We start from the raw sequence: 56,341 nt of genomic DNA on the forward strand, positions 1-56,341 counted from the left end.
CCCCACCTCCCCGCACCCGGCCGCCCCCGGCGCCCCCCCCGGCCCCCCCCCCCCCCCCCCCCGGGGGGGGGCGGCCCCGCCCGCCCACGCCCCCGCACCCCGTCCGGGCTCAACCGCCCAGGGCGTCGATGTCGCGCATCTCCTCGGCGGTCAGCGAGAAGTTCCAGATGTCGGCGTTGGCGCGGATGCGCTCCGGGGTCACCGACTTCGGGATCACCACGATCTCGTGGTCGACGTGCCAGCGCAGCACCACCTGCGCCGGTGAGACGTCGTGCGCGGCGGCGATCCGGGTCAGCACCGGGTCGGCCAGGTCGCTGGCCTTGAACGGGCTGTAGCCCTCCAGCACGATCCCCCGGTCCCGGTGCTCGGTGTGCCGCTGCCGGTCGTACAGCGTCGGGCTCCACCGGATCTGGTTGACCGCCGGGTTCTCCTCGGTGGCCTGGATCAGCTCGTCGAGCTGGGCGGTGGCGTAGTTGCTCACCCCCACCGCCCGGGTGAGGTTCTCGTCCCGGGCGGCCAGCAGCTCGCGCCAGACCGGGATGCTGTCCGCCGGTGACGACGGCGGCCAGTGGATCAGCCACAGGTCGACGTGGTCCGTGCCCAGCGCCCGCAGGCTCGCCTCGAGCGTCTCCCGTTCCCGGCCGACCCGGTCCGGCGGCAGCTTGGTGGTGATGAAGACGTCCTCGCGGCGTAACCCGCTCTCCCGCACCGCCCGACCCACCTCCTCCTCGTTGCCGTACATGGTGGCGGTGTCGAGGTGCCGGTAGCCGGCGTCCAGCGCGGCCAGCACCGCGTCGTAGCCGGCCTGGCCGGTGGCCTGCCAGGTGCCGAAACCGAGCAGCGGCATCCGGACGTCGCCGGGGAGCAGGACGGTGGGTTGGTCGAGGTCCATGCCGACCCTTCTACCCGACATCGGAGCGGACATGCCGCGCCCCCGGCGAACCCGGACGGATTGCCGGAGAATGCCGGTGTGCCGAGCATCGACCCGGGCCGACGGCGAGGAGCATCGTGTACCTGACCCACCTGGAATGTCCCCGCTGCGGTCGGGAGCACGACCCCGGCCGGCTCACCAACCTCTGCACGTGCGGCTCGCCGCTGTTGGCCCGCTACGACCTGGCCGCGGTGGCCGCCGCCGTGACCCCCGAGCGGTTCGGGTTGCGCCCCGCCGACCTGTGGCGTTACCGGGAACTGCTGCCGGTGGCCGACGAGCGGCACGTCACCACGCTGGGTGAGGGGTGGACGCCGCTGTTGCGCGCCCCGGCGTACGGCCACGAGATCGGCATCGCCGACCTGATCGTCAAGGACGAGGGACTCACCCCGACCGGGTCGTTCAAGGCCCGGGGGGCGGCGGTCGGGGTGAGCCGGGCCCGGGAGCTGGGCGTACGACGGCTCGCCATGCCCACCAACGGCAACGCCGGGGCGGCCTGGGCGACGTACGCGGCACGGGCCGGGATGGCGGCGACCATCGTGATGCCGTTGGACGCCCCGGTCATCTGCCGCCGCGAGTGCGTGGCCGCCGGGGCCGACCTGCGCCTGGTCGACGGGTTGATCGGCGATGCCGGACGCTGGGTGGCCGAGCTGGTGGCCGACGCCGACGGGGCCGTCTTCGACGCCGGCACACTGCGCGAGCCCTACCGGCTGGAGGGCAAGAAGACGATGGGGTACGAGATCGTCGAGCAGCTCGGCTGGCAGGTGCCCGACGTGATCATCTACCCGACCGGTGGCGGGGTGGGCCTGATCGGCATCCACAAGGCCCTGCACGAGCTGCGGGAGCTGGGCTGGGTGGGCGACAAGCTGCCCCGGTTGGTGGCCGTGCAGTCCACCGGCTGCGCGCCGATCGTCCGGGCGTTCGCCGCCGGGGAGGACCGCGCCCGGCCCTGGGTCGACGCGCACACGGTGGCGTTCGGGATCACCGTGCCGGCCCCGCTGGGCGACGAGCTGATCCTGACCGCGCTGCGGGAGAGCAGCGGCACGGCGGTCGCCGTGGACGACGCGGAGATCCTCGCCGACCTGCGGGACTTCGCCGCCCGGGAGGGGCTGCTGCTCTGCCCGGAGGGGGCGGCCTGCCTGACCGCCGCCCGCCACCTGCGCGCCGGTGGCTGGATCCGGGCCGACGAGCGGGTGGTGGTGCTGAACACCGGATCGGGGCTCAAGTATCCGGAGACGGTCGACGTCTCCGGCGTACCGGTGCGGTGACCGCCGGCCGCCCGGGTGCCGATCCGCGTCCCACGGACGGCACGTCCCACGGGACGCCGGTGGCGTCGGCGCCACCGGCGAGCAGTAGCGGACCTGCCGGATCTCGACGACGACGAAGGGCCCCGGCCACACGCACCGGGCGTGGGCAGGGGCCCTGTCGGTCGGCTCCGCCGGTCGGCGGCGGCACCGGGTCAGGACGTCGGCGGCTCGTCCTGGCCGGCGGCCTCCGCCGCGTCGGCTTCCTCCTTGGTCCGGTGCACCACCTGGTCGGCGTGCTCCGGCGGGCCGTAGACGGTGTAGAGGACCAGCGGGTTGGGCCCGGTGTTGACGAAGTTGTGCTTCGTCCCGGCCGGCACCACCACCAGGTCACCCTGGGCGACCTCCCGCGTCTCCCCGCCGACCCGGGCCTCACCGGTGCCGCTGACGAAGGTCAGGATCTGGTCGATCCCGTCGTGGACCTCCTCGCCGATCTCGCCGCCCGGCGGAATGGTCATGATCACCAACTGGGTCTTCTCGCCGGTCCAGAGCACCCGGCGGAAGTCTGGGCTCTTCTGGGCGACCGTCGCGATCGTGAAATGCTCCATGTTCCGCTCATACCCGCAACGACGACAGATCACGCCGGGCCGTGCAGATGATGGAATTCCCCGCCCCGGGCAGGTTTGCCCGTCGCCGGATCGGGCAACGAGCACTCCAGACCGGCACGGGCGATCGCACCGGTCGAACCAGGTCCCCGCTGGCGTACCGCCGGATGGCTGCGATGGTGGGAGACGGTCGGAGCGCGGCGACGGACGGCCGGTGGGTCGTACGGCGCCGTGCGCCCGTTCAGGCCAACACCGCCAGGTGGAACGGACGGTCGGAGACGCTGCCGTCGGTGGCGAACGTCTTGACGAACACCCCGTTGGGGATGCCGGTCCGCCCCACCACGCTGATGCCACCGGGCGGCGCGAGCCCGGCGCTGCCGGCCAACCCGATCGTGCCCACGTAACCGGCCCGGCTCACGTCCTGGTCGAAGACGACCTGGTACATGCCGGGGGCGAGCCGGGTGGCGGAGGCCGCGCCGAGACCACGGGCCAGGATGCCGTTGGCGTGCACCACGGCGTAGAGCATCCGGGCCGAGGCGGGCATGCCGGTCTGCCGGTAACTGACCAGTTGGGCATCGGCCAGGGCCACGTCGTCGCGGCCGGGGACGGGTTGGGTGGCCGGGCGACGCCGGGGACCGGTGCTGGACATGGTGCTCCTGCCTGCCGGCCACCTTCTCGGGCCGGGAGCGATGGGGGGTGACTCCACGATCCGCGCCGTACGACCCGGATCCGTACCTCGAAAATATGTCGGTCATGCCGGCTACCACCAGTCGACCGCATGTCCAGTAGCTGACATAAACCCGCCGTGAGCTGCGCAAACTCCGCCCATCGGCCGAGCTGCGCCCGCCTGCGGAGCTGCGCCCGGCCGGCGGGCGGGTCGGCGACCGGGGCTAGCCTGCTGGGGTGGCCCGACTGCTGCTCGTCGAGGACGATCTGACCATCCGTACCCCGCTGGTCCGGGCGCTGCGCGACCGGGGACACGCGGTGGCCGCCGCGTCGACCGCGATGGAGGGTTTGCGGCACACCCTCGACGACCGGCCCGACCTGGTGGTGCTCGACCTCGGCCTGCCCGACCTCGACGGCGGCGAGCTGTTGCGGATGCTGCGTGCGGTCAGCGCCGTACCGGTGATCGTGGCCACCGCCCGCGACGACGAGCGGGAGATCGTCCGGCTGCTCGACGCCGGGGCGGACGACTACGTCGTCAAGCCGTTCACCGCCGTGCAGCTCGACGCCCGGGTGCGGGCGGTGCTGCGCCGGGGCAGCCCCGACCGGCCCGACGGCGAGGCCGTGCTGGCGGTCGGCGGGCTGCGCGTCGACCCGCGCGCCCGCCAGGTCACCCTGGACGGCGTACCGGTGGAGCTGACTCCGCGCGAGTTCGACCTGCTGCACCACCTCGCCGGCCGGCCCGGTGCGGTGGTGACCAAACGGGAGCTGCTCACCGAGGTCTGGCGGATCCCCTACGGCGGGGCGGACAAGACCGTCGACGTGCACCTGTCCTGGCTGCGCCGCAAGCTCGGGGAGAGTGCCCAGCAGCCGCGCTACCTGCACACCGTGCGCGGGGTCGGGGTGCGGCTCGCCCCGCCGGCGGACGACCGGTGAGCCGGCGACACGGCGCACCCGGCAGCGGCAGGTCCCGGTCTGCTGCCGACGCACCCGGCAGGGTGACGACCGGCCGGTGCCCCGACCGGGGTCGGGGCACCGGCTCGGCGGTGGGTCAGCGGACGGCGCAGGTCAGCACCGTCGGGGCCTGGTTGTCACCGGTGCCGACCAGGCCCCAGCTGGTGGTCGCGCCGGGCGGCAGGCTGCCGTTGTAGTTGGCGTTGGTGGCGGTGACCTGCCGGCCGGACTGACTGACCGTGGCGTTCCAGGACGAGGCGATCTGCTGTGCCCCCGCGAAGGTCAGCGCGGTGGTCCAGCCGGTGATGGTGGTGCTGCCGACGTTGCGCACCGTCACCTCGGCCTGGAAGCCGCCCGACCAGTAGCCGGTCACCCGGTATCCGGCCGAGCAACCGGCCACCGGCGCGGGCGTGCCGGTGGGGATGCCGGTCGGCGTCACGGTGGGGGTGGCCGACGGCGTCACGGTGGGGGTGGCCGACGGCGTCGCGGTGGGGGTGCCGGTCGGCGTCGCGGTGGGGGTCGGGGTCGTCCCGTCCGAGGTGGTGTAGTCGGCCCGGGTGTACGCCGCCGAGCACGTCCCACCGCAGGAGGCGGGCAGCGCGAACCGGTAGACCCGACCGTTGTTGACCAGCGTGCCGGCCGCGTCGCGGACCCGGATCTGGAAGTCGGTGCCACCGGACGCGGTCGCCCCGATCACGTACGACTGTCCCATGTCGCTGTTCATCGTGGCGGCCGTCCACACCCCACCGGCCAGGTATTCCACCCCGTGGATGCCGTTGGGCAGGTGCGAGACGGCGATCGCCGGCCAGTACCGCTGGGCGCCCTTCATGAAGCCGATCCGGATGTCGCCGGAGTAGTCCGGCGCGGGCACGAACGACCAGGAGACGTGCCGGTTGTTCCAGTGGGTGGGGTTCAGGTCCCCCACCGGTGTCCCGTTGCGCACGAACCGGTTGAGCGAGGCGGTGGAGAGGTCCAGGTGGTAGGGGTCGTCACGGCACCAGGCGTTGCCGTCGCCGCAACTGTCCGCCACCACCATGGTCAGGGTCGCCCCGTTGTAGGCGTCCGTAATCCACGAACCGTTGCGGCAGAACGGCTGCCCCGGTGCGCCGTCGTTGACGCCGGTGCAGTAGTCGCCGATGGTGACCCGCACGAAGCGACCACAGTTGAGGCCGTTGTTCCACAGCCCGATCTTCGCCGCCTGGCTGGCCGGGATCGGCCGCAGCGGGTACGACGAGTAGTCACCGGGCAGGTCGTAGGCGTTGAGCGCGACGAAGTCCGGCGAGTCCAGCTCCGCCTGGGGCAGGCCGCAGCCGCCGTACGGGGCACCGAGGCCGTCGAAGTGGGTGGCGTTGCCGGTGACCGGGGTGCTCGGCTCGGGCACCGCGAGCGCACGGGCGGGCAGCGGAACGGCCAGCAGCAGCGCGGCGGCGGTCAACGCCGCGAGCAGGCCGGCACGGTGACACGACGATGTCATGGGGGTACGCCTTCCGGGCAGGATGGAGCGGGGACATGGTGATCGGATGCCCTTCCACGCCCGGCGTACCGCCCACCCATGCCACCACCGGCACCGACCACTGTCAATGCCCGATGTGGAGGGCCCCGGGTACGGTGCCGATCCGTCAGGACGATTGCCGGCAACCCCTGTGGCAGGGCCGGTCGGCCCGGTAGATTGAGGTATGGTGCCCGCCCCCGGGGGTCGGGTGGCGGAACCGGTCTACCGCCCCATCCTCACCAGCAGACGCGGTGAGCTGGAGGCGCTGGGTCATCTCGACAGCGCCTCGGCTCCCCTGGTCGCCCCGGTCCTCGACGTGTCCCCGGCCGATACCGGCCTGCCCGATCTGCTGCGCCGGCTGCCCGCCGGTCTGGTGCCGGCCGTCGACGTCTGCGCCCTGCCCGACGGGCCGGACGGCGAGCTGGCCCGGTGGGACCTGCCCGTCCTGCCGGTGGTCGGGTTGGCCTGTGGCGACCGGCGGTTGGCGGCACACGGCGCGGCCTGTCGGGCGTACGCCCGGGGTGCGGTGGTCCGGCTGCGGATCGGCCGGGACCGGGCCGGCCCGGACGCCACGACGACGGCGGTGGAGCGGATCTGGCGGCGGACCGGGCTGGTCCCGGAGCAGTGCGACCTGCTGGTCGACGCCGGTGACGTGTGCTGCCTCGCCGACCTGCGGGTCGCCGAGCCCCGGGTACGCCGGGTGGTGGACTGGGCCTGCCGGCACGCCTGGCGCACGGTGACCGTGGCGGCCGGCGGGATGCCGCCGTCGCTGTCCCGGCTGCGCACCGACGAACCGGTCCGGGTGGACCGCTGGGACTGGCTGTTCTGGCGTCGGCTGACCGACCTGGGCGTCGGGTACGGCGACTACGGCGTGGTCCCCGCCCCGCCGGGCGACGTGGAGCCGGGCGACCGGCTGCCGACGGTGCGGTACACCACCGACGACGGGTGGTGGATCTACCGCTGGTCGCGGCGGGGTGGCCGGGGCGACGAACGGTTCGCCGACCTGTGCCGCACGCTGGTCACCGCCGCACACTGGCCGGCCGCCGGGGCGGGGTTCTCCTGGGGTGACCACGAGTTGCTGCGGCGGGCCCGCCGGGTCACCGGGGCCGGGTCACCGGCGAACTGGACGGCATGGAGCACGTCGCACCATCTGGCGCACGTGCTGTCGGAGCTGACCGGGCCGGGCGACGGGCGTCGTCGGGGCCCGCCGACGGGCGTCGACGACCGGGACGGGTTCACCCGGCCGCACCGCGGCGGGGAGCACCGGTGGGCCCGCTGACCGGGTCACTCCTGCTCGGTGAAGCCGAACTGGACCACGCCCTCGTCGTCGACGGAGGCGTCCACGGAGGTGTCGTTGAGCAGTTCGGCGGCGTCGGGGTCGAGGAAGATACGGGCCCCTTCGGTGTCGACGACCTGATCGCCCTGCGCCGGCACGGGCACCAGTTCGATGGTGAGCGCACCGGCCTCGGTGTCGGCGGCGATCCGCAGCCCGCCGTCCTGGGCCACGTCCTGCTGGGCGGCGAGGTCACGGATCACGAGTACGGCGTTGTCGGTCATCGTGAGCATGGTGGGACTCCTCGGGATCATCGGGATCATCAGGGTCGGAACGTCGCTCGACGACACGTGCGCGTTCCCTGCGGCGAACCGGTGCCCGCCGGGTGATTCGGGGCGTCTTCGTGCCGCCCTCCCCACCCACGGTGCCTGCCGCACGGAGGTTCGTCAAATAGAGCGCCGGCTATCGGCGAATCCGCAGAACATCCACGTTTCCGCTCCTCAGCCCCCTGATCTTTCCTACCCTGAGCGCATGGACGCTGCCCGACGGTACGCCGCAGAACTGCTCGGCACCCTGCTGCTGGTCCTCGCCGGGGTGGGCACCGCCGTCTTCGCCCAACTCCAGGGCGGCGTGGTGGCCGTGGCGCTGGCCTTCGGGTTCGTGCTGGTGGGGTTGGTGTACGCGATCGGCCCGCTCTCCGGCGCGCACCTCAATCCGGCGGTGACGATGGGGGTGCTGCTCTCCGGCAAGATCTCCGTGGTCGGCGCGGTCGCGTACTGGATCGCGCAGTTCGTGGGGGCCACGGTGGCCGGCTTCGTCATCTGGGGGCTGGTCCGCTGGGGTGGCGTGGCGGACCAGACGGGAGCGTTGGGCACCAACGGTTACGGGGTGCACATCAACCGGGGTGGCACGGCGGTGCTGGAGGTCATCCTGACGTTCCTGTTCGTGCTGGTGGTGCTGGTGGTGACGAGCCGGGTCGAGCACGCCGGCTTCGCCGGTCTGGCGATCGGCCTGGCCCTGGTGGCGGTGCTGCTGGTGGGAATCACCCTGGACGGCACCTCGATCAACCCGGCCCGGTCGTTCGGTCCGGCCGTGTTCGAGGGCGGTGCCGCGCTCCGGCAGCTGTGGGTGTTCATCGTCTTTCCGCTGCTCGGCGGGGCGCTGGCCGCGCTGGCCGCCCCGCTGCTGGTGGCGCCGAGCCGGCACTTCCGTGCCGAACCCGACGCGCCCGATCCGGCCGCGCCGGACCCGACCTGACCCCGACCGGGGCCAGCCGACCGGGGCCAGCCGACCGGCTGAGCCCGACCGGTGGACGCCACCCGGGTGGTCAGCGCCGTTGCAGCACCACCACCGGGATCTCCCGGTCGGTCTTGCTCTGGTATTCGTTGTAGGCCGGCCAGATGCCGGTCATCCTCGGCCACATCCGCGCCCGCTCCGCCGGCTCGGCGGTCCGCGCCCGGACGGCGAACGTCTCCGGGCCCACCTGCACCTGCGCGTCGGGTTCGTCGAGCAGGTTGAGATACCAGGAGGGGTGCTGGGGCGCACCACCCTGGGAGGCGACGATCAGGTAGTCGTCGCCGTCCCGCCCGTAGATGAGCGCGGTGCGGCGTAGCCTGCCGCTGCGCCGGCCCCGGGTGGTCAGCAGCAGCGTGTAGACGCCCGGCTGCCACTCGTGCCCCTCGGCACCGCCGGTCGCGACGTACCGCCGGATGTGATCGGCGACCCAGCCCTCGGGGCTGTCCAGCACCTGCTCGTCGGTCGACATCTGCGCCTCCGGGTAGCTCGTGGCATCGACCCGGCCACGCTATCCCGACATAAACCCCAAAGGCGGGCGAACGACTCAACGCACCGCTGCCGCCTGGAGGTTCACGTTGCCGCAACTGCTGTTGAAGGTCTTCTCGACGGTCCAGCGGATCAGCAGCTGCTCACCCCGGGGCACCCGGTACCGGATGACGAACTGGGCGGTGTGGGTGGTGTGCGGGTCCTCCAGCCGCAGCGTGCGGGTCGCGCCGCCGGTGGACAGCCGCACGTCCAACCGACCCTGGGCCATCCAGGTGCCGGCGAAGAGGTGCACCGTACGCGGTTCACCGTCGCCGGTCACGGCCAGCGCGAACCCGTTACCGACCCCGCAGACGAACACACCGGTGGCGGTGGCGGAGACTGCCGGCACCCCGGCACCGTCACGCCACCCGAACAACTCGGGATTGGTGTCGTACCGGTCGCGTGCACCCCGGCCGCCCTCGTCGCGGATCTCACCGGTGCCGCCGCTCTTACGGATCAGGGTCTCCGGCCGGTTGAGGCCCCAGTGCACCCAGTCCCGGGCGCCCAGGGCGGTCAGGTCCACCTCGGCGGGCACCTCGGCCCGGGAGACGCTCAGCGTCGGCGCGGCCGGGGACGCCGCCGGGGTGGCCGTCGGCGTCGGTGGCCCGCTCGGCGGCGGCGGGGTGCGTTCCCGGGGCTGCAGGCCGGGTGCGACGACCCCGGCCTCGGCCGACACGCCCACCCCCGTCGCCCCGGTCGGATAACCGGCCGGGGTCGGCGCACCGGCCGGCAGCACCAGGTCGGGCTCCGCCGGGTCCGGGTCCGGGCCCAGATAGGTCACCAGCACCGCAAGGCAGGCCAGGCCGGCCACCGAACCGATCGCCCAGCGGCGGCGTTGCCGACGACGGGCCTCCCGCCGTTGGGCGATGCGCGTCGTCGGGCCCGGCCCGATCCGCCAGGTCTCTTGGTCGTTCACGTATGTCCCACTCCCCAGCCCGACGCCCGCGACCGGTCGGGGAGGGGGTGCGGTCGCGCCGTGAGCGTTCTCACGTTTTCATTCCAGGGCCGCCATGCGCCATATGCCAGCGGGTGGGCGTTTCCAGTTTGTTACCAAGTGCGTGCCGCGGAAAGTTTCCTACCTAATATGAAAGACCAGCTCAGCCGCGAAATGGCCAGAAGATCAACGATAGGGGGCCGTCAGCGGATCTCGAAACCCAGCGCCCCGGCCAGCACCATCGCCTGGGTCGGGTCGATCACCGCGCCGGCCCGCTCGACCGCCGTCGGGTCCAACGCGGTGAGGTCGCTGCCCCGCAGATCGGCCCCGGTGAGACGCACCGCGCGCAGCTGGGCCGCCGAGAGGTCCACCCGGGCCAGGGTCGCGCCGGTCAGGTCCGCCCCGGACAGGTCGACCTCCCGCATCCGGACGTCGCTGAACTGCGCGCCCCGCAGGTCGGCCCCGGGCAACCCGACGAACGACCAGTCCCCGCCCGACACCCGCAACGGACGCAACGCGCACTGGTCGAACGTGCTGCCGACCAGCTTGCAACCGGTGAACTCGGCCTCGAACAGGTTGCACCGGCGGAACCCGCAGCGGACGAAGGCCGAGTCGGTGTGCCGGGAGGAGTTGAACGACACCCCGCCGAAGTCACACCCGGTGAACGAGGCACCCCGGGTGACCGCCTCGGTCAGGTCGACGTCAGTGAAGACGCAACGCACGAAGTGCCGGTCGACCAGCTCCTCGGCGTACCAGTCGGTGTGGCGGAACGTCTCGTCCTCGATGGTCTGCGGCACCACCCCACCCTAAGTGCGAGCACCGACACCACCACCGCACCTTTCGTCCGGCGCGTACCGGCTAGTAGTTTCGGCGGGTGAGCGTGGCACCCAGCACCGACCCGGCCCGTACCGGCTTCGACCCGGCCCGGCTGGCCCGCATCGACGAACACTTCGGCCGGTACGTCGACGACGGGCGGCTGGCCGGTTGGCAGATCGTCGTCACCCGTCGCGGCGAGGTGGCGCACTCCTCGGTCCGTGGGCTGCGCGACGTGGAGGCGGGCAGCCCGGTCGAGCCGGACACCATCTGGCGGATCTACTCGATGACCAAGCCGATCACCTCGGTCGCGGCGATGATGCTGTGGGAGGAGGGCCGGTTCGAGCTGACCGACCCGATCAGCCGCTGGCTGCCGGAGTTCGCCGACGTCCGGGTCTTCGACAGGGGTTCGGCGCTCAAGCCGTACACCGTGCCGGCGGTCGAGCCGATCCGGGTGTGGCACCTGCTCACCCACACCGCCGGGCTCACCTACGGCTTCGCGCAGACCTCGGTGGTCGACGCGCTCTACCGGGCCGCCGGCTACGACCTCGGCGTGCCGCCGGGGCTGGACCTGGCCGGGGCGAGCGCCGGGATGGCGCAGCTGCCGCTGCTGTTCCAGCCCGGCACCGGCTGGAACTACGGGGTCTCCACCGACGTGCTCGGCCGGCTCATCGAGGTGGTCTCCGGGCAGGGCCTGGCCGACTTCCTCACCGAGCGGGTCCTCACCCCGCTGGGCATGACGGACACCCGGTTCTGGGTCGACCCGGCCGACGCCAAACGGCTCGCCGCCCTCTACACCCCGCACCCGGGCACCGGCCGGGCGGTCCGCGCCGACCAGCTCGGTGCCGCCGCGCTGACCCGCCCGGAGTGCTTCTCCGGCGGGGGCGGGCTGGTCTCCACCGCCGCCGACTACCACCGGTTCACCCAGCTGCTACTGCGCGGCGGCGAGCTGGACGGCGTACGGCTGCTCGGGCCCCGCACGGTGCGTTACATGACCCGCAACCACCTGCCCGGCGGCGGTGACCTGGCGTCGTTGCAGCCGCAGGGGTTCGCCGAGACGGTGCTCGACGGCATCGGTTTCGGCCTGGGCTTCGCCGTGGTGCAGGACCCGGTCCCGGCCAAGGTGCCGAGCAGCGTCGGCGAGTTCTACTGGGGTGGGCTGGCCAGCACCGCGTTCTGGGTCGACCCGGCCGAGGAGATCACCGCCCTGCTGTTCACCCAGCTGATGCCGTCGAGCACCTACCCGTTGCGCTCCCAGCTGCGTCAGCTCGTCTACGCCGCCCTGGTCGGCTGAGCCGCGCCGGGCCGGGCGACGGCGGTGCCGGCCCGGCCGGCGGGGTCAGTCGGCGAGGCTGGCCGGGAAGCCGCCGGTGGCGATCGGGCCCCAGCTTCCGATGGTGACCCGGATCAGCGACTTGCCCTGCGCCACCATGGCCGCCCGGTACTCGTCCCAGTCCGGGTGCTCGCCGGAGATGCTGCGGAAGTATTCCACCAGCGGGTCCAGCGCGTCGGGCAGGTCGAGCACCTCGGCCGTGCCGTCGACCTGCACCCAGGGGCCGTCCCAGTCGTCGGAGAGCACGCAGGCGGAGACCCGGGGGTCCCGGCGGATGTTGGCGACCTTGGCGCGCTGCGGGTAGCTGGAGATGACCAGTCGCCCGGCGGCGTCGACCCCGCAGGCGACCGGGGAGGACTGCGGCCGGCCGTCGGCCCGGGTGGTCATCAGCAGGACCCGGTGGCGGGGGCGGACGAATTCGATCAGGGCGTCCCGGTCGACCCGGGTGTTGGTTGCGATGCTGCGTGCCATCCCCCGGTTCTACCAGGTCCGCCGGCCGGTGGCCCCGGTGGCGTCAGCCGGGGCGACCGGTGACCCGACCCCGCGCCGGCTGGGCGGGGACCCGGGGGCGGACGGTGGGCCGCCAGGCTCGGCCGTTGGCATAGATGACCCGGAAGCCGAGGTACGCCGCGAGCGGCGCCCAGTGCGCCGAGCCCATCCGCAGCTCGGCGGCGTTGTGCCGTTGGCCGTTGGCGAGCACGTCGAGCAGCACCGTCTCGAAGGCGGCCGACTCGACCCAGTCGACCTCGCGGGTGAAGCCGCAGATCAGGGCCGCGCCGGTGACGTCGAGGAAGTCGCGCAGCGTGGCGTCGGAGGCGCGCAGCACCGAGCAGCTGCCGAAGTAGAGCCGCCGGCCCTCACCCCGGCCGGCCATCCGCTCGGCGACGTCGGCCAGCTCGACGGAATCCCAGTCGGTGAGGCAGAGCCGGCTGGGCTCGCCGTGCATGGCGAAGAAACCGACCCGGTGATCGGCGTACTGCTTGAGCAGCCAGCGGTCGAGGAAGTAGAACAGCTCGTCGCGGGTGGCGGCGTCCTTGTGGATGTAGCGGATGCGGCCGAGGCGTTCGAGCAGTTCGAGGGTGGGCAGCACGGAGCCGCGCTCGTTGAGGTCGCGGTGCCACTGCCCCTCGACACAGAAGACCCCGCCCCGCGCCACGTGCACCTCCCCGACCTCGCCGGCCGGGACGACGTTACCGGGTCCCGGTCACGAACCCCCATCGCCCTCGGTGCCCGACTGGTCAGTTTCGACAGGCTTCGCCTTGGTAGCGAAATCCGTCCCCGGTCGGTACGACCTGACCGAATTACTATTCCCCGCATTTCACAGGCAATACCCAGGTATCGCTAATCGCGAGGACAATTCCCCTTTATCACCACGAATCAGCTCGTCAGCTGTCAGGGTGGAGGTCGCAGGACGTCCCGGGCGATGCCCTGTTCACCACCCCAATCACTTCCAATCGGGAGGACTTCTGTGCGCCAGAACACTGTGAAGCGGGCACTCGTCGCGTTCGCCCTGGCTCTGCCGGGAGCCGCGATCGCCACGGTGGCCGCCGCGCCAGCGGCCCACGCCGACGGCTGCTACACCTGGAAACGCGACCTCTACCAGGGTCGCTCCGGGGACGACGTCCGCCAGTTGCAGATCCGGGTCGCCGGTTGGGCGGGACGAGGGGGAATCGTCCGGATCGACGGGGACTTCGGTCCCGAGACCGCCGCGGCGGTCAAGCGCTTCCAGAGCGCGTACGGGCTGCGCAGCGACGGCATCGCCGGCAAGCAGACCTTCAACAAGCTCTACCAGCTCCAGGACAACGACTGCACGCCGGCCCACTTCAGCTACCGGGAGCTGGACGCCGGCTGCGGCAAGGGCGGGTGGAGCGGCGGCCCGCTCTCCGCCACCGACACCAAGGCCACCTCGGTGCGCACCATGTGGAAACTGGAGGCGCTGCGGCGCAGCCTCGGTGACAAGCCGCTCAACGTCACCAGCGGCTTCCGCGACTCCCGCTGCAACAAGCAGGTCGGCGGGGCCTCGGACAGCCAGCACCTCTACGGCAACGCCGCCGACCTGACCTCGGGGAGCAGGTCACTGTGCGAGGTGGCCCGCGCCTCCCGTGACCACGGGTTCAGCGGCATCTACGGCCCCGGGTACGCCGGCCACGACGACCACGTCCACGTCGACTCCCGGCGGGAGAACAACCGCGACACGTCGACCAACCGCACCAGCTGGGCGGCGCCCGACTGTGGCGTCAGCCGCTGACCCGCGCGGCAGCCGATGCCGGCCCGGCCCCACGGGATCATCGGGGCCGGGCCGGCATCGGGGTACCGGAGGCGTCGGCCGGGCCTGAGCGCTCAGCTCGCCCGGGGCCAGCGCGGCGCGGCGGCCGGGGGTGTCACCGGCCGTCCCGGCACGCCGCCACGCACCGCGGGCCGCATCCCCGCAGCGGACGGCCGCGCCCCGGGTGTCCCGGGCCGGCCGACCTGGCCACGGGCCGGATAGCCGGCCGACGCCGGGGCGGTCCGCGCCGGTGCCGTCCCGGGCCGGGGCGTGGTGTAGGTGAACGGGAAGGGCACGTGCACGAACGGATTTCCGTGCCGGATCAGCGCGTCGATCTGACGATCGTTCAACCCGTGGTTCTCCAGCACCCGTCGTCCCCAACGGTGCAACCGGCACGGGTACGACGACCCGTCGTTGCGGCACAGCGGCCCGTTGGGCCACTCCTCGGCGGCGTGCACCACGACCGCCCGTACCGCGAGCCGGACGTCCTCGGGTGTCAACGAGACGGGCACCGGCACCTCACCCAGAACCTGATCGATGGGGTCCGTCGACTGCTCACCAACTCGCACGGCAGGCCTCCCGCAGCTCGGCAGCAGTTGCGGCTGAATCGCCGCAACGCATCCTCGCGCAGTGGTACGGGCGGTGACCGGCGTCGGTTCAATCCCCCCAGGCGGTGAGCAGATCCTCCGGCGTCAACACCTGCACGCCGTCCACCACCGCACCGGCCCGGGCGACCGCCAGCAGCGCCACCTGTTCGTCGGCACCGGGCAGCCGGACCGACCCAGGTCCGGTTTCCGCTTGTCAGGCCAGGCCCGCGTCGTGCACCAGCAGCGCCACCTGGACCCGGTTGTTGAGCGCCAGCTTGGTCAGCAGCCGGGACACGTACGCCTTGACCGTCGCCACGCTCATGAACAGCTCCGCCGAGATCTCCGCGTTGCTCCGGCCGTGGCCGAGCGCCACCGCGACCTCCCGTTCCCGCTCGGTGAGCCCGGCCAGCAGCCGCAGCGCCCGGTCCCGACGCGGGTCCGCTCCCGGTGTCGGCCCGATGGTCAGGTGGCTGATCAGCTGGCGGGTCACCGTCGGCGACAGGGTCGCCTCACCGGCCGCCACCCGCCGCACCGCCCGGACGATCTCGGCGGGTGGGGTGTCCTTGAGCAGGAAACCGCCCGCGCCGGCCCGCAACGCCCGCAGCACCTGCTCGTCGGCGTCGAAGGTGGTCAGCACCAGCACCTCCGGCGGGTGCGGCAGCGCCCGCAGCGCCTCCGTGGCGGCCAGCCCGTCCACCCGGGGCATCCGGATGTCCATCAGCACCACGTCGGGCGCGCACGCGGCGACGGCGGCGGGCACCTCGTCGCCGTCGGCCGCCTCGCCGACCACCCGGACGTCCGGCACCCCACCGAGGATCATCGACAGCCCGGCGCGGACCAGCGCGTCGTCGTCGACGATCAACACCCGCACCGGGCCGTCGTCGCTGTCTGGCAGACCGGTCACCGGACACCACCGGCCACCCGCTCGGCAGTCCCGACCGGGCGGCCCGGGCCCACCGGGACGACCGGACAGACCGGGACGACCGGACAGGCCAGGACGACCGGACAGGCCAGGACGACCGGACAGGCCAGGACGACCGGACAGGCCGGGACGGCCACGGCAACCGGACAGCCCGTGCCGAGCACGGCAACCGGGCGACTCATGCCGGCCACGGCAGCCGGGCGGCCAGCCGGAAGTCGCCGGTCGCGCCGTCCCGGCCGTGCGTCAGCCGGCCACCGGCCAGGTTGACCCGCTCGGCGATGCCGACCAGCCCGGTGCCGGCACCGGGCAGGCCCGCAGCCGGTGAGCCCACCGGCCAGGGGTTACGGATCTCCACGGCCAACTCCCGACCCGGCCCGCCGGCCAGCCGGACACCGACCGCCGTGTCGGGGGCGTGCTTGCGCGCGTTGGTCAGCCCCTCCTGCACGATCCGGTACGCGCTGCGCCCCACCGCCGTCGGCACCCCCGCCAGGTCGGCGACCTCGTCGACCAGGGTGACCCGTACCCCGGCGGCCCGGGACTCGGCGACCAGCGCGGGCACGTCGGCGAGGGTCGGCTGGGGGCGTTCCGGTGCGGCGTCGCCGCCGGAGGTGTCGGCGCGGAGCACCCCGATCACCTCACGCAGGTCCTGTAGCGCGGCGTGCGCACTGCCCCGGATCACCCCGGCCGCCCGCGCCACCTCCTGCGGTGACGCGTCCGGGCGAAACTCCAACGCCCCGGCGTGCAGGCTGAGCAGCGAGATCCGGTGCGCCAACACGTCGTGCATCTCCCGGGCGATCCGGTTGCGTTCCAGCTGCCGGGCCTGTTCGATGCGGAGCTGCTGCTCGGCCTCGGCCCGGTGGGCGCGGTCGCGCAGCGACAGCACGAGCTGCCGGCGGGCCCGGACGAACAGCGCCCACGCCACCACGATCCCGACGAACATCACCGTCCAGGCCACCGTCGCCAGGTAGGGCAGCGTCGGGTCGGGGCGCACGACGGTGTAGAGCGGGATGACCGCCAGGTGGAAGCCGACCAGCGCGGCACCGATCGGCAGCGGCCGGTGGACCAGCACGGTGAACACCACGACCAGCAGCGCCACCCCGGCGGTCACCGAGAACAGGGCCAGCGGCAGGCCCGCCACGGCCAGCCCGACCGGCCAGCGCCGGCGCAGCCACAGGGCCGCGCAGAAGATCAGGCCCGCCGCCAGGTCCACCCCGACCAGCCAGGGCGGCCCGGCGTTGTGGGCGAACTGCGGGTCGGGCGACACCGCGTCGCCGAAGCCCACCAGCGCCCAGCCGACGGCGAGCAGGAAGGCCACCGTGTCGACCAGCCAGTCCCGGGGCGTACGGCGGGATGCCCTCGTCTCGGGCGTCAGCGCCCCCGGCAGCAGCCAGGGATGATCGGGTACGACGGCAGCACTCACCCACCCATGCTAGAAACCCGGCCGGCCGCCCGGACACCAACCAAAGTCGAGGTCTGCCGGTAGACCTAGGTAGGGGTGACACTCGACCGCCGGCCGCAGCGCCCGGCCGGGTGGTCGCGACAGGCTCGACGGCATGATCACCGTGAAGAACCTCACCAAGCGGTACGGCCCGCACCCCGCCGTCGACGACGTCTCCTTCCGCTGCGAGCCCGGCACGGTGACCGGCTTCCTCGGCCCGAACGGGGCGGGCAAGTCCACCACCATGCGGATGCTCTGCGGGCTGACCCGACCGAGCTCCGGCACCGCCACCGTCGCCGGCCAGCCCTACCGGGAGCTACCCAACCCGGGTCGGGAGGTGGGTGTGCTGCTGGACGCCTCGGCGCAGCACGTCGGGCGCAGCGGGCGGGAGACGCTGACCCTGGCCGCCCGGACCATGGGCGTGGACGCCGACCGGGTGCCCGCCGTCCTGGACCGGGTGGGCCTGAACCCGGTGGCGGCGAAGCGGCGGGTCGGGGCGTACTCGCTGGGGATGCGGCAGCGGCTCGGCCTGGCGCTGGCGCTGCTGGGCGAGCCCCGGGTGCTGGTCCTCGACGAGCCGGCCAACGGCCTGGACCCGGAGGGGATCTTCTGGATGCGCGGCCTGCTGCGCGACTTCGCCGACCGGGGCGGCACCGTGCTGCTCTCCTCCCACCTGCTGCGGGAGGTGGAGGCGGTCGCCGACCGGCTGGTGGTGATCGGCGGCGGCCGGGTGGTCGCCCAGGGCGGCAAGGACGAACTGCTCGCCGGGGCGGGCACCCTGGTCCGGGCCCGCGACCCGCACGCCCTGCGGCTCACCCTCGACCGGGCCGGGCTGGACGCCACCGCCAACGCCGACGGCGGGTGCGTGGTCCGCGCCGAATCCGACGCCGTCGGGCAGGCCGCCGCCGACGCCGGGTTGGTCCTCACCGAGCTGCGGCCGGCCGGCGGCGGTGGCCTGGAACAGCTCTTCCTCACCCTGACCGCCGGCGCGAGCACCAAGGAGGCCGTGCAGTGACCACCATGACTACCACTCCCCCCGGCACCGTCCGCAAGGCGGTCCCCGGCCCGTCCCTGGCCCGGTTGATCGGGGTGGAGCTGCGCAAGCTGGGCGACACCCGGGCCGGCCGTTGGCTGCTGGCCTCGATCGGGCTGATCGCCGCCGCGATCGTCGCGCTGCAACTGCGCTTCGTCGACGACGCCGGGCAGACCTTCAGCAACTTCTTCACCGCGTCGCTGGCGCCGGTGGCGTTGCTGCTGCCGGTGCTGGGCATCCTGTCGATCACCGCCGAGTGGTCCCAGCGCACCGCGCTGACCACGTTCGCCCTGGTGCCGCGCCGGGAACGGGTGATCGTCGCCAAGCTCGCCGCCGTGCTGCTCGCCGCGTTGGCGTCGGTGCTGGTGAGCCTGGCCGTCGCCGCCGTCGGCACCCTGCTGGCCGGGGTCACCGGCGGGGCGGGCGACTGGAACTTCGACCCGGCACTGGCCGGGCACGCCGCCGTGTTCCAGGCCATCAACGTGCTGATCGGCGCGGGATTCGGGTTGCTGCTGCTCAACACCCCACTGGCGATCGTCACCTCGCTGCTCCTGCCGACCGTGTGGGGCATCCTGTCCGCGATGATCTCGGCGCTGCACGGCCCGGCCCGCTGGCTGGACACCTCGATCACCATGGAGCCGCTGCTCGGCCCGGACGTGACCGCCGGGCAGTGGGGTCGGCTCGGGGTGTCCCTGCTGGTCTGGGTGGTCGCGCCGCTCGCCGCCGGGCTGGTGCGCACGATGCGGCGGGAGGTGCACTGACCATGCGGGCGCGGGAGCCGGGCGCACCGACCACGGTCGGGGGTGACGTCGGGGAGCTGCTGGTGATGTGGGTCGGCTTCCCGCTGCTGGGCGGCGCCCTGGGCGGGCGGCTGCCCATGGTCGCCGACTGGGTGGCCGGGCTGCCCTGGGCTCCGGTGCAGGGCTGGTTCGAACTGGTCGCCGGGTTGCCGTACCAGCGGGCACTGGTCGGGGGCCTGCTGCTCGGGATGCTGGCCGGGCTGCTCCTCGCCTACGTCGGCACCCGGGAGCGGTTGATCGTCACGGTGGACCGGGGCGGGGTCCGGTTACGCCGCGACGGCGTCGACCGCGAGCTGGCCCGACGCACCGTCACCGCCGTCTTCGTCGACCGCAAGGAGCTGGTGCTGCTCGGCCCGGCCGGTGCGGAACTGGCCCGGGATCGGTCCGACCTGAGCGGACGACGGCTGGGCGACGCCTTCCGTGAGCACGGTTGGCCGTGGCAGGACGGCGATCCGCACCGGGACGCCTACCGCCGGTGGGTGGCGGGGCTGCCCGAACTGCCGCCGGGGGCGGACCCGCTGCTGGGCGCGCGGCAGCGGGCCGTCGAGGCCGGCCGGCAGCGCGACGCCCGGGAACTGCGCGGTGAACTGGCCCGGCTCGGCGTGGTCGTCCGGGATGAGGGCAGACGGCAGTACTGGCGGACCGTTCCGCTTCCCCGGGAGGAAACCCCGCACGGGCGGTAGCGTTGCGGTGGAGAAGATCCCCCGCGACCGGGAGCGTGTCCGATGACCGAGCGGCAGCCGTACCGGGTGCTGGGCCGGCACCCCGGCTTCGAGCTGCGCCGGTACCCGGCCCACCTGGTCGCCGAACTGCGCATCGACGGTGGGTTCGCCGCCGCCGGCACCGCCGCGTTCCGGCCGCTGGCGGCGTATCTGTCCGGGGCCAACCGGTCCCGCCGCCGGATGGGCACGAACGGGCCGGTGGTCCAGGCGGCGACCGGCTCCGAGCAGATCGCGATGACCGCGCCGGTGGTCCAGGAGGAGGGCGACCGGCCCGGGGCCTGGCGGGTGTGGTTCGTGCTGCCGGCGCGACTCAGCCCGGCCACCGTGCCCGAACCGGAGGACCCCCGGATCACCGTCCGGGAGATCCCGGAGCAGTTGGCCGCAGCGGTCCGGTTCGCCGGGCGGTGGACCGACCGGGCCTTCGATCAGCGGGCCACCGCGCTGGGCCGGGCCGTCACCGACGCCGGGCTGACCCCGTCGGGGGCGATCCGGTACGCCCGGTTCGACCCGCCGTGGAAGCCGTGGTTCCTGCGGCACAACGAGGTGGTGCTGCCGGTCGTCGAGTGACCGCCGCCCGCGCCCCTCGACGGGGTTACCGTCGCTGTGCTCCGGGCGGCGGGGACGACGTGCCGGCCGGCGAACCCTGCCGGTGACGCTGCCCCGGGACGCCTGCCGTCCCGGAGGTGCCGACCGAGGCGATCACGGTCCCCGTTCGACGCGGCGGCAGTGGACAGGCAATCACTGTAGGTGATCGCCGTGCTCTCAGCCTCGTACCCGAGGGTCTCCACACCGGACCTTCGGCCGGACGGCGGACGGATCCGGCCGGCTACGCCCGTCGTTCCGGTCAACCGGCGTCGGCCACCCGAACCGCCGCGACGTCCGGGGCGGGCCGGTCGTGACCCAGGACGGTCGGTCGGGTCAGCAGAAGTGCGGTGCCGAGCCCGGCGAGCAGCCCGGCGAGCGCGGGGAGGACGTCCCGGTCCCCACCGGCGATCGGACTGTTGCCGGCAAGCGCGGTCCACGGCGCCCCGACGCTCAGAGCCGCGCTGACCAACACCGCGACGAACAGCAGCGCCGAGGGTACGACAAGTGCGAACGGGACGAACCGCGCGTGCCACCACCACGCCGGTCGACCACCCGGCCAGGGCCGGACCAGCAGTGTCACCCCCACGAGCAGCACCGCGCCGAGCAGCGCGGCCGCGACGAGCCGGTCCCCCGGTCCGACCAGGCGGACCAGCGGTAGGCCGATCCCACCGACGACTGCCGACCCGACCGCCAACGTGATCCGGGCCCGATCGCGGTCGGGGGCGGCGGCCAGCGCGCCCGCCACGGTCAACGTCAGCAGGAGCAGGCCGGTCACCAGGGTGGCCGGGCCGAGCGCGGGCTCCCGGTCGGTCGGCGACCGGGTCAGTACGGCGACCAGCGCCGACACCGCCGTCACACCGGCCATCCCGGTCAGCACCCTCCGGTCCCGGCCGGCCACGCCCGCGCGGTGGATCGGACCGTCCACACCGGTCGCCGCGTCCCGGCGTACGCCAAGGGCGGCGGTGCTGGCGACGGCCAGCCAGCCGGCGGCGACCAGCAGCGCGGTCGCGCCGGGGCCGGTGGGGTCGGCCCGGTCGACGGCGACGTCGGCGACCAGCGCGGCGCCGCCGAGCAGCACGGCCGGCAGGGCCCAGGACCGTCGGCCGCCTCCGGCCAGCACCAGCCCGGACACGACCGCCACCAGTGTCAGGAAACGCAGGTCACGGGCCCAGTAGGTGTGCGCGCCGGGGAGTCGTTCCGACCACGGGCCGGCCGGTTCGGTGAGCGGTTGCCAGCGGGTCATCCCGACCGCCCAGCAGACCACGGCCACGCCGGCGAGCCCGGTGCCGACGGCGGCGAGCCGGATGGCCGGTCGCGGAGCGTGACCGGGCGGGGTGGGCATCATGGATGGTCAGACGACATCCGGGCGGTTACGGTTCCCCCTCTGGGGAGGTGCCGCCGGTGTACGTCGTGTCCGTGATCAACTACAAGGGCGGGGTGGGCAAGACCACCGTGACCGCCAACCTCGGTGCCGAACTGGCGAACCGGGGGATGAAGGTGCTGCTGATCGACCTCGATCCGCAGACCAGCCTGACGTTCAGCTTCTACGACCCGGACGACTGGCGGGAGCGGCTGCGCGACGGCCGCACCGTGAAACGCTGGTACGACGGGCTACGCGGGGACACCCCGGCGGTTACGCTGGGTGATTTGGTGGTCTCCCCCGGCCCGGCCAACGCGCACCTGACCGGGGCCGGCCGGCTGGACCTGATCGCCTCGCACCTCGGGCTGGCCGACATCGACCTGGCGCTGGCCCGGGGCGTGGCCGACGGGGAGGACTACGACCGGGAGCTGTTCCGGGTCCGGGGCGCGCTGGCCGAGGGGCTGCACGACGCGGCGCTCGACGGCTACGACCTGGTGCTGATCGACTGCCCGCCGAACTTCAACGTGGTCACCCAGTCCGCCGTCATCGCCAGCGACCACCTGCTCATCCCGGCGAAGGCCGACTACCTGTCCACCCTCGGCATCGACCACCTCTGCGGCAGCGTCCGGGAGCTGGTCGACCGCTACAACGCCGACGCCCGCCGGTTCGCCACCAGCCGCCGGCACCACAAGGTGGCACCGGACATCGCCGGGGTGGTCTTCACCATGATCCAGCTGACCGCGCAGCGGCCCATCGCCGCCCACCAGGGCTACCTGGATCAGGTACGCGCCCTGGGGCTGCCGGTCTTTCCCACCGCGCTGCGGGAGAACATCACCCTGTTCGCCGGGAACACCCCGCGCGGGGTGCCGGTGGTGCTGCGGCACCGGGTCACCTCGCCGGTGGTGCAGGAGGAGCTGCGGCAGATCACCACGGAGTTCATCGCCCATCTGCAACCCCGTGCGGTGACGGTGTGACCGGGACGTCACCCGGCGGGGACCTGGCGGCCGGGGTGCTGGCCCGGGTGGGTGAGCTGCTGGCCGGGCTGTCGGCCGCCGACGTGGCCGCGCTGGCGCAGGGCCGGGCCCGGCTGGCCGTCGTCCCGGTGACGCCGGCCGGCGACCTGGCGGCACCGGCCGACGGCCCGTCGGACCGGCCGGCCGCCCCGACGCCGCTGTCGCCGACCGCGCCGGTGCAGCCCGCCCCGTCGGGCGTCGACCTGGACGCCGCGTCGGCCGCGCTCGACGCCATGGCACGACGCGGGGACGGTACGGCGTACCTGACGCCCTGGTCGATCCGGGACCTGCGGGCGCTGGCCGCCCGCCTCGGGTTGCGCGGGGTGGGCGGCCTGCGCAAGGCGGAGCTGGTGGAACGGCTGGTCGAGCGGACCATCGGTTTCCGCGTCGCCTCCGCCGCCGTCCGTGCCCGCTGAGCGGGTTGCCCGCCGGGCGGGACCCCGCCGCGTAGCGGTTCGCGGTGGCCGGGAATTCACCTCGTCGACCTCCCGCCGGTCGGGTTCCGGCCGATAACATCGCCGGGCATGGATATGAAGAGCAGCACCCGCCCGCGACCCGGGCGGCTGATCGCCGCGCTCATCGCCGTCGTCACCCTGGCGGTCCCGGTGGCGGTGTCCGCCACGTCGGCGTCCGCGGCGGCCACGTCGACCGTGGCGCAGGCCCTCGCCACCCAGGACGGCCGGACCGCCACGGTCACCGGCTACGTGATCGGCCAGCCGACCGCCACCAGCACGGTGCTCACCTCCGGCTACACCGCCGACACCGCCATCGCCCTGGCCGACACGGCCACCGAGACCGGCACCAGCCGGATGCTCTACGTCCAGATCACCGCCGACTACCGCAGCACGTTCGGGCTGTTGACCAACCCGTCGCTGCGGGGCCGGCAGGTCACCGCGACCGGGACGCTGACCGCGTACTTCAGTCACGGGGGGTTGAAGAGCCCGACCGCGATGAGCGTCGGTGGCGGCGGCACACCGACGCCCACCGCGAGCGCCTCCCCCACCCCCGCGCCCACCGGCTCCACCGGGCCGTACGACTCGACGTACTACGCCAGCGCGGTCGGCAAGAGCGGCAGCGCGCTGCGCACCTCCCTGCACACCATCATCAAGACCCAGACGAAGCTCAACTACGACCAGGTGTGGGAGGCGTTGAAGGACACCGACCAGGACCCGGCGAACGCCAACAACGTCATCCTGCTCTACAGCGGACGGTCGCAGAGCAAGAGCAGCAACGGCGGCGGGGCCAACGACTGGAACCGGGAACACGTCTGGGCCAAGTCGCACGGTGACTTCGGCACCGCCACCGGGCCGGGCACCGACGTGCACCACCTGCGGCCGGAGGACGTGACGGTCAACTCCGCGCGCGGCAACAAGGACTTCGACACCGGTGGCAGCGCGGTCGCCGAGGCCGCCGGCAGCTACACCGACGCCGACTCGTTCGAGCCCCGCAACGCGGTCAAGGGCGACGTCGCCCGCATGATCATGTATATGGCGATCCGGTACGAGGGTGACGACGGCTGGCCGAACCTGGAGATGAACAACTCCGTCACCAACGGCAGCGCACCCTACCTGGGCCGGCTGCCGGTGCTGCTCCAGTGGCACCGGCAGGACCCGCCCGACGCCTTCGAACAGCGCCGCAACCAGCGCATCTACGAGCGCTGGCAGGGCAACCGCAACCCGTTCGTCGACCACCCGGAGTGGGCCACCGCGATCTGGGGCTGAACGGTCCGGTTGTCGCAGATCACCCCGGTCGGGCCGTGAGGACTTGGCCCGACCGGGTACACCCTCGTCGTGACACACCCGCCCGGCGGGCGTGCGGGCTGCGGTCCGGCGGCCGACCGACGCGCCGAACCGGGCGAACACGACGATGGGAGAGACAGCCGACATGGCGCACACCGTTCCCGACATCAGCCTCAACGACGGCAACACCATCCCGCAGCTCGGCTTCGGGGTCTACCAGATCGAGCCGAAGGACACCGCCGAGGCGGTGCGCCGGGCGCTGGAGATCGGCTACCGGCACATCGACACCGCCCAGATGTACGGCAACGAGGCGGAGGTCGGCGAGGCGGTCCGCGCCTCCGGGCTGGACCGGGGCGAGGTCTTCGTGACCAGCAAGCTGAACAACGGCTTCCACCGCCCCGAGGACGCCCGCAGGGCGTTCGAGTCGACGCTGTCCGCGCTGAAGATGGACTACGTCGACCTGTTCCTCATCCACTGGCCGTTGCCGACCCGCTACGACGGCGACTTCGTCTCCACCTGGAAGACGTTGGAGGAGTTCCAGCGCGACGGCCGGGCCCGCTCGATCGGGGTGTCGAACTTCCAGGTGCCGCACCTGGAGCGGCTGGCCGCCGAGGCGGACGTGGTGCCGGCGGTCAACCAGATCGAGGTGCACCCGTACCTCACCAACGAGCAGGTGCGCGCGTACGGCAGCGAGCACAACATCCTCACCGAGGCGTGGTCGCCGATCGCCCAGGGCCGGGTGCTCGACGACCCGGCGATCGTCGACGTCGCCGAGCAGGTGGGGCGCACCCCCGCCCAGGTGGTGCTGCGCTGGCACGTGCAGCGCGGCGACATCGTCTTCCCGAAGTCGACCACCCCGAAGCGGATCGAGGAGAACTTCCGGATCTTCGACTTCACCCTGGACGACACGGCGATGGAGCGGCTCAGCGGGCTGGACCGGGGCGAGTCGGGCCGGACCGGCCCGAACCCGGACGAGTTCGACTACATCCCCGCCTGAGCGGCACCGGCCGCCGCGGCGCGGCGCGACCCACGGAGCGGGACCCGGTCACGGGTCCCGCTCCGTCGCGTCCGCCCGCCCGCCCGCCCAGCCGAACGGGGAAACGAATCAGCCATCAACCTCTGCATTGATGGACGTGCATGCCAGTCCGTACCATCCGGGCTATGCGTGCCCGTCGTGTCACCGCCACCGCCACCGTCGCCGCGCTCGTCAGCCTGGTCGCGGTCAGCGCCGCCCGCGCCGACGACACCCCGGCGCTGACCACCCCCGGCGCACCGGTGGTGGTCGCCAACGACCCGCACCGGCTGAGTCTGACCTGGACCCCGTCGACGTGGAAGGGCGAGCCGGGCGGCCCGATCACCTACGACGTGCGCTCGCCGATCGGGCCGAACGCCTACCGGGGACTGGGCAGCACGGAGACCAACGCCGTCACCCTCACCGACCTCGCCCCGGGCACCGACTACCGGATCGCCCTCCAGGCGTACGCCGTCGGCGGCTACTCCGACACCTCGGCGGTCACCACCGTGCGCACCGCGTACGGGCGGGCGAAGGTCGACTACCTCAACCTCGACTGGGCACCCACCGACAACCAGGCCCAGTTCCGGCTCGCCGTCACCAACACCGGCACCGCACCACTGGACCTGACCACCGTGCGGGTCCGCTACCACCTGCGCTTCGAGAACGGCAACGCGGCGCTGAGCAGCGAGTGCGACTGGGCGACGCTGGGCTGCGCCACCATCCGCCGTACCCTCCAGTATTTTCCGCCGCCCGCGCCGCCGCCCGGTCCCGGCCCGACGCCGACCCCGACCGTCTACCCGGTGCCCGGCACCCCCTTCCCCGGCTGGGTGGAGCTGACCTTCACCACCGGCGTCCTCGCCCCCGGGGCCTCCTCCGGGCCGATCCAGCTCCGGCTGCACCGGCCGAACTGGACGGCGATCGACGAACGCGACGACCCGAGCTGGCAGGCGGCCACCGGCGCGTGGACCCCCAACAGCCGGATCACCCTCGACGTCGACGGGGTCCGCGAGTACGGCGACAACTGGGGCTGACCGCCGTCAGGCGTGAGGTTGCCCGCCGACGGCCGTTCGCCGTCGGCACGCGTCACGCATGGGCGTCGCCGGCGACGGCGCGCTGGGCCGCGACGACCGTGTCGACCGGCAGGCCGAGGCCGCAGAGCACGGCGGCCAGGTAGTCCAGCACCCGCCAGTGCTGCTCGTCGGTCAACCCGAGCCGCCGCCACGCCCCGCCGGCCGCCCGCCCACCGTCCCCGCCGGGGTCGCCGAGGGCCACGGCCAGCAGGGCGGTCAACCGGCGGGCGAGCCAGGGCCGGTCCAGCCCGATCAGGTACGGCGCCAGCTCGGCGTCCGACGCGACCAGGCGCAGCCAGCGGATCACCACCGCCCGTACGCCGGCCGGGCCGAGCCAGTCGAACGCGTTCCGGGGGCAGGTGACCAACTCCGTCGTCCGCACACCCGTCAGTACGGATCACGGCGCACGCTCAGTTCATCCCCGGCAGGCATGACCACTTCAGCCGGCGTCGTCACCTGGCCGGAGCGGTCCCGTCGGGCGTCGTCACCACCGGCGAGACCGGCCCCGACCCCGGCGCGCACCGCATCGGGTTCAGGTCGACGCCCGGTGGTCCGCCAGGAACGCCAGGGTGGTCTGGTTGGCGGCCCAGCCGTCGGGGAACTTCACCGGCACGTCCAGGTGCACCGACTCCGTCGACGGGTGGGCGTCGAGCAGCTCACCGATGCCGGCGCGGGCCACCACGATGCAGGCGTGCCGGTGCCGGGAGGTCAGCACGCACAGCCGACCGGACTCCAGGTGGAAGTTCGTCGCGTCCCGCCGGCCGGAGAGCGGGTGCAGCACGATCGTCACGTCGTACTCGCGGCCCTGGAGCCGGTTGGCGGTGTCCACGGTGATGCCCGCCCCTTCCGGGCCGAGGTGGGCACGGATCGCGGCGGCCTGGTCGCGGTGCGCGGCGCCGACGGCGATCCGGTCGGCGGTGACCGGCGTGCCGGCCGGCGCGTGCTCGGAGACCGCGACCGCGCCCCGGTGCAGCACGCGCAGGGCGAGCGCGGCGCACGCCGCGGCGGCCTCAGCGTCGGTACGCAGGGTGTGCCGGGCCGGCAGCTCGTGCAACGCCCAGCCGGTGCCGACGGCCAGCTCCACCGCCGCGTCGAGCGCGTCGCCAGGCCCGGGCCGGGTCAGCGTCAACGCCCGGTCGGCCGGGCCGGTGCCGGCACGGAACCCGGTGAACGGGTAGAACGCCGCCGCGACCACCGGGGCCGCCGACGCCGGTAGCCGCCAGGACACGGGCAGCCGGTGCACGGGCAGCTGCGGGTTGTGCCGCAGCAGCACCGCCACCGCCGCCTGCATCGGGTCCCAGCTCAGGCCCGTCCAGCGCAGCGTCTCGACGGTGGAGAACGGGTCGAGCTGCCCGGGGTCACCGACGAACAGCGCCCGCTCGAACCTCCCGGCCACCCGCAGCAGCGCGTCCGACCGCATCTGGTACGCCTCGTCGACGATCGCCCACGGCCACTGACCCGTGGTGACCGTGGCCCACTTCGCCGCCGTACCGATGGTGACGGCCGGGTCGCCCAGGTCGGCGACCTTCGACGCGACCCGGACCGTGTCGTGGCCCCGGACCCGCTCCGACGGCCGGTAGTCGGTCGCCGACAGCCGGCCGATGCGCAGCTCGGGGGCTTTGGTGGCGAGCCGGTCGATGAGGTCGTCGACCTGCTCGTTGGTCTGCGCCACGATCATCAGCGGCTCACCGGCGACGGCCAGCTCGACGGCGGCCCGCACCACGAGGGTCGACTTGCCGGCCCCGGGCGGGGAGTCGACCACCACGCCCCGGTGGTCGCCTGCGCGCAGGTCGGCCAGGACGGCCGCGACGACCTGTTCCGCCTCGACGGCGGGCGGCACCTCAAGCCCGATCATCGGCTCCCCTCCTGCCTGCTGAGTCTGGACCCTACCGGCAGGGGTCCGGCCGGCCGGTCGGACCGCCAGCGTTGGACGGTCCTTTCCGACACGGCGGTTTTGTCCGGTGTCCGACACGGCGTCGGAAAGGCCGGTGGGGTGACGTGGCTGCTCCCGGCGGCGGCCGGTGCGACGGGCCGGACCCGGGCCGCCGACCGGGACGCCACCGGCCCGGCGCGACCGGCTGACCGGCGCGTTCTCCACGATTCCAGCGACGTCGACAGATCTGCCGGTGTCGTCGGGACTGTTCCGGTCCGCCCACCGGGCGACGCCGAGGTCGGCGACGACGTCGGCGTCGGCGGCACGAACGGTGTGATCCGCCCCCGAACAGATGCCACCGGCGGTCGCCCTTTCGCACCTCCGCTTACCCATTCGGCGGATCACAGGCTATTGACGGCAACGATAGAAAGGACGCCTTCCCGTTCTTCCGCCCCGGGACCTGAACCACACCCCGCGTCCTGTGCACGGGACTGCCCGATTCAACGTCGACGGGCGAGGCGGAGCACGCGATTCACGAAGAGGAGAGCGTTCCCCATGACATCTCGTTCTCGGAGCGACTCTGCCAGCAGCGACCCGGCCGCAGTTCCCGCCCATTCCCCTCCGACCGGCAGCTTTCTCGGCGGCCTCTCGGCCGACGCCCGCGACGCCCTGGCCCAGGCCGGCACCCGGCACGACTACCCGGCCAACGCCACGCTGTTCCACCAGGGCGACCCGTCCCGGCACGTGGTGCTGATCGAGCAGGGCTGGGTCAAGGTCACCTCCACCTCACGGCAGGGTTGGGAGGCGCTGCTGGCCATCCGGGGACCGGGCGACATCCTCGGTGAACTGTCCGCTGTGGACGCCCGGCCCCGGCTGGCCACCGTCACCGGGTTGTCGCCCATCCGGGCCGTGGTGCTGACCGCCGAACGGTTGCACCGCTGTCTGGCCGACAACCCCGAGGTCGCCCTGTCGCTGCTGCGTCACCTGGCCTCCAGCCTGCGTGAGGCCGACGGCCGGCGGGTCGAGTACGGGTCCAGCAACGGCGACCACCGGCTGGTCGTCCTGCTGGTGGAACTACTGGACAGGCACGGTGTGCCGACGCCGGAGGGGATCGCGCTCGACCTGCCGCTGACCCAGCAGGACCTCGCCGCGTCCGTCGGGGTGTCCCGGGAGGTGGTGGCCCGGACGCTGCGGGTGCTGCGGCACCGGCAGGTGCTGCTCACCCGACGGCGACGGATCGTGGTGGTGCAGCCGGAGCTGCTGCGGTCCCTGGCCGGTTCTGTGTCGATGTCGACATCCGAGCCGTAGGGCTCGACATCGAGCGCAGGGCCCGATTTCGGGACCCTCATCGGGACGGCAGTCCTGCGGTTCCGAGGAGTCCCATGTACCGAGCAGCCCGTGTCCCCAACGACCGCGTCCTGCACCGACGGGTACGCGCCGCCGTCGCCGCCCCGGGCGGGGGCGTCGACCGTCCCGGCCGGCCGGAGGGGGACCGGCAGGCGGCGCTGCGGCTGGCGGAGCGGCTGATCGCCGAGGCCCGCGACGAGCTGCGGCGGGCGGACGCGAAGGCGTCGCAGTGGCTGACCATGTCGGGCGGCGTCGTGCTGGCGATGCTGACCGTGCTGACCGGCACCCGCTGGTCGCCGGGGCGGTTGACCGGTGCGGCGGCCTGGGCCTGGTGGTCGGGTTGCGCCTGCGCCGCGGTTGCCCTGTTCGCCCTGGCCATGGCGTTGTTGCCGAGGACGGCGGGCGCCGCCGAGGTGCGGCAGGTCGCGTACTTCGGGCACGTGTACCGGCTGCGCGACCCGGCACTGGTCCGCCGGTACGTCGAGCGGGCCGCACAGGACACCATGCCCGGCCTGATCTCGCAGCTCTGCTGGCTCAGCCGGCTGGTGATGACCAAGTACCGCTGGGTCCGCATCGGGACGGTGCTCATCGCGCTCGCCGCCGCCCTGGTCGCGCTAGCGCTGCTCTGACCGACCCGTCGACACCTGACCGACCGAGGAGAGGAGAGACCGGTGGCTTCCCACACCGAGGAACCGAACAGGACGTCCACCTGGTGGTCGCGGACGAGTTTCGCCGGCCGGCTGTCCGATGCCGACCGGGCCGCCCTGCTGCGCATCGGCGGGCGGCAGGAGTTCCCGTCCGCGCACGCCCTGTTGCGGCAGGGCGACCGGGGTCGCCACCTGCTGCTGCTGACCACCGGACAGGCCCGGATCATGGTCGAGGGCAGCCGACAGGGGCCGCGGGGGATCGCGCTGCGGTTCGCCGGTGACCTGGTCGGTGAGCTGTCCTATCTCGACGACGGCCCCCGGTCGGCCTCGGTGGTCGCCGTCGGGCCGGTGGTGGTCCGCCGCATCCCGGCCGAGGCGTTCGACGACTACCTGCGGCGGCATCCGACGGCACACCGGTCCTTCGCCCGGTTGCTGGCCGATCGGCTCCGGGCGGCCGACAAGCGGACCGTCACCGCGTCGTTCGACACGACCACCCGGGTCGCCGCCGTGCTGGCCGATCTGACGGTCCTGGTGGACGACGAACTGGTCGCCCCCACCACCCAACGGGAGCTGGCCCAACTGGTCGGCGCGTCGCAGATCTCGGTGCACCGGGCGTTGCGCCGGTTGGCGCACCTGGGCCTGCTGGTGACCCGGCACGGCTCGATCGTGATCGTCGACGAGGTCGGGTTGGGACGGTTCGCCGATTCGGCGGCCGACCCCATCACCTGATGTAGATCAACTAGCCGGTTTCACAATTCCCGCCGCAGAGTCGAAACCGACCCACCCCTCAGTAGAAAAGGACGAACAATCGCCATGGAACTTCCACGACACTGGACCGTCGTCTCGTTGGACATCGTCAATTCCAGCGCGGGCGGATACCCGCGTCAGTCCGATCTGGCGACCACGGTGGAGCAGATAGTCGGCCGGATCGAGCACCGGTGCCCCTACCCGGGCCGCTGGATCCGTCGCGAACGCGGCGACGGGGAACTCATCCTCGTTCCGGCCGACGTGCCGATCGCCTGGGTCCTCGCCGGTCTGCTGCCCCAGCTGCGACAGGAGATCCTCGACCACAACCGCAACAAGCACCCCGACCACCTGCTCCGGCTGCGGGTCGGCATCGACTGCGGAGACGTGAGCGTCGACACCGCAGGCGTGCCCCGGGGCGGCGACGCGATCGTCGACGCGGCCCGACTGCGCGACTGCGGCGCCAGCCGGGAGGCGGCGGTCGCGGTGCCGGCCGCGCCCGTGGTGGCGGTCGTCTCCGACGAGGTCTACCGCCGGGTCGTACCGGTCAACGCCCTCGGCATGGAGTCGTGGATGTTCCGGTCCGTCCGCGCGGTGGTGCCCGACAAGACGTTCCAGGCCAACGCCTGGCTCCACCTGCCGTCCCAGCCGCCGCCGGCGGTCAGCGCGGCGGTCGACGGGCCCGGGACGGCGCAGACCCCCGACCGGTCCGCATCCGCGCCGGCCGGCGACCCACGGGACCTGGCCCGCCTGGCCCGGCAGGCCGCCGGCCTCCACCGCAACCACGACGCCCGCCAGCAGGGCGACAACGTGGGACAGATCGTCTACGGCGACCACGCGACCGTGACCAACCACGGTCCGATCAGCAAGGGAGGAGGATCGGCATGAACACCGACCCGCCCGCCAACGGCGACGAGAAGAACACCGCGGCGAGCGACGGCACGCCGGACCACCCCGTCACGGAGGAGAAGTCGTCGCCCGACCCCGGTGAGGCCGCCGCGCCGGACCCGGCCGAACAGCCCGGTCGCTCCCCTGCGCCGGACCCGTCCGGCCCCGGGCAAGGCGACGCCCGCAACCGGATGAACCAGATCCGCGCATCCGGCGCGAAGCCCGACCCCGGCGACTCCGGCGGCAAGGACGAGAGCTGGCACCACGCCGACGACCCGGTGCGCGGCGGCACCGGGCCCGACCCGGTCTTCTCCAACGTCGGGCAGACCGTCTACGGCGACCACGCCACGCTCTTCAACATCCAGCTCCCCGACGGGCGTCGGATCACCCTCCTGCGGTCCCAGCGCACCAGGGCCGAACTGCTGGAGACGGACCACACCTCGGTGATGGTGGCCTGCTTCGACGACGCCCTCGAACGCCTCCGGGACAAGCGGGTCGTCGTCCTGCGCGGCGGCGTCGGCACCGGTCGGCGGACCACCGCCGAGCTGATGCTGCGGCACGTCGTCGGGCTCGACCGGGTGGTCGGCATCGAAGACCCCGAGGTGACCCTCACCCAGCTGGCCCGGCAGGAGGGGCTGCTGCTCAAGGACCACGGCACGGTGCTGGAGCTGCCGGCCAGCGAGGCGGTGACGATCGGCACCCTGCGTGCCTTCGAGTTGCTCGCCCGCACCGACTCGGCCTACGTGGTGATCCTCGACGGACACGGCGACACCGCCGACCCGACCCTCGCCCAGCACACCGTCGACTACACCCCGCCGCCGCCCGAGAACGTGCTCCGGCGGCACCTGCGGCGGCTGCTGCTGCGGCAGCGGGGCTGCGCCGACAGCCACGCCGCGTGCGACGGCGACTGCTGGGAAAAGTTCATCGACCGGTGCGTGGCGCACGACGGGATCGCCACCGAGCTGGCCGCGCACCCCCGCCCCCGGCAGACCGTCGAACTCGCCCAGTCGCTGGCCGGCTGGAGCGGGGCCGACGAGGAGCTGGGCATCGCCCTGGGCGGACTGCGTCGCCGTCGCCGCGACGTCGTCGCCCGCCTGCTCAAGCAGGACAGCGCGGAGAAAGTCCTGGAGGACCCGCAGGCCGCCCCGCGCCGGCAGGCGTTCCAGCTCGCCTACGCGGCCCTGCACGACCTCCCGTTGGCTGACGTCTTCGACGCCAGCGAGTTGTTGCTGGGAATCCTCCAGGCGGTGGAGAGCGGTGCCGAACGGCCGCTCCGGGTGGTGTTCGACGGCGGCGTCGACCAGATGCTGCACGCCTGGGGCGGCGAGTCCCCCCTCGCGGCGGCCGAGACCGGCGAACAACCCCGCCGGGCCCGGCTCGCCGATCCCCGCCTGCTCTTCGACGTCCTCGACGTGGTGTGGCACGACTTCGACGGCGTCCGGTTGCCGCTGCTGGTCTGGTTGGAGGAGCTGGTCTTCACCCGCCGCGACGAGGTCCGGCGGCGGGCCGCACAGATCACCGGCTGGCTCGCCACGTACGACTTCGACGAGGTCTGCAACGGGATGCTCCGGCAGTGGGCGGCCGACGAACGGGGCACCGGCCGGCAGGCCGCCGCCTGGGCGCTGCACGTCGCGGCGTACGACGACCGGCTCGTCGCCCGCATCCAGGGTCGGGTGCTCAGTTGGGTACGCAGCGCCAACCCGGCGCTGCACGACACCGCCGCCCGCGTCTACAGCACCCGCATCGGTCGCCTCGCCCCCGCCGACACCCTGCGGGAGCTGCGTACCCTGGCCAGCCGGGACGACCTCAACGGCAGCGCCTCGGTGGCGCGGGCGCTGATGGACCTCTACCCCGTCGCCCCCGAGGAGACCTGGCGCACGCTGGTCGCCTGGAACGACGAGGACCTGCACCGGCTGCGGGTCCACGCCGCCCGGGGCATGACCCTGCTGGGACGGCTCGCCGGTCCGGCCCCCCACGAGGGGTGGCCGCTGCTGCTCACCGCCGTCGAGGGCTTCACCCCGGAGCCGGCTGAGCTGGCCGCGCTCTGGCGGGGTGCGCTCGGCGACCCGACCACCGCCCCCCGGTCCTGGAAGACGCTGCACATGTGGCTGCAGCTGGGCGACGAGGACCCGGTGCTGGCCGACCTGCTGGTCGCCCTCTTCTCCGCGGTGTTCGTCGGCCGGCTGGTCGGACGCAGCCGCTTCTATCTGCGCGACTGGTCCCGGCAGTCGGCCACCGCCCGCCGCCTGCTCGCCCCGCCCGGCGCCGCCGCCGTCGGTGGGGCCACCACCGATCCGTCACAGCCCGCCTGAGGAGGCAACCCGTGAGCATCCCGACATCCGGCCGTACCGTCGCCCGGCGCAGTCTGTGGCGTCGGCTGGTCGACTGGTTCCGTGGCACCCCACGGGGGCAGGTCACCAGGGACGAGGAGATCACCTACCAACCGACCGACGACAGCACCCTGCTGACCGCGCTCTGCCAGGGTGACGTCTACGAGTTCCAGGTGCACACCACACTGGTCTGGTCCGCCTTCCTGCCCTACCACGACCTCGTCGCCGAGGCGGGTGAGTTCACCGCCAGCGCCCGGGACACCGTCCGCGAGCGGATCTGGGAGGTGGCGCGGAACTTCTCGCCCTACCAGTCGGTGGAGGCGGAGCAGGCGATCCAGGAGGCGCTCAACCCGCAGTGGTGCTACCGGGGCGCCGCCGGCATGGTGCGGTGCCGGGCCAAGGTGCGGGTGCTGCCCGACCCCCGGGTCCGTGACCACCTGCTGCCGTTCGAGCAGCGCAAACTCGACGTCGAGGCGAACACCACGCTGGCCCTGCTGCGCGCCGACCGGTTCGAGCAGGTGGCGCGACGCTGGCAGCAACTGTTCGACACCCTCGGCCACGACGCGATGGTGGCGTACGCCGCGCAGCTCGCCGATCCGACCGTCTCGGCCGTGGTCACCAACCTGGTCAACCACCGGCGGGCGAGCGCGGTGCAGCTGGTCGACGTGCTGCGTCAGGCCAGCAAGGACCACGAGAACGTCGGCCTCTACGAGTTCGCCAGCGCCTACGACGCGGCCCTGCAGACGCTGCGCCGGCAGATGCACCTCGACGAGGGCGGCTTCCCGATCGCGGCGGTCGAATCCGGGGCCGAGTCATGAGGCCCGACCCCACCGACGGCCCCGACCGCATCCACGGCCCCGACCGCATCGACGGGCCCGGCGTGCTCGGCGTGCTCGACGGGTCCGGCCCGGTCGGGAAGGCCGGCCGGGGCAGCGGGCACAGCAGGGGCACGACGCTCGGCCGGGTCACGCTGGCGGCGGTCACCGTCGCGGCGCTCAGCCTCGGTGCCGGATGCGGCGGCGAGGACGAGCCGCCGGACCCGTGCGTGACCGCCGCCGGGTCTCCGGCCCCGACCGGGGTGGGCCGCACGGCCGTGCTGCTGGACGTCTCGGCGTCCACCCGGGGGGCAGGGTCGGCACCGGACTGGGCGGCGGAGGTGGACGCCCAGGTGGCTGCCGCCGTCGACCGTGGGGACGTGGTCTCCATCGGCGCCTTCGACGGCTCAGCGTCCACCGTCGCCTGGGCGATCCGCGACCGGGCGACCGCACCCACCAGCACACGACCCAACAACCAGCGGCTGGAACGCGAAGCGACGAAGTCCTGCCTGCACAGGTCGGTCACCCAGGCGGCGCGGATGCCGGCCCGTACCGACGGCACCGACGTGTTGGGCGCGTTGGGTGTCGCCAGTGGACAGACTGCCCCCGCCGGCGAGGCCCGCCGGACGGTGGTGATCGCCACGGACGGGTTGGGCACCGTCGGCTGCACCGACCTCAGCCGGGCCCCGGCCGGTGGGGCGGCAATGATCGAAGCCGCCGTCCGGGACTGTCCGGCGCGCGCCGGATGGCCCACCGAGCTGGCCGGAAACCACCTGGTGATGCTCGGGGTGGGGCATCCCGCCGAGGGCCAGCCGATTCCGGAGACCGGGCAGCTGGCCTGGCTGCGGCAGTACTGGCGACGGCTCTGCGCGGCGGCACAGGCGGCCTCCTGCGAGGTCTCCACCGCCCCGGTGCCCGTGCGGTCCGGGGGGACGGGGGGCGGGGCCGGCCAGTCGCCCACCGACCCACCGGTCAGTTTCCGTCCCGAGGGGGGACCGCCGCTGCCGGAGCCGGACGGCACCGTCTGGCCGGTGCCGTCGGCCGCGTTGTTCGCCACCGACTCCGACGAGGTGGGGCCGGCCGGGATCGCCCGGCTCGGGCAGATCAGGAAGGAGATCGGCGAGGACAAGGTCACCCGGGTCGAGGTCGTCGGCTACACCGACTCCCGGGGCAGCGACCGCCACAACCAGGACCTGTCCGAACGCCGGGCCGCAGCGGTCGGGGCGGTCCTGCACGGCCTCGGGCTACCCACGCCGGTCACCAGGGGCGCCGGGGAGACCGGCCGGATCTGCCTGACCGAGCAGCGGCCGGGCGGCGCCTGGGACGAGGACTGCCTGCAGCGCAACCGAAGGGTCGAAATCGTGATCAGCACAGAGAGCGGATGAGCGATGACCGACAATCTCGTACGCCACCACGACAGCGGCAACGGCCGCCGCTACCCCTCAGTGCAGTGCCCCCCGCTGCTGACCCTCGGCGCGAACCGGTTCGCCGAGCCGGTCGCCACGCCGGAGCCGTACCGGCCGGACCAGTTGTCACACACCGAGTCGGCCCGCCTGGTCCAGGCCAAGGCTGACGCGGAGGAGGCGCTGACGGCGTACCACCAGCGGTTGAAGACGGCGGGCGACCGGATGGTCGACGCCTGGCACCGGGCGAAGCTGGGGTTGCACCGGCTGGAGGTGCTGCTCGCCGAGCGGGAACTCGGCGCGGCGGCACGCCAGGAACGACAGGTGGAGTCGGACCACGCCGCCGACGGCGTCGAGGACCGGCGGTACCGTCCGGGCTGGCAGCATCCGGCGTTCGTATGGACGGTGATCCTGCTCAGCGCGGTCTACGACACGGTCTTCCTCGCCGATTCGTTCCGCGACGCCCTCGACAGCGGCGGGTCCGTCGAATACTGGGTGGCGTTCCTGCCGGGGGCTGGGATCTTCATGGCGCTCACCCTCGCCGGCTACTGGCTGGGGGTGCCGCTGTTCCGGCACCGGGCCAGGGCCGAACGGCGGCGCTGGCGGCGACAGCTGGGATGGCGCATCCTGCTCCGCCGGGTCTTCGTGATGTGGCGCCCGGAGGACGAGGAGCGGCAGCCGGGCGAGCTGCCCTGGCCGAGCTGGGTGCTGCCGGTGAGCTTCGCCACGCTGGTGGTCGGGGTGCTGGCGTTGTGGGCGAAGCTACGCGGCAGCCACCTGTTCAACACCGACCTCAAGTGGCCGCTGGTCGGTCTGCTGGTGCTGCTCAGCGTGTCGGCCATCGCGTTCAAGGCCGGCGCGCACAACCCCGCCGCCGACCGGGCGAAGCGGGTGGGCCTGCGCCGACGGGACGTCACGCGACGCTACGACCGACTCAAGGCCAGATCGGAGAAGCAGCTGGCCAAGCACGAGAAGGCCTGGCAGGAGCTGCACCTGGCGGTGGAGGACGCGGTGACCGGCGTCTGGCGGCACGTCACCGACGCCTGGACCGAGATCGCCGAGGGGCGGGCCCGGCACGGGCTCACCGGTATGGTCGCCCCCGGCTTCGTCACCTCCGCGGACACCGACGCGTCGACCCGCGCCCTGTTCGCGGGGCTCACCGGCCCGTCGCTGCGGCTGGAGACGCTGCGGGTGACGCAGGACCTGCTCGACCGGCACCGGCCCGAATTGCTCAGCGCGGAGCAGACGGCCCTGACCGAGCAGCTCAACGCGCAACTCGACGCCGCCACCGTCGACCCCTGGCCGGACCCGACTGATGGGGGTCCGGCCACCGGTCAGCACTGACGGTGACTCCCGGTGCCGGCGGGGGTGCGCCCCGCCGGCACCGGGGCGGGCACAGGTCCGTCCGGTCGTGGGCGGCGGGCCGACCCGGCAGCGCCGCCCACCGCCCCGGCCCCCGAACGCCGCGCTCCTGGTGCGGGATCCGGATCACTGCCGGCGGTCCCGCCGGCCGGCCACCGCACCGGATCAGCTGTGTTGCGCCTTCTGGAACAGGGGACGGGTGATCGCCGTGCTGAACTGCGGACCCACCAGGTAACGCTTCCCCGGGATGTAGCCGTGGGAGTTGTCGCCGACGACGGTGCCGAGGCCGGTGTGCCGGTCGAAGTTCGCGAAGCGTGGGCCGCCGCTGGAGCCGCCGCCCATCACGCACGCGGTGCCCCACTGGCCGGGCGGCTCCGGCCATTCCTCGGTCGCCTGCTGCTCCACCGCCGGGCCCGCGCAGTAGGCGAGGCGCTCACCGGTGTACTCCGGCAGCCCCTCGCGGGCATCGTCCGAACTGGCCCGCGGGTAGCCGAACTGGTGCACCACCCGCGCGCCGGGCACGTCGTAGCCGATCCGCTGAGCAGCGCCGACCGCATCCTGCACCCGACGTCCGTCACTGTTCGGATGGAGCACCACGAACGCCTGGTCGTACGAGTCGTACAGACTCTCGATCTGGTCGTTGAGCAGCCACGTCGAGGGAGCCACCGACAGCCGGCCGACGAACCTGCCGTACGGCGCACGGCCGTCCCGGTAGCCGGGGATGAACAACACTTTGCGCGACCACTGGTTGTCCTCACCGATCAGGTCGGTGTTGTTCACGCAGTGCGCGGCGGTCACCACCGTGCTGCGGTTGGCGCTGTCCAGCACCGTCGCCGTGCAACTGGCGTCCTCGCCGTGGTCGGTGAAGAAGAGCCTGCCGACGGTACGCGACACGGCCTCCGCCCCCGTCCAGGGCGCGCCGTCCGGCTTCGCCACCGGCCGCACCTGCGCCGACGGGGTCTTCAGATCGGCGATCCGCTGTGGAGTCCAGTACGCCAGCACCGCCTGCCGCTCGGCTGCGGTGACGGCCACACCGTGGAGGGCGACAGTGCCGGGGTCGGCGGTTGCGGGCAGCTGAACGATCCCGGCCAGAGTCGGCGTCACGAGCGCGGCGACCGCGCCCGCGACGCCGACGCGTTTACGCAGGCCGAAGGTTAGTTTCGATGTCATGCCGGGAAATGTAGGGCCGGAATGTCAGGAAGACGTTTGTGCGGTCCTCGCGAGGCCGTTCGCCCGCCGATGTCCAACCAGGGCGTCAGGCGTAATAGTGCGGCCCCCGCGACGGGACACAGCAGCCGAATCTGGGTGGAGACACGGCGTCGTTTCGCAGCGATCCTCGGTACGATAGCGACCCATCCGGGCAGGGCCGTCGCCTTACCGGGTGGCCGCTGGCCACGAGGAGCGACATCGTGGCCAGCGGCAAGCCAGGCCCCGACACCCGACGGCAGCCGTGACACGGCTGCCGCACGGCCGGGGTCAGATTCCTCAGAGTAACTGCTTGAGCAGACCCGAGAACTCCTTCAGTTCGTCGATCTGTTGGTCACTGAGCGCCTTCTCGTCAAAGTGAGCAATCTGGTTACGTATGACTCTCACCCTGTCCAGTTGAGCCACGAACTGGGATCTGTCCACTCCACCCCAGCCCAGCAGCTTCCAGTTCTCCACCGCATTGAGGCGCTGCTTCGCGTCCCTCTGCTCGCAGTCCAGCAGCCTGACATACTCGCCGAACATCAGCTTGGAGAAGTCGCCTGAGTGATTTTCCCCCTTCAACTTCTTGACCGAATCGCCAGCGAGCTTGGGCCCCAGGCATCTCCGGAGACGGAACTCGATCTCACCGACCAGAAAGAATGGCAATGCAATATTGTGGAACCGCTTGGCGATATCAGAGCCGGTTATTATCCCCACGAAGACGCCACTGTTCTCCCGCACCAGCAAGTATCCGTGACGCCGAATCTCGGGCAGGCGGGTGAAGAGTTCCTGGTGAACCTCCGCCACGGGGATCGCATCACGGACCATGGACTTCGCAAGCGTGGGATTAGTCTCGCCGATCTCGTACCGCGCAGTGATGGAGTCCCAGGTCACGACACCCTTGAGATCGGCAAGCCCGTCGATCACCGGTAGCTGCGAATAGTTCTTCACGCGCATCGTATACGTGGCGGAACGCAGCGACGACTTGGACGTGACCGAGTCGATTCCCGCACGGGCCGAGGGCACGTCGCCGATCCGAAGTGGCTGCTGGGGCAACGTGCCTGTCTGCACCTCCTCTTCGACTTCCTCCTCGACGAACGGCACCGCTGCCTGAGGGAGGATCAGCATGTCGGTCTTGAGCCCGCAGGTCGTGAAGGAGGGATGAGTGTCGAGGCCCACCCCATGCAACGCATCCTGGATCAGGGGAACGGTCTGATAATTACGGACACGTTCACCGAACATTTCCAGGAGGGCAGGAACCCGTATGGTCTTCCCCTTGAGGTCGAGCAGTTCCTGACGGCTTGGAAGAGACGGACTCACCGGTCCACCTCGTTGCGGAAGACCGTGCGCTTACCCATGGCCTCATTGACCAGTTCAACCAATCTAGCCGAGCGGTCGTCGTAGAACTTGTCGAAGTCGTCCTCACGCAGGAAATCCGGATTGATCACGTGAGTGGCGACGACGTCGTCGAACCATTCGGGCCGCGTGCCGGTTTCCCTGGCAAGCACCTGCAGGTAGGCCGATGGCGAACCCGTCAGACTCTTGCTCGCCCGGTAGGACAAAGGGGTCTTGTTCACGATCGAATTGCCCCGCCCGTCACCGGGGACATGCCGGGCCAACCACTGCTTCGGGAAAACATGACGAATGTCGACAGCATGCTGCAGGATCGACCCCGGGGTGAAAGGAGATTCGCTGTGGTACCAGTCGACGGCACCCTGCTTGACGAGCAGCGCAAAAATGCCCTTGTAGGCGGCGCTGTTACGGGTGGTCAGGGTATCCAAACGGTCGGCCAGGAAGGCCGCTTCCGCGATGGTGTCGGGCGCGCTCAGCAACTGACCCTTCGCTGCGGCAACGAGTTGTTCGACATCACGGGTGAAGCGACTCTCAGTCGCACCACCGTACATTTCACCCAGTACCCCACACCAGTACCAGCGGGTGAGCAGTTCCCGGGTGCCGACCTCATCGGCCTGGTCACCGAGGATCGCTCGCACCGCCGCCAAGGGCACGAGCTGGGTTCGGTAGGGAAGGTCGGCCTGTCGCACGATGAACTGCTCGTTGAGGAACCCCCCGACCCAGCCGAAGGCACTCGCCACCCTGGGCGCAAGCCGAATGAAGTCGTCCAGCGGCAGGTTCAGGAGATCACGTCGTTTGCAGGAAACAGCCATGTTCGGCTTGGTCCTCTTGCGTTCCCATGTGTTGACCAGGGTGACGGCTTGCAGAAATTCACTGGTGCTCAAGCCATCGTCGACCCCCTGCTCCAGGCGCCCCAAGACCGGGTATGCGGTGGCCAGGGTCCGCTTGATGTCCTGCCACACGTCAGGCAACCGGTAGTAGTCGCCGTGGTTCTGCTCGTACTGACTGTCGCCTGCATAGGTGGCGGTCAGCAGTTCGAACACGTTCAACGGAACGCCGCCGGTGTTGACGCGCTCGAACACCGAGCAGACGGCATCCTTGGTGGTGGAGGCCGCAAGCTTGATCATGGGAATCTGGAACGACTTGATGTTGTGGAGAATCAGTTGGTCGAACTTGGCCCACAATTCCCAGTTCGCATCGTCGAGCTTGACGAATTCACGCTGCCATGCGGTGACCTTGTCGCTGTTGAAAACATCGCTCAGTGGAAAGTGCCTCGCGCCGCACTCTTTCGACCGACTACTGAGATCGAGGTTGATCGTGCGAGCGAAGTTCGAACGGAGGACACGGTCCTTCGGTACAGAAACGATGGCCTCGTCCCGGTCGGTGGACGAACCGACAGCCCGCTCCATGTCCACGTAATACCAACGCTCAAGGTCCTTGTTGCGATCATCGACGGTCCGCACCGGCTGGTCAAGGTGCAGGGCCTGGAACAGGGAGGTGAGCCGTTGCTGACCGTCCAATAGCAGTAGGTCAGGCACAACCGCCCGACCGGCCTCCGCACCGGTCAGGGTACGAGGACGAAAGGGCTTCTTACCACCCGTCTCGAGCGTCATCACAACGCCGAGCGGATAGTCGAGGGTTACCGTTGCGATCAACTCCCGGATGCGCTGGTCATCCCACTTCCACTCGCGTTGGAAGTCTGGCAACTGCAATATCCCCGACTTGATGTCTTTCAAGAGGTCGTAAAGCTTCGGACTGTCGAGTGCCATTGAGGGATCTCCCTGGGAACCTATCGTGAGGGCGAACCGGTCAGATTATCGATCGCCACTCTGATGGTCAAGGTCGTCTCAACGGATAATCTCCTGGGGCAATCGACTGCGGCACACGGCGGACACCCAGGGCACCGTGCAGCCGGCGGAAGTCGGCAGAGCTGACACACGCTAATCTGCACCCTCATGGACGACGACGGGCTTGCGATGGGGCTCTACGAACACCTGGTCACCCGCCATGTCGCCGCCTGTCTCCAACCCCTGGATCCGGCCAATGTCCAGCACCACCCCCTGGATCCCGCCGACGCCCACCACCCCCTCACCCGGCACCTCGCCACTCTGATCAGCCGGGCCCTGCAAGCCGTCCCCAACGGCGAGGACAAGCTCCGCCACCAGGTCGACCTGACCAACCGCATCGCCGAGGCCATCGCCACCCTCAGCCCCGCCGCGACCGACCAGCACGACCAGATCGCCGACGCCCGCAACCTGCTGCACGCCATCGCCGCCCCACCCACACCCCCGGCACAGCCGACCTTCCCGCAGCGCCCCACCACCCCGCTCTCTACCGGCGCGCTGCTGGTCAACGGCAGGCACCAGCCCCGCATCGGCCACGAGGTCACTCACGAGATGGCGTCGGCGGAGCGGGTCGACCTGCTCTGCGCGTTCATCAAGTGGCACGGGCTGCGCATCGTCGAACCCGCCCTCCGCGAGCTGATCCAACGCGGCGGCAAGCTACGCGTCATCACCACCACCTACCTGGGCGCGACCGACCAACGCGCCCTCGACCGGCTCGCCGAGTTGGGGGCCGACATCAAGGTCTCCTACGAGACCAGGACCACCCGACTGCACGCCAAGGCGTGGCTGTTCCGCCGCCACCACGGGCTGACCACCGCGTACGTCGGGTCGAGCAACCTGTCGAAGGCCGCGCTGGTCGACGGGGTGGAGTGGAACGTCCGGATCTCGAACGTCGAGCAGCCGCACGTCATCGACACCTTCACCGCCACCTTCGAGGACTACTGGAACGACCCGGCGTTCGAGACCTACGACACCGGGCGGGACGCCGAACGGCTGCGCCGCGCGCTGCGCGGGGAACGGCGCGAGGACTCGCCGACGCAGATCGCCAACCTGGACGTACGCCCGTACCCGTACCAGGCGGAGATCCTGGCGGACCTGGACGCCGAGCGGCAGGTGCACGGCCGGCACCGCAACCTGGTGGTGATGGCGACCGGCACCGGCAAGACGGTCGTCGCCGCGCTGGACTACCGGCGGCTGCACCGAAACAAGACCGTCGACTCGCTGCTGTTCGTCGCCCACCAGGAGCAGATCCTGCGGCAGAGCCTGTCGACGTTCCGCCAGGTCATGGGCGACGGCAGCTTCGGCGAAACCCTGGTGGGCGGGCAGGTGCCGACGCACTGGACGCACGTCTTCGCCTCCATCCAGTCGCTGCACCGGCGGGAGATCGACCCGCAGGCGTACGACATGGTGATCGTCGACGAGTTCCATCACGCGGAAGCGCCGACGTACGCCCGGTTGTTGGAGCGGCTCGCGCCGCGCGTACTGCTGGGACTGACGGCGACGCCCGACCGCGCGGACGGCGGCGACGTGCGGCGGTGGTTCGACGGGCGCGCGGCCGTGGAGCTGCACCTGTGGGAGGCGTTGGAGCGGCAACTGCTCGCACCGTTCCAATACTTCGGGGTACACGACGACACGGACCTGTCGCACCTGCGGTGGCGGCGCGGCCAGGGGTACGACCTGGCTGATCTCGACGGCGTCTACACCGGTGACGACGCGCGGGCGCGGATCATCCTGAAGGCCGTGCGGGACACCGTGGACACCGGCCGGATGCGGGCGCTCGGGTTCTGCGTGGGCATCGGGCACGCCGAGTTCATGGCCGACTGGTTCACCCGGCACGGCGTACCGTCGGCGACGGTGACCTCGCGGGCGGACCGCGCGGAGCGCGACCGGCTGCTGCGGGAGTTCAAGGCCGGGAAGCTGCGGGTGCTGTTCACGGTCGACCTGTTCAACGAGGGTGTCGACCTGCCGATGGTCGACACGATCCTGATGCTGCGGCCCACCGAAAGCGCCACCATCTTCCTGCAACAGCTCGGCCGTGGGCTGCGCCTCGACGACGACAAGCCGTGCCTGACGGTGCTCGACTTCATCGGCGGGCAGCACGCCAACTTCCGGTTCGACCTGCGCTGGCGGGCGCTGACCGGGATCAGCCGGCGGGCCGTCAGAGCCGCCGTCGAGCAGGACTTCCCGTCGCTGCCCAGCGGCTGCCACGTGCGGCTCGACCGGGTCGCCAAGGACATCGTGCTCGACAACCTGCGCACCGCGTTGCCCACGTCAAAGAAGGGCCTGGTGGCCGAACTGCGGCAACTCGGCGACGTGAGCCTCGCAGAGTTCCTGCGGGAGACCGGCCTGGAGGTGGAGGACGTCTACCGATCGGCCTCTGTCGGCGGGTGGACCGGGCTGCGTCGGCTCGCCGGCCTGGACCCCTCGGCCCCCGGCCCGGCCGACCGCGAATTGGGCCGGGCCATCGGCCGGATGCTGCACCTCGACGACGTCGACCGGCTCGACCTGCTGGCGCGGGTCGCCGCCGGTGACCCGCCGCCGGCCGGACGGCTGTGGAACATGGTGCACTTCGACCTGTGGGGGCCGCAGGCGCTGTTGGCCGCCCGGGAGGAACGCCTCGAACGGCTGTGGGCGGAACCGGCCCGCTGCGCCGAACTACGCCAGGTCGCCGAGGTGCTGCGGGAGCGCATCCACCGGGTCACCGCGCCCGTCGGCGTACTGCGGGTGCACGCCCGGTACAGCCGCAACGAGGCGTGCGCGGCGTTCGGCATGACCAACCCCGGGTCGCTACGGGAAGGGGTGAAATGGCTGGAGGCCGAGCAGGCGGACCTGTTCTTCGTCACCCTGGTCAAGTCGGAGCAGCACTACTCCCCCACCACCATGTACGCCGACCGGGCCGTCACCGAGCGGCTGTTCCAGTGGGAGTCGCAGAGCACCACCTCGGAGTTGTCCCCCACCGGGCAGCGGTACATCCACCACGCGGCCCGGGGTTCGACCGTGCACCTGTTCGTCCGGGAGACCCGGGTGCCGGACCGGGACCTCGGCGCTCCGGCCTACCTGTACGCCGGGCCGATGACCTACCAGCACCACAGCGGCGAACGGCCGATGCGGATCATGTGGGAGTTGGCGACCCCGCTACCCGCCGACCTGTACGCGGCGGCCCGCACCATCGCCGCCTGAGGTCGTCCCCATGGGATCCTCAGGCCGCATCGGCGTTCGGCGTGAACCTGATGTCGAGCCGCATGTCGAGGGCGCCGGCCAGTCGTTCCAGGACGGGCAGGGTGGGTATCGTCCCGCCAGCCTCGAACCGCGCCACGGCGGACTGCGTCATTCCGGCAGCTCGCGCCAGCCGACTCTGGCTCCAGCCACTGCGCTCGCGCAGGTGGCGAACCTCCTGGCCCAGTTCGAAGGCGATCCTGGTCGCGTCGTACGCCTCAGCCGCTCCAGGTTCGGCCAGCCGGCGGTCACGCAGGTCGTTCCAGTCGACGCGATCACTCATCGTTCTGCCCCCTCGTCACGATGTGCCGCTCCGTCATGCACTGCTCAAGCGCCCGGCGAGCCCGCTGGATCTCCCGGTCCTCCCGCATCCGCGTCTTCCGGAACACCGTCAGCAGGATGATCCTCCGCTCGCCAGCTATCCAGTACGTCAGGCGTACCGCGCTGCGCTCCAGGTAGAAGCGCAATTCTCTGAGTTTGCCGTCCAGTTGCCTGGTATGAGGTTCGCCGAGGAGGACACCTCGACTGGCAAGAAGATCAATATAGAACGCCACTCGGGCGAAGTCTGTGCTCGGCAGTTCCTCCAGCCAGTCTCGGACTTCTGGCTCCAGCTCCACGCTACCCCAGGCCATAGCGTTGATGCTATAGCCCCAGGTAATCAGACACCCTTGGCGACGATCACGTGTCGCGTCAGTTTCCCGGCTTGGCGGCGAGTGCGGGGAGAGGCGTCAGCCGGAAGCGGTCGTTCAGCAGGAGGACGTCTCCGCCACCCGGCTCCCCCCGATGCCCAACTCCTCGATCCGCTGCCACAGCGGCACCAACGCCGCGTCCGGGTCCCGGCTGAACACGCTCCCCCGGATGCGTACGAAGACGCAGTTGCCGACCCGTTCCAGCACCGCCTGCCGGCGCATGTCGCTCTCCCACTGCTCCGGCCCGTGATAGGCGTCCCCGTCGCACTCGATCGCCAGCCGCCGCCCGTCCGGGGCGGGCAGCACGAAGTCGATCCGGTACGAGCCGACCCGGAACTGCGGCAACGGCCGCAGCCCCCGGCGCAGCATGCGCCGCAGCACCTCGCGTTCGAAGTCGCTGTCGCAGCGCTGCTCCAGGTTGTCGTACGCCTCCTCGGCGGTGGTGACGTTCTGGCAGTAGCGCAGCAGCAGACCCCGGGCGTCGTCGGGGCGCAGGTCGTCGGGTTGCACGGAGTGGAACACCCAGAGCTGGTCGCGGGCCCGGGAGGCGGCGACGTTGACCCGCCGGTGGTGGTCGCGTTTGGTGAACGCGGCGACCGGCCCGTGGTGCGGGGAGACCACCGTCGACACCAGCACCACGTCGCGTTCGTCGCCCTGGAAGGTGTACGGGTCGCCGACACGCAGCCGGCGGCGTTCCATCTCCTCCTCGCCGATCTCCTCCCGCAGCCGGGCCAGCAGGTAGAGGGCCTGCCCGCTGGTGCTGAGCAGGCTGACCACGCCGATGCTGCGGCCCGCGTACGCCGGGTCGGCGACGATCGTGGCGACCCGCGCGACGAGGGCCTCGGCCTCGGCGACGTTGACGTTGCCGTACGTGGGCAGGTCCTGGCGGACGCCCTCGGGCACGTGCACGGCGACGACCGGGTCGCCGATGCCGGCGGGCCGGTCGGTGCGCAGCGGTTCGATCTCGCCGCCGTAGTAGGTGTCGCTGGAGAACCCGATGATCGCCGGCACGGACCGGAAGTGCTCGGTGAGCAGGATCCGCTCGGGTGAGCGGCGGACGGCGTGGTCGTAGAGGCTGCTCTCCGGGTCGAAGTGCTCGGCCGACGGCACGTTGACCAGGTGTGAGTTGATCAGGCCGGTGACGCTGCCGACGAAGGAGAGCTGCGGCCCGATCTGCTGGTCGTCGCCGACCACGACGGCCCGTTCGGCCAGGCTGAGGATCGGCAGCGCGAACAGGTCGGCCTGGGACGCCTCGTCGACGATGACGACGTCGAAGCGCGCGCCCCCGGCGAACTGTTCGATGGCCCGGTCGACGGACATCACCCACACCGGCACGGCGTCCACGGCGGCGGTCATCGCCTTCTGGGCGTGGGCCTGCCACTGGGCGGCGTTCTTCCCGGTCCCCTTGCCGATCTTGCGCAGCGCGGTGGTCCAGTCGGCGAGGGCGGCCCGCCGCCGGTCGTCCAACGCCAACGACACCTCCAACCAGGAGGAGGCCACGACCAGTTCCCTGGTGAGCTGCCGGATGCGTTCCCGGGTGCGGTCCACGCGCCGGCCCAGGGCCACCGGGTCTACGCTGCCGACGACCTGGTCGAACCAGGTCTGCGCGCGCCGCCACCGCCACCGGTCGAGGCAGTCCGCGCCGGTGCCGTGCAGGGCGACGGCGGTGCCGTCCTCGAGCTGGGCGGCCCAGTCGGGGGCGACGGGTCGCAGCCGGTCGGTGAGCTGGGCGAGGCGTTGCGCCTCGGGGCGCAGGGCGGCGAGCCGGCGCACCTCGTCGAGCAGGGCGTCCCAGCCGTCGACGTCGCCCTGGAAGCTGTGGTCGAGCAGCCGCCACAGGTCGCTGGCGTCGACGCCGGACATGCCGTGTTGCAGCAACGCGTCGAGTCGGTGTTCCTCGGCCACCAGCTCGTCGTGGGCGAACACCGCGGTGGCCCGGCCGAGCAGGGTGATCAGCGCGGTCAGCCGGCGTACGTCGATGGTGTGCTCGGTGCGCGGCAGCACCCGGCGGACGGTGCCCAGCAGGGCCGGCCAGCGCCGCCGGTCCCAGTCCAGCGCGGTGGCGGCGGCGGTGAGCAGCTGGCCGGTCCAGTATTCCGGCTCGTCGCCGACCTCGGCGGGCAGCCCGAGCGACGCCCGCCACTCCGCCCACCGGGTGGCCAGCGCCTGCCGCAGCCGACGCCGGGTGACGTACGCGACGACGATGTCGACGTCGTCGGCGCTGCGCAGCATCTCGCCGTCGATCCGGCATTCGGTGGCGATCCGGGCCAGGGTGCCCTGGAAGAGCCTGCTGACGCCCTTGCCGGTGGCGAACCGCTGCCGCAGCTCGTCGAGCAGGGCCAGCAGCCGGCGCGGCTCGGTCAGGTGGGCCTCGGCGACGGTGACCTCGTGCCCGGCGATGACCCGGGCGGCAGTGGCCAGGTCGGCGAGCGCCTGCTGGCTGGCGGCGACGTGGTCCTCCCACCGGATGCGCCAGTTGGCGTCGGCCTGCAGCAGGGTGCCGAGCCGGTCGGTCCACGCCCCCTCCCGCTCGGTGAGCAGGGTCAGCGCCTCCCGCAGTTGACCGCCGAGCTGCTCCATGGCGGGCTGCCCGACGGCGCGCACCTCGGCGACCAGCATCCCGGCGTCGGCGAGCCGGTCCAGTTCGCGTCGGGTCGCAGCCAGCTCGTGGCGGTCGCCCCGGATCGCCTCGGCGGCCGGCAGGTCGGCCGCCGTCGGCAGCTGACGCAGCGCCTGCGCCCGGTCGGGTCGCCGGGTACGCCGGGCGATGTCGAGCAGTTCGCTGAACTCCTCGCCGGTCAGCGGGGCGTCCAGGTCGGGGGCGAGGGGGTCGGGGATGTCGCCGTACCGGTCGGCCCGTTCGCGCAGCCACACCCCGACGTCGCCGGGGGACAGCCGGATGCCGTCGATCTCGTAGCGGGCGGACTCGTGTTCGGCCAACGCGCGCAGACCGGCCAGGGCGAGCCCGAGGTCCCGCTCGGCCTCCTCCAGTTGCCGGCGCAGCCGGTCGACCCGCTGCTGCTCGGCGCGACGGTCCAGGGTGGCGCCCCGGTCGGAGAGTTCCCGGGCGGCGAGTTGGAGCTGCACCAGCTGGTCGGCGGAGCGGCCGAGCACCGCCAGGCAGAGCGGTTGGATCTCGGCCGGCAGGCCGTCGCGCAGCACCCGCAGCGGGTCCTCCTTCTGCGCGACGACCAGCACCCGCTTGCCGTGTGCCATCAGGTGGCAGATCAGGTTGCGGATGGTGTGCGTCTTGCCGGTGCCGGGCGGCCCCTGCACGGCGACGTTGCGGTGCTGGGCCAGCCGGCGGGCGATGGACTCCTGCGCCTCGTTGGTGGGCAGCGGCATGAGCAGCCGCTCCCCCAGCGGCTGCCACCGTTGCGGCTGGTCCTGCGGCATCTCCAGCCGGCTCGGCTCGTGGGCGAGGATGGCGGCCAGCGCGCCGATGCCGGTGGTGTCGCCGCCCAGCAGCCGGGTCCGCAGCTCCTCCAGGAAGCGGCGCAGCATCCGCTGCCGGGGCCGGACGAACAGCACCCCGGTGTCGTGCACGTACGCGCCGGTGGGGGCGGGGGCGTCGGCGTCGCGCAGCACCGGGTCGTGGCCGAGGCGGCGCAGCGCCCGCTCGAAGAACTCCCGCCGGTCGAGGTCCGCCCAGACGTCGAGGTCGAGTTGCCCGCCGACGCCGGCCAGGGCCAGCAGCTGCCGCAGGTAACGCTCGTCGAGGCCGGTCAGCGGGTCGGTCTGCAACCTGGCCGGCCCCTGCGGTACGACCCGCACGACCGACCGGTCCGCGTCGAACTCGACGGCGACCGGGGTCACCACCAGCGGGTACCGCACCGGGTGGCCGGCGACGTCGACGCGGATGACGCCGTGGCCCCAGACGAGTTCGTGACTGGCGGCGGTCATGTCGACCCGGTGCATCAGGTCGAACAGGGCGCGGTGCAGTTGGCGTACCCGGTCGGTGCGGGCGGCCTGCTCGGCCCAGGGCCGCCAGTCCTGCTCCCGCCACTGCTCGAAGCGGGGTCGCAGCCATGCGAGGGTCTCCTCGTCGCCGGTCAACCTCGGCTCGGCCGGGTAGGGCGGGGTGTCGGCGAGGTGCGCGACGAACTCGACGGGGGTCTTCAGTCGCCGGGGTGCCGCCGGCAGGCCGACCTGGAGCCAGCTCACCCCGTCGGCCGAGACGCCCACCTGGCAGTCGGGGTGCTCGGGCAGGTCGTGCTGCCAGAGCGCGTCCGCCGTGGGCACCGTCCGGACCGGTTTCTCCAGCTGGGCGCGGACCGCCATCAGGTAGTCGACCAGCGCGGTGGTGCGCTCCAGGATCAGCGCGGGCGGTTCAGTGTCGGACGTGGCGCGGGGGAGCATGCGGCACCTTTGCTGGCTGTGGCGGTCCCCGGCACCCTACCGGCGAATTCCTCCCGGACGGGACCTCCGGTCGGCATTCCTGACCGCGACCGTGTCGGTGGTCCGTTGTCGGAGGTCCGTTCTAGCCTGGGCCGGCAACCACACCCGAGGGAGACCATCGTGCTCGACCACCTGGGCATCCAGGCCCGCGACATCCCCGCCAGCCTCGCCTTCTACGACGCCGTCCTCGCCCCGCTGGGCGCCCGCCGGCTGTTGGAGTACGGCGACGTGGTCGGCTACGGCGTCGAGCGGCCCGACTTCTGGCTCAGTCCGACCACGACGTCCGGCCCGGCCCACGAGGCGCACATCGCCTTCGCCGCCGCCGACCGGGCCGCCGTCCGGGCGTTCCACGACGCGGCGGTGGCGGCCGGCGCCGAGGTGCTGCACGCCCCGAAGGTCTGGCCGGAATACCACCCGACCTACTTCGGCGCGTTCGTCCGCGACCCGGACGGCAACAACGTCGAGGCGGTCTGCCACCGGCCGGAGTGACGGTCCACCTCCGACCTCCGACCCACGACTACCGGGCCCGACGCGCTGGCGGTCAGCCCGGCTCGGCCGCCGCCAGCGCCAGGTTCTCCGGCACGTCCCGGTCGTGATAGATCCGCTCGCTCGGCTCGATGCCGGCGAGGAACATCGCGTACACCGCCGCCATTCGCAGCCAGGCCACCGGCCGCAGCAGCGCCACCGCCCGTTCCGGCCGGCAGCCGGGCACGTCGGCCCGCCAGCGTGCGCACCAGTCGGCCACCAGGGCGGCGGCCGGCCCGGCGGGCAGCTGCTCGGTCAGCCGCAGGATGTCGAAGGCGGGGTGACCGACGAACGCGTCGCCCCAGTCGATGATGGTGTACCGCGACCCGTCGGCGCGGACGTTGCCGGGGTGCAGGTCACCGTGCACGAGGGTGTCGGGCAGCCCGCACCGGGCCACCTCGTCGAGCCGCCCCTGCAGCCCGGCGACGAGCGGGTCGGCGGCGGGGTGCGGGGCGAGCTTCGCGCGCAGCCACCGGGCCAGGGCGGCACCACGCAGGTCCGGCACGCCGGCGGCGACGAGTCCGTCGACGGTGGGCACCGTGCGCACCTGGAGGGCGTGATGGTCGACGGCGATCGCGGCGCGTTCGGCGGGGTCGGCGCCGTAGCGGTCCTCCCCCGGCACGTGGTCGAGCAGCATCCGCCCCTCGTCGTCGGCGGCGAGCAGCGTCGGGGTGGCCGGGTCGCCGGCGAGCAGCCGCAGCACCGCCGCCTCGTGCCGGAAGAACACCGGCACCTGTTTGAGCCAGGCGGTGCCGTGCGGCCCGTCGAGTCGCCATACCGCCGACAGGTTCCAGGTGCGCTCCTGGGCCGACACGGTCGCCGGCCGACCCAGCCGGTCGAGCTGCGCGGCGGCCCAGGCCAGGCTCGCCGCCGGCCCGCCCGGCTGCGCGTAGGGCGCGCGCAGCGGATGCGCCGCCGGCTGCACCGCCTCCGCCGGCAGCAGCGGTACGCGCACCGGGCCGGCCACCTCGGCCAGGTAACTGACGTGGCCCCCGGGTGGCCGCCCGCGCTGCCCGGCGAGCAGCCGCAGCACCGTCACCTCGACGCCGTACGCGGCGCGGGCCCCCGCGACGACCGCCGTCGTGTCATGCCACCAGGGCACCGGCACGTCGAAGTCGGGCAGTGCGCCGAGGAGGCGGCCGGCGGGGTCGACCAGGACGAGTCGGATGGTGCGGGACATGCCCCGGACGGTAGCGGCGGTCCACGCGACAGGCGAGCGGAATACCGCCGGTCCGTATGCCGCCGGTGGTCCGTCCGACGACCGGGATGCTGCGGTCAGCTTCCCGGTCGGGTGGCGAGGATGACGTCGAGGCCCCGGCGGAAGAGGTCGTCGTCGCTCCACTGTCGATCGTCGAGGTGCCCGGAGGCGGTGAGGGTGGGGTAGCTGGCGGCGTTCGCCACGAGGTGCCGGCGGGCCTCGGCACGTACCTCCGGGTCGCCGGTCTGGTGCCAGGTGGCTTCGGTCAGCGCGGCGCCGATCACGTAGTTGGCCACCAGTCGGGTGACGACGGCCAGGTCGAGGCCGGTGAAGCCGGCGCGGACCAGCGCCGACTGGAGGAACTCCGTGCGGGCGAGGACGTGCGGGCCGAGCATCGGCCGGCCGATCAGGCCGGGCGCCCAGGGGTGGCGGAGCATGGCCGCCCGCCACCCCGAGGTCAGCAGGTGTACGTCGTCCCGCCAGTCGGAGCCGGCTGCCGGCAGTGGCACCTCGCCGAAGATGTGGTCGACGGCCAGGTCGAGGACGTCCTCCTTCGTCGTGACGTGCCAGTAGAGGGCGGTCGGGGTGACCGTCAGGTGTTCCGCCAACCGGCGCATCGTCAGCCCGTCGATGCCGTGCCGGTCGAGCAGGGCGACGGCCGCCGTCACGATCCGTTCCCGGGTCAGCGGGGTGGCCCGGCGGTTGCGGGTCGGCTCCGCGCGCAGCCAGACCGCGCCGGCCCTGGCATCGGACCGGCCGCCGTGCCGCTCGGCGGAAGCCCCACTCAATTCAGTCGCGTCCACCCGCAGCAGCCTAGTACAGTGCTCAGTTGAGTTAACGCCGTTAAGTTAAATGTTCAGCGTTAGAGGAACTGCCTGAGCCGGACCCGCCGGACCCCTCGGCGGGCAGTGGCGATTCCAGGAAGGACGGTGGCACCCCGTGCCGCTGATGCGGATACAGCTGGACAGCGACCGGCAGACCGCCCGCCGGGTGGTGGAGCTGCACCGGACCGGGAAGGTCCATCGCGAATCCCGGGATGCCGCCCGCGCCGAGGTGTGGCGGCGCGGGCGCACCCCTGCCGGCGAACCGGTCTTCGTGGGCACCACCAACGGCGAACCCGTCCGGCTCATCTACGACGTCGAGGTCTACCGCGACGTGACGGCGTGAGGCGGGCCAGGCTGGTCAGCAGCAGCCGGTGCCCGTCGGCGGCGGGGCCACCGGACGGTCAGCGGACCGGGTCATGGGTGCCGCGCGGGACGCCCGGCCGGCAGCGGCGCAGCCGGTCCGCCGCCATCCGGCCGCCGACGGCCAGGCCGTGCCGTTCGACGGCGGTCAGGCCGTAGGCGCTGCACGTCGGGGTGTAGCGGCACTGGCCCGGCCAGCGGTGCGACAACCACCGCCGGTAACCGAGGATCGCCGCCCGGCCCGCCCGGTCGACCACCGGTGCCCGGCTCACCCGGGCCGTGGTCGCGCCGAGGGTGAGCAGCAGGGAGAACAGGCCGAAGTCGCAGCAGGGCAGGCCGTCGCAGCCGTCGCAACCGTCGCAGTCGGCATCGCACCAGTCGCGCTTCTTCTTGCGCTGCTTACGCTTGAAATGGATCACGCCGTACATGATGCGACGGCCGCGCCAGTCCCACTGTCGGGGCCGATGGGCCGAAGCAGCGGTAGCGACCCGGGCCTGACACCGCTAGCCCCGGTGGATCAGTGGTGGACGGTGCGGCGTACCCCGTCGTGGCCGGCGCAGGGCTTCGGCTGGCCGCCGGTCAGGCTGACCGCGCCGTCGCGGCACGACACCAGGTAACCCCGCCCGGCCCAGAACTGCGGCACGCAGTCGAACCAGTCGCAGACCCGGTGGTCGGGCTTACGCACCCGCTCGCCGCCGCAGTAGTCGTACCCCATCGGGTTCGCCGGTGCCCCGCAGCGTCGCTCCCGCACCACCGACGGGGACGGGGCCGGCGACGAGGGTCGGGTCCGCGCCGGGACGGGGCCGGGCGCGGCGGTGGCCGCCGCCGCCACCTCCGGGGAAGCCGGCGGGTCCGACTCGACCAGCACCGCCGGCACCACCAGGGTCAGCGCGGCGGCCACCGCGACGGTCCGCCGACCACCGGGGATCCGGGCGCTGATCCGGGCCTGCGCGGGAGTGGCGATCTCCGGCCGGAACGGCGTGGCCTCGGCATGGCTGGCGATCAGCTCGTCGAGCTGGGCGAGGACGGCGGGCCGCTGCTCGATGGCGTCGGCGAAGGCCAGGGTCAGCACGAACCGGAACTCGGTCGCCACACCCGCCGGCAGCAGCAGACCGGAGGTCTGCCGCCGGTCCAGGACCTGGACCAGGCTCACCGGGGCCGCCGGGTCGTGCAGCAACCCGGTCATCTTGCCGTACGCCCAGTCGCGCCGGCCGCGCCCGCCGACCAGGACCAACCGACGGTTGGTGACCACCGCGATGCCGGCGTCGGTGACCCGGACCCCGTCGGGCAACCGGTGGCGCAGCCGCCCCGGATCCGCCTCGACGACCAGGTCGGGGGCGGGCAGCACGGTGGTGTGCCGCAGCTCGACCAGCTGCACGCCGGGCGTCGTCCAGAGCACCGACTCACCGGGGCTCAACGCCAGCGGCAGGCCGCCCCCGGCCGCCGCGCTGCCCCGCAGGCCGACGGCGAGGGCCCGCAGCCGACGCAGTTCGTCGTCACGGCGACGCCAGGCCCGCTCGGCGGTGCGGAAGACCCGCCGCCGTCGTTCGTTCTGCTGGCGAGCCCAGGTGTAGCGCCAGGTGGAACCCGTCGAATCAGTCATCGCCACGCCGATCCCTCCGCCGTGCGAGCCACCAACCGGTGTTCACCCGGCTCAACGGCAGGAACAAGCCCGACGGACCCGGCATTGCCGATTTACCACCCGATCGGGGGATGGATTTCCCGCCGGGCGGCGCACCGCACGATGCCTCACCTTCCGGTCCGACGCCGTGCGGGGTGCTGCCGGCGTGGGTAACGTCAGCCGCAGCCGGGCCGCACCGCCCGCACCGCCGACGCCAAGGGGGACCCGTGACCGGCCCGGACCAGCGCCGCCGCGTGGTGCTCGGCGTCGACATCGGCACCACCAGCACCAAGACCGTCGGGTACGACACCGACGGCCACCAGCTCGCCAGCCACTCCGTCGGCTACCCCCTCGACGAGCCGCACCCCGGCTATGCCGAGCAGGACCCCCAGCTCATCTTCGACGCGGTGGTGGAGACCATCCGCACCGTCGTCACCGAGCTGGGCACCGGCATCGCCGGTCTGTCGTTCAGCACCGCCATGCACAGCCTGATCGGCCTCGACCCGGACGGCGTACCGCTCACCCCGTCGGTGACCTGGGCCGACTCCCGGGCCAGCGGTCAGGCCGAACGGCTGCGTGCCGCCCCCTGGGGGCTCGCCCTGCACCGGCGCACCGGCACCCCCGTGCACCCGATGGCCCCGCTGCCGAAACTCCTCTGGTACGCCGAGCAGGAGCCGACGCTGCACGCACGGGTCGCCCACTGGGTCGGCATCAAGGACTACGTGCTGCTGCGGCTGACCGACACGCTGGTCACCGACCACTCGGTCGCCTCGGCCACCGGCCTGATGGACATCCACCAACTCACCTGGGACGCGCAGGCGCTGCGGATCGCCCAGATCACCGAGGAGCAGCTCCCCCGGCTCGTCCCCACCACCACCGTGCTGCCGGGGCTGACCGCCCGCGCCGCCATCGCCACCGGCCTGCCCGCCGACACCCCGCTCGTGGTCGGCGCGGGTGACGGCCCGCTGGCCAACCTGGGTCTCGGCGCGGTACGCCCCGGCGTCGTCGCCTGCTCCATCGGCACCTCCGGGGCGATGCGGGTGGCCGTCGAACGTCCCGCCGTCGACCCGCTCGGCGGGGTGTTCTGCTATGCGCTCACCGAGGACCGG

Annotated in this window: 53 protein-coding genes (1 of these 53 only partly in view); 27 read left to right on the forward strand and 26 right to left on the reverse strand. The window is 72.5% G+C overall.

What is annotated here, in order from left to right; genetic code table 11:
* Positions 1 to 109: 109 nt before the first annotated feature.
* A complete protein-coding gene (locus tag AB0C22_RS11460; protein WP_219467684.1) occupies positions 110 to 892 on the reverse strand; it encodes an aldo/keto reductase in 783 nt (260 codons plus the stop codon).
* Between the two features lie 116 nt (positions 893 to 1,008).
* On the opposite strand from AB0C22_RS11460, the gene AB0C22_RS11465 reads away from it, so the two are divergent.
* Entirely contained in the window at positions 1,009 to 2,196 is a 1,188-nt protein-coding gene (locus AB0C22_RS11465) for a threonine synthase (RefSeq protein WP_219467681.1), read from the forward strand.
* A 191-nt stretch (positions 2,197 to 2,387) separates the two neighbouring features.
* Here the strand turns inward: AB0C22_RS11465 and AB0C22_RS11470 are convergent, their stop codons facing one another.
* Together AB0C22_RS11470 and AB0C22_RS11475 are read right to left on the reverse strand one after the other, a co-directional pair.
* The gene (locus AB0C22_RS11470; RefSeq protein ID WP_219467678.1) at positions 2,388 to 2,780 is read right to left on the reverse strand and encodes a cupin domain-containing protein; all 393 of its coding nucleotides are present in this window, start codon (positions 2,778 to 2,780) and stop codon (positions 2,388 to 2,390) included.
* A gap of 238 nt (positions 2,781 to 3,018) precedes the next feature.
* Positions 3,019 to 3,426, reverse strand: coding sequence for a hypothetical protein (locus AB0C22_RS11475; protein ID WP_219467676.1), 408 nt, complete (start codon positions 3,424 to 3,426; stop codon positions 3,019 to 3,021).
* A gap of 254 nt (positions 3,427 to 3,680) precedes the next feature.
* Here AB0C22_RS11475 and AB0C22_RS11480 point away from each other — a divergent pair, with 254 nt between their 5' ends.
* Entirely contained in the window at positions 3,681 to 4,376 is a 696-nt protein-coding gene (locus tag AB0C22_RS11480) for a response regulator transcription factor (RefSeq protein WP_357534755.1), read from the forward strand.
* Between the two features lie 115 nt (positions 4,377 to 4,491).
* Here AB0C22_RS11480 and AB0C22_RS11485 read toward each other — a convergent pair whose 3' ends face one another.
* Complete coding sequence (locus AB0C22_RS11485; protein WP_357534757.1) at positions 4,492 to 5,868, reverse strand: cellulose binding domain-containing protein; 1,377 nt, start codon at positions 5,866 to 5,868, stop codon at positions 4,492 to 4,494.
* 202 nt (positions 5,869 to 6,070) lie between these two features.
* Between AB0C22_RS11485 and AB0C22_RS11490 the strand changes: the two genes are divergently transcribed.
* Entirely contained in the window at positions 6,071 to 7,165 is a 1,095-nt protein-coding gene (locus tag AB0C22_RS11490) for a beta family protein (RefSeq protein WP_357534759.1), read from the forward strand.
* A gap of 5 nt (positions 7,166 to 7,170) precedes the next feature.
* On the opposite strand, the gene AB0C22_RS11495 is transcribed toward AB0C22_RS11490, so the two are convergent.
* The gene (locus tag AB0C22_RS11495) at positions 7,171 to 7,452 is read right to left on the reverse strand and encodes an iron-sulfur cluster biosynthesis family protein (RefSeq protein ID WP_208569597.1); all 282 of its coding nucleotides are present in this window, start codon (positions 7,450 to 7,452) and stop codon (positions 7,171 to 7,173) included.
* 238 nt (positions 7,453 to 7,690) lie between these two features.
* Here AB0C22_RS11495 and AB0C22_RS11500 point away from each other — a divergent pair, with 238 nt between their 5' ends.
* Positions 7,691 to 8,416 (forward strand): aquaporin, encoded by a 726-nt coding sequence (locus AB0C22_RS11500; RefSeq protein WP_208569598.1) that lies wholly within the window; start codon positions 7,691 to 7,693, stop codon positions 8,414 to 8,416.
* A gap of 70 nt (positions 8,417 to 8,486) precedes the next feature.
* Here AB0C22_RS11500 and AB0C22_RS11505 read toward each other — a convergent pair whose 3' ends face one another.
* From AB0C22_RS11505 to AB0C22_RS11515, 3 genes are all read right to left on the reverse strand, one after another.
* Positions 8,487 to 8,924, reverse strand: a complete 438-nt coding sequence (locus AB0C22_RS11505; RefSeq protein WP_208569599.1) for a nitroreductase family deazaflavin-dependent oxidoreductase — start codon at positions 8,922 to 8,924, stop codon at positions 8,487 to 8,489.
* 75 nt (positions 8,925 to 8,999) lie between these two features.
* Positions 9,000 to 9,896, reverse strand: coding sequence for a hypothetical protein (locus AB0C22_RS11510; RefSeq protein WP_308291033.1), 897 nt, complete (start codon positions 9,894 to 9,896; stop codon positions 9,000 to 9,002).
* A 221-nt stretch (positions 9,897 to 10,117) separates the two neighbouring features.
* Positions 10,118 to 10,711 (reverse strand): pentapeptide repeat-containing protein, encoded by a 594-nt coding sequence (locus AB0C22_RS11515; protein WP_219467663.1) that lies wholly within the window; start codon positions 10,709 to 10,711, stop codon positions 10,118 to 10,120.
* 77 nt (positions 10,712 to 10,788) lie between these two features.
* On the opposite strand from AB0C22_RS11515, the gene AB0C22_RS11520 reads away from it, so the two are divergent.
* A complete protein-coding gene (locus AB0C22_RS11520; RefSeq protein ID WP_219467660.1) occupies positions 10,789 to 12,021 on the forward strand; it encodes a serine hydrolase domain-containing protein in 1,233 nt (410 codons plus the stop codon).
* Positions 12,022 to 12,066: 45 nt separating this feature from the next.
* On the opposite strand, the gene AB0C22_RS11525 is transcribed toward AB0C22_RS11520, so the two are convergent.
* Complete coding sequence (locus AB0C22_RS11525; protein WP_219467658.1) at positions 12,067 to 12,531, reverse strand: PPOX class F420-dependent oxidoreductase; 465 nt, start codon at positions 12,529 to 12,531, stop codon at positions 12,067 to 12,069.
* A 43-nt stretch (positions 12,532 to 12,574) separates the two neighbouring features.
* Positions 12,575 to 13,216, reverse strand: coding sequence for a hypothetical protein (locus tag AB0C22_RS11530; RefSeq protein ID WP_208569675.1), 642 nt, complete (start codon positions 13,214 to 13,216; stop codon positions 12,575 to 12,577).
* 312 nt (positions 13,217 to 13,528) lie between these two features.
* Between AB0C22_RS11530 and AB0C22_RS11535 the strand changes: the two genes are divergently transcribed.
* Complete coding sequence (locus AB0C22_RS11535; RefSeq protein WP_357534763.1) at positions 13,529 to 14,308, forward strand: D-Ala-D-Ala carboxypeptidase family metallohydrolase; 780 nt, start codon at positions 13,529 to 13,531, stop codon at positions 14,306 to 14,308.
* A gap of 92 nt (positions 14,309 to 14,400) precedes the next feature.
* Here the strand turns inward: AB0C22_RS11535 and AB0C22_RS11540 are convergent, their stop codons facing one another.
* The 3 genes from AB0C22_RS11540 to AB0C22_RS11550 all read right to left on the reverse strand — a co-directional run bounded on the left by AB0C22_RS11540 (position 14,401) and on the right by AB0C22_RS11550 (position 17,255).
* Positions 14,401 to 14,838 carry a hypothetical protein gene (locus AB0C22_RS11540; protein WP_357534765.1) on the reverse strand — a complete coding sequence of 146 codons (438 nt, stop codon included), beginning with the start codon at positions 14,836 to 14,838 and terminating at the stop codon, positions 14,401 to 14,403.
* Between the two features lie 289 nt (positions 14,839 to 15,127).
* A complete protein-coding gene (locus tag AB0C22_RS11545) occupies positions 15,128 to 15,904 on the reverse strand; it encodes a response regulator transcription factor (RefSeq protein WP_219470713.1) in 777 nt (258 codons plus the stop codon).
* Between the two features lie 109 nt (positions 15,905 to 16,013).
* The gene (locus tag AB0C22_RS11550) at positions 16,014 to 17,255 is read right to left on the reverse strand and encodes a histidine kinase (protein WP_219467652.1); all 1,242 of its coding nucleotides are present in this window, start codon (positions 17,253 to 17,255) and stop codon (positions 16,014 to 16,016) included.
* Positions 17,256 to 17,388: 133 nt separating this feature from the next.
* Between AB0C22_RS11550 and AB0C22_RS11555 the strand changes: the two genes are divergently transcribed.
* Genes AB0C22_RS11555 through AB0C22_RS11570 form a run of 4 tightly spaced genes read left to right on the forward strand, consistent with a single transcriptional unit; the run spans position 17,389 to position 20,395 of the window.
* Positions 17,389 to 18,288 carry an ATP-binding cassette domain-containing protein gene (locus AB0C22_RS11555; protein ID WP_219467647.1) on the forward strand — a complete coding sequence of 300 codons (900 nt, stop codon included), beginning with the start codon at positions 17,389 to 17,391 and terminating at the stop codon, positions 18,286 to 18,288.
* Between the two features lie 5 nt (positions 18,289 to 18,293).
* Positions 18,294 to 19,067, forward strand: coding sequence for an ABC transporter permease (locus AB0C22_RS11560; RefSeq protein WP_219470712.1), 774 nt, complete (start codon positions 18,294 to 18,296; stop codon positions 19,065 to 19,067).
* 2 nt (positions 19,068 to 19,069) lie between these two features.
* The gene (locus AB0C22_RS11565) at positions 19,070 to 19,789 is read left to right on the forward strand and encodes a hypothetical protein (protein ID WP_219467644.1); all 720 of its coding nucleotides are present in this window, start codon (positions 19,070 to 19,072) and stop codon (positions 19,787 to 19,789) included.
* A 42-nt stretch (positions 19,790 to 19,831) separates the two neighbouring features.
* Positions 19,832 to 20,395, forward strand: a complete 564-nt coding sequence (locus tag AB0C22_RS11570) for a heme-binding protein (RefSeq protein WP_219467641.1) — start codon at positions 19,832 to 19,834, stop codon at positions 20,393 to 20,395.
* A 277-nt stretch (positions 20,396 to 20,672) separates the two neighbouring features.
* Here the strand turns inward: AB0C22_RS11570 and AB0C22_RS11575 are convergent, their stop codons facing one another.
* Positions 20,673 to 21,755, reverse strand: a complete 1,083-nt coding sequence (locus tag AB0C22_RS11575; RefSeq protein WP_357534768.1) for a hypothetical protein — start codon at positions 21,753 to 21,755, stop codon at positions 20,673 to 20,675.
* A 59-nt stretch (positions 21,756 to 21,814) separates the two neighbouring features.
* On the opposite strand from AB0C22_RS11575, the gene AB0C22_RS11580 reads away from it, so the two are divergent.
* From AB0C22_RS11580 to AB0C22_RS11600, 5 genes are all read left to right on the forward strand, one after another.
* Entirely contained in the window at positions 21,815 to 22,747 is a 933-nt protein-coding gene (locus tag AB0C22_RS11580; protein WP_357534770.1) for an AAA family ATPase, read from the forward strand.
* On the forward strand, positions 22,744 to 23,202 hold the full coding sequence (locus tag AB0C22_RS11585) for a Rho termination factor N-terminal domain-containing protein (protein ID WP_357534772.1): 459 nt from the start codon (positions 22,744 to 22,746) through the stop codon (positions 23,200 to 23,202). The genes AB0C22_RS11580 and AB0C22_RS11585 overlap by 4 nt, the downstream gene beginning before the upstream one ends.
* Before the next feature lie 108 nt (positions 23,203 to 23,310).
* A complete protein-coding gene (locus AB0C22_RS11590; RefSeq protein WP_357534774.1) occupies positions 23,311 to 24,507 on the forward strand; it encodes an endonuclease in 1,197 nt (398 codons plus the stop codon).
* A 163-nt stretch (positions 24,508 to 24,670) separates the two neighbouring features.
* Complete coding sequence (locus AB0C22_RS11595) at positions 24,671 to 25,522, forward strand: aldo/keto reductase (RefSeq protein ID WP_357534885.1); 852 nt, start codon at positions 24,671 to 24,673, stop codon at positions 25,520 to 25,522.
* A gap of 164 nt (positions 25,523 to 25,686) precedes the next feature.
* A complete protein-coding gene (locus AB0C22_RS11600) occupies positions 25,687 to 26,571 on the forward strand; it encodes a cellulose binding domain-containing protein (RefSeq protein ID WP_219467626.1) in 885 nt (294 codons plus the stop codon).
* A 52-nt stretch (positions 26,572 to 26,623) separates the two neighbouring features.
* On the opposite strand, the gene AB0C22_RS11605 is transcribed toward AB0C22_RS11600, so the two are convergent.
* Both AB0C22_RS11605 and AB0C22_RS11610 read right to left on the reverse strand, forming a co-directional pair.
* Positions 26,624 to 26,992 carry a globin gene (locus AB0C22_RS11605; RefSeq protein WP_219467623.1) on the reverse strand — a complete coding sequence of 123 codons (369 nt, stop codon included), beginning with the start codon at positions 26,990 to 26,992 and terminating at the stop codon, positions 26,624 to 26,626.
* Between the two features lie 150 nt (positions 26,993 to 27,142).
* On the reverse strand, positions 27,143 to 28,465 hold the full coding sequence (locus AB0C22_RS11610) for an AAA family ATPase (protein WP_219467620.1): 1,323 nt from the start codon (positions 28,463 to 28,465) through the stop codon (positions 27,143 to 27,145).
* A gap of 573 nt (positions 28,466 to 29,038) precedes the next feature.
* Between AB0C22_RS11610 and AB0C22_RS11615 the strand changes: the two genes are divergently transcribed.
* The 8 genes from AB0C22_RS11615 to AB0C22_RS11650 all read left to right on the forward strand — a co-directional run bounded on the left by AB0C22_RS11615 (position 29,039) and on the right by AB0C22_RS11650 (position 38,001).
* Positions 29,039 to 29,791: a Crp/Fnr family transcriptional regulator gene (locus AB0C22_RS11615; protein ID WP_219467618.1), complete on the forward strand. Its 753-nt coding sequence runs from the start codon at positions 29,039 to 29,041 to the stop codon at positions 29,789 to 29,791.
* Positions 29,792 to 29,865: 74 nt separating this feature from the next.
* A complete protein-coding gene (locus AB0C22_RS11620) occupies positions 29,866 to 30,459 on the forward strand; it encodes a Pycsar system effector family protein (RefSeq protein ID WP_357534778.1) in 594 nt (197 codons plus the stop codon).
* A 42-nt stretch (positions 30,460 to 30,501) separates the two neighbouring features.
* Positions 30,502 to 31,206, forward strand: a complete 705-nt coding sequence (locus AB0C22_RS11625) for a Crp/Fnr family transcriptional regulator (RefSeq protein ID WP_219467611.1) — start codon at positions 30,502 to 30,504, stop codon at positions 31,204 to 31,206.
* A gap of 84 nt (positions 31,207 to 31,290) precedes the next feature.
* Entirely contained in the window at positions 31,291 to 32,109 is an 819-nt protein-coding gene (locus AB0C22_RS11630; RefSeq protein WP_219467609.1) for a hypothetical protein, read from the forward strand.
* Positions 32,106 to 34,421: a hypothetical protein gene (locus AB0C22_RS11635; RefSeq protein ID WP_357534780.1), complete on the forward strand. Its 2,316-nt coding sequence runs from the start codon at positions 32,106 to 32,108 to the stop codon at positions 34,419 to 34,421. Before AB0C22_RS11630 ends, AB0C22_RS11635 begins: the two co-directional genes overlap by 4 nt.
* Positions 34,422 to 34,432: 11 nt before the next feature.
* A complete protein-coding gene (locus tag AB0C22_RS11640) occupies positions 34,433 to 35,257 on the forward strand; it encodes a hypothetical protein (protein WP_219467604.1) in 825 nt (274 codons plus the stop codon).
* Positions 35,254 to 36,639 (forward strand): OmpA family protein, encoded by a 1,386-nt coding sequence (locus AB0C22_RS11645; protein WP_357534783.1) that lies wholly within the window; start codon positions 35,254 to 35,256, stop codon positions 36,637 to 36,639. Before AB0C22_RS11640 ends, AB0C22_RS11645 begins: the two co-directional genes overlap by 4 nt.
* A gap of 3 nt (positions 36,640 to 36,642) precedes the next feature.
* Positions 36,643 to 38,001, forward strand: a complete 1,359-nt coding sequence (locus tag AB0C22_RS11650; RefSeq protein ID WP_357534785.1) for a hypothetical protein — start codon at positions 36,643 to 36,645, stop codon at positions 37,999 to 38,001.
* A 183-nt stretch (positions 38,002 to 38,184) separates the two neighbouring features.
* On the opposite strand, the gene AB0C22_RS11655 is transcribed toward AB0C22_RS11650, so the two are convergent.
* The 3 genes from AB0C22_RS11655 to AB0C22_RS11665 all read right to left on the reverse strand — a co-directional run bounded on the left by AB0C22_RS11655 (position 38,185) and on the right by AB0C22_RS11665 (position 42,326).
* Positions 38,185 to 39,189, reverse strand: coding sequence for a hypothetical protein (locus AB0C22_RS11655; RefSeq protein ID WP_357534787.1), 1,005 nt, complete (start codon positions 39,187 to 39,189; stop codon positions 38,185 to 38,187).
* Between the two features lie 315 nt (positions 39,190 to 39,504).
* The gene (locus AB0C22_RS11660) at positions 39,505 to 40,524 is read right to left on the reverse strand and encodes a CBS domain-containing protein (protein WP_357534789.1); all 1,020 of its coding nucleotides are present in this window, start codon (positions 40,522 to 40,524) and stop codon (positions 39,505 to 39,507) included.
* Entirely contained in the window at positions 40,521 to 42,326 is a 1,806-nt protein-coding gene (locus AB0C22_RS11665) for a DUF262 domain-containing protein (protein ID WP_357534791.1), read from the reverse strand. Before AB0C22_RS11665 ends, AB0C22_RS11660 begins: the two co-directional genes overlap by 4 nt.
* Positions 42,327 to 42,512: 186 nt before the next feature.
* Here AB0C22_RS11665 and AB0C22_RS11670 point away from each other — a divergent pair, with 186 nt between their 5' ends.
* Positions 42,513 to 45,581, forward strand: a complete 3,069-nt coding sequence (locus AB0C22_RS11670) for a DUF3427 domain-containing protein (RefSeq protein WP_357534793.1) — start codon at positions 42,513 to 42,515, stop codon at positions 45,579 to 45,581.
* 19 nt (positions 45,582 to 45,600) lie between these two features.
* On the opposite strand, the gene AB0C22_RS11675 is transcribed toward AB0C22_RS11670, so the two are convergent.
* The 3 genes from AB0C22_RS11675 to AB0C22_RS11685 form a co-directional block, all read right to left on the reverse strand.
* Positions 45,601 to 45,900, reverse strand: coding sequence for a helix-turn-helix transcriptional regulator (locus AB0C22_RS11675; protein ID WP_219467572.1), 300 nt, complete (start codon positions 45,898 to 45,900; stop codon positions 45,601 to 45,603).
* A complete protein-coding gene (locus AB0C22_RS11680; protein WP_219467569.1) occupies positions 45,893 to 46,249 on the reverse strand; it encodes a type II toxin-antitoxin system RelE/ParE family toxin in 357 nt (118 codons plus the stop codon). Before AB0C22_RS11680 ends, AB0C22_RS11675 begins: the two co-directional genes overlap by 8 nt.
* Before the next feature lie 114 nt (positions 46,250 to 46,363).
* A complete protein-coding gene (locus tag AB0C22_RS11685; RefSeq protein ID WP_357534796.1) occupies positions 46,364 to 50,665 on the reverse strand; it encodes an AAA domain-containing protein in 4,302 nt (1,433 codons plus the stop codon).
* Between the two features lie 159 nt (positions 50,666 to 50,824).
* Between AB0C22_RS11685 and AB0C22_RS11690 the strand changes: the two genes are divergently transcribed.
* Complete coding sequence (locus AB0C22_RS11690) at positions 50,825 to 51,193, forward strand: VOC family protein (RefSeq protein WP_219467563.1); 369 nt, start codon at positions 50,825 to 50,827, stop codon at positions 51,191 to 51,193.
* 52 nt (positions 51,194 to 51,245) lie between these two features.
* Here the strand turns inward: AB0C22_RS11690 and AB0C22_RS11695 are convergent, their stop codons facing one another.
* Complete coding sequence (locus AB0C22_RS11695; RefSeq protein ID WP_219467560.1) at positions 51,246 to 52,409, reverse strand: phosphotransferase; 1,164 nt, start codon at positions 52,407 to 52,409, stop codon at positions 51,246 to 51,248.
* Positions 52,410 to 52,504: 95 nt separating this feature from the next.
* The gene (locus tag AB0C22_RS11700) at positions 52,505 to 53,230 is read right to left on the reverse strand and encodes a TetR/AcrR family transcriptional regulator C-terminal domain-containing protein (RefSeq protein ID WP_219467557.1); all 726 of its coding nucleotides are present in this window, start codon (positions 53,228 to 53,230) and stop codon (positions 52,505 to 52,507) included.
* Positions 53,231 to 53,375: 145 nt separating this feature from the next.
* On the opposite strand from AB0C22_RS11700, the gene AB0C22_RS11705 reads away from it, so the two are divergent.
* Positions 53,376 to 53,594 carry a hypothetical protein gene (locus tag AB0C22_RS11705; RefSeq protein WP_255597905.1) on the forward strand — a complete coding sequence of 73 codons (219 nt, stop codon included), beginning with the start codon at positions 53,376 to 53,378 and terminating at the stop codon, positions 53,592 to 53,594.
* A 58-nt stretch (positions 53,595 to 53,652) separates the two neighbouring features.
* On the opposite strand, the gene yidD is transcribed toward AB0C22_RS11705, so the two are convergent.
* Both yidD and AB0C22_RS11715 read right to left on the reverse strand, forming a co-directional pair.
* Positions 53,653 to 54,039 (reverse strand): membrane protein insertion efficiency factor YidD, encoded by a 387-nt coding sequence (gene yidD, locus AB0C22_RS11710; protein WP_219467551.1) that lies wholly within the window; start codon positions 54,037 to 54,039, stop codon positions 53,653 to 53,655.
* An 89-nt stretch (positions 54,040 to 54,128) separates the two neighbouring features.
* Positions 54,129 to 55,220: a hypothetical protein gene (locus tag AB0C22_RS11715; RefSeq protein ID WP_357534799.1), complete on the reverse strand. Its 1,092-nt coding sequence runs from the start codon at positions 55,218 to 55,220 to the stop codon at positions 54,129 to 54,131.
* Positions 55,221 to 55,459: 239 nt separating this feature from the next.
* On the opposite strand from AB0C22_RS11715, the gene AB0C22_RS11720 reads away from it, so the two are divergent.
* Positions 55,460 to 56,341, forward strand: the 5' portion of a protein-coding gene (locus AB0C22_RS11720; protein ID WP_308291029.1) for a gluconokinase. It continues 672 nt past the right edge of the window; only the first 882 of its 1,554 coding nucleotides appear in the window; its start codon is at positions 55,460 to 55,462; the stop codon falls past the right edge of the window.

This window comes from Micromonospora sp. NPDC048894 (genome assembly GCF_040649765.1).
In the GTDB taxonomy this organism is placed as follows: domain Bacteria; phylum Actinomycetota; class Actinomycetes; order Mycobacteriales; family Micromonosporaceae; genus Micromonospora; species Micromonospora antibiotica.

Bases quoted from the DNA above. Each gene is read 5' to 3' on its own strand.
- AB0C22_RS11505 (WP_208569599.1), bottom strand. From the start codon at position 8,924: ATGTCGACCGACGAGCAGGTGCTGGACAGCCCCGAGGGCTGGGTCGCC.
- AB0C22_RS11595 (WP_357534885.1), top strand. From the start codon at position 24,671: ATGGCGCACACCGTTCCCGACATCAGCCTCAACGACGGCAACACCATC.
- AB0C22_RS11630 (WP_219467609.1), top strand. From the start codon at position 31,291: ATGGAACTTCCACGACACTGGACCGTCGTCTCGTTGGACATCGTCAAT.
- yidD (WP_219467551.1), bottom strand. From the start codon at position 54,039: ATGTACGGCGTGATCCATTTCAAGCGTAAGCAGCGCAAGAAGAAGCGC.
- AB0C22_RS11695 (WP_219467560.1), bottom strand. From the start codon at position 52,409: ATGTCCCGCACCATCCGACTCGTCCTGGTCGACCCCGCCGGCCGCCTC.
- AB0C22_RS11485 (WP_357534757.1), bottom strand. From the start codon at position 5,868: ATGACATCGTCGTGTCACCGTGCCGGCCTGCTCGCGGCGTTGACCGCC.
- AB0C22_RS11610 (WP_219467620.1), bottom strand. From the start codon at position 28,465: ATGATCGGGCTTGAGGTGCCGCCCGCCGTCGAGGCGGAACAGGTCGTC.
- AB0C22_RS11635 (WP_357534780.1), top strand. From the start codon at position 32,106: ATGAACACCGACCCGCCCGCCAACGGCGACGAGAAGAACACCGCGGCG.
- AB0C22_RS11470 (WP_219467678.1), bottom strand. From the start codon at position 2,780: ATGGAGCATTTCACGATCGCGACGGTCGCCCAGAAGAGCCCAGACTTC.
- AB0C22_RS11670 (WP_357534793.1), top strand. From the start codon at position 42,513: ATGGACGACGACGGGCTTGCGATGGGGCTCTACGAACACCTGGTCACC.
- AB0C22_RS11705 (WP_255597905.1), top strand. From the start codon at position 53,376: ATGCGGATACAGCTGGACAGCGACCGGCAGACCGCCCGCCGGGTGGTG.
- AB0C22_RS11665 (WP_357534791.1), bottom strand. From the start codon at position 42,326: ATGGCACTCGACAGTCCGAAGCTTTACGACCTCTTGAAAGACATCAAG.
- AB0C22_RS11615 (WP_219467618.1), top strand. From the start codon at position 29,039: ATGACATCTCGTTCTCGGAGCGACTCTGCCAGCAGCGACCCGGCCGCA.
- AB0C22_RS11490 (WP_357534759.1), top strand. From the start codon at position 6,071: ATGGTGCCCGCCCCCGGGGGTCGGGTGGCGGAACCGGTCTACCGCCCC.
- AB0C22_RS11500 (WP_208569598.1), top strand. From the start codon at position 7,691: ATGGACGCTGCCCGACGGTACGCCGCAGAACTGCTCGGCACCCTGCTG.
- AB0C22_RS11645 (WP_357534783.1), top strand. From the start codon at position 35,254: ATGAGGCCCGACCCCACCGACGGCCCCGACCGCATCCACGGCCCCGAC.
- AB0C22_RS11675 (WP_219467572.1), bottom strand. From the start codon at position 45,900: ATGAGTGATCGCGTCGACTGGAACGACCTGCGTGACCGCCGGCTGGCC.
- AB0C22_RS11565 (WP_219467644.1), top strand. From the start codon at position 19,070: ATGCGGGCGCGGGAGCCGGGCGCACCGACCACGGTCGGGGGTGACGTC.
- AB0C22_RS11460 (WP_219467684.1), bottom strand. From the start codon at position 892: ATGGACCTCGACCAACCCACCGTCCTGCTCCCCGGCGACGTCCGGATG.
- AB0C22_RS11475 (WP_219467676.1), bottom strand. From the start codon at position 3,426: ATGTCCAGCACCGGTCCCCGGCGTCGCCCGGCCACCCAACCCGTCCCC.
- AB0C22_RS11650 (WP_357534785.1), top strand. From the start codon at position 36,643: ATGACCGACAATCTCGTACGCCACCACGACAGCGGCAACGGCCGCCGC.
- AB0C22_RS11620 (WP_357534778.1), top strand. From the start codon at position 29,866: ATGTACCGAGCAGCCCGTGTCCCCAACGACCGCGTCCTGCACCGACGG.
- AB0C22_RS11680 (WP_219467569.1), bottom strand. From the start codon at position 46,249: ATGGCCTGGGGTAGCGTGGAGCTGGAGCCAGAAGTCCGAGACTGGCTG.
- AB0C22_RS11590 (WP_357534774.1), top strand. From the start codon at position 23,311: ATGGATATGAAGAGCAGCACCCGCCCGCGACCCGGGCGGCTGATCGCC.
- AB0C22_RS11575 (WP_357534768.1), bottom strand. From the start codon at position 21,755: ATGCCCACCCCGCCCGGTCACGCTCCGCGACCGGCCATCCGGCTCGCC.
- AB0C22_RS11685 (WP_357534796.1), bottom strand. From the start codon at position 50,665: ATGCTCCCCCGCGCCACGTCCGACACTGAACCGCCCGCGCTGATCCTG.
- AB0C22_RS11525 (WP_219467658.1), bottom strand. From the start codon at position 12,531: ATGGCACGCAGCATCGCAACCAACACCCGGGTCGACCGGGACGCCCTG.
- AB0C22_RS11600 (WP_219467626.1), top strand. From the start codon at position 25,687: ATGCGTGCCCGTCGTGTCACCGCCACCGCCACCGTCGCCGCGCTCGTC.
- AB0C22_RS11560 (WP_219470712.1), top strand. From the start codon at position 18,294: ATGACTACCACTCCCCCCGGCACCGTCCGCAAGGCGGTCCCCGGCCCG.
- AB0C22_RS11495 (WP_208569597.1), bottom strand. From the start codon at position 7,452: ATGCTCACGATGACCGACAACGCCGTACTCGTGATCCGTGACCTCGCC.
- AB0C22_RS11655 (WP_357534787.1), bottom strand. From the start codon at position 39,189: ATGACATCGAAACTAACCTTCGGCCTGCGTAAACGCGTCGGCGTCGCG.
- AB0C22_RS11555 (WP_219467647.1), top strand. From the start codon at position 17,389: ATGATCACCGTGAAGAACCTCACCAAGCGGTACGGCCCGCACCCCGCC.
- AB0C22_RS11570 (WP_219467641.1), top strand. From the start codon at position 19,832: ATGACCGAGCGGCAGCCGTACCGGGTGCTGGGCCGGCACCCCGGCTTC.